57 protein-coding genes and 3 tRNA genes (2 of these 60 running past the window's edge) are annotated in these 55,068 nt (G+C 74.1%); 30 read left to right on the top strand and 30 right to left on the bottom strand.

Annotation, left to right across the window (positions count from 1 at the left end; genetic code table 11):
- The 6 genes from Q3W71_RS20185 to Q3W71_RS20160 all read left to right on the top strand — a co-directional run.
- On the top strand, positions 1-454 hold the 3' end of the coding sequence (locus Q3W71_RS20185) for a MerR family transcriptional regulator (RefSeq protein ID WP_302920902.1). Its footprint begins 482 nt before the window's first position; the window shows 454 of its 936 coding nt (coding positions 483-936); the start codon falls outside the window, past its left edge; the stop codon is at positions 452-454.
- A 75-nt stretch (positions 455-529) separates the two neighbouring features.
- The gene (locus tag Q3W71_RS20180; protein ID WP_302920901.1) at positions 530-1,318 is read left to right on the top strand and encodes a polysaccharide deacetylase family protein; all 789 of its coding nucleotides are present in this window, start codon (positions 530-532) and stop codon (positions 1,316-1,318) included.
- A 151-nt stretch (positions 1,319-1,469) separates the two neighbouring features.
- Positions 1,470-1,542, top strand: a tRNA-Glu gene (locus Q3W71_RS20175).
- Between the two features lie 30 nt (positions 1,543-1,572).
- Positions 1,573-1,649, top strand: a tRNA-Asp gene (locus Q3W71_RS20170).
- A 98-nt stretch (positions 1,650-1,747) separates the two neighbouring features.
- Positions 1,748-1,821, top strand: a tRNA-Phe gene (locus Q3W71_RS20165).
- Between the two features lie 298 nt (positions 1,822-2,119).
- Positions 2,120-2,677 carry a putative immunity protein gene (locus Q3W71_RS20160; RefSeq protein ID WP_302920900.1) on the top strand — a complete coding sequence of 186 codons (558 nt, stop codon included), beginning with the start codon at positions 2,120-2,122 and terminating at the stop codon, positions 2,675-2,677.
- A gap of 24 nt (positions 2,678-2,701) precedes the next feature.
- Here Q3W71_RS20160 and Q3W71_RS20155 read toward each other — a convergent pair whose 3' ends face one another.
- Entirely contained in the window at positions 2,702-3,676 is a 975-nt protein-coding gene (locus Q3W71_RS20155) for a YafY family protein (RefSeq protein ID WP_302920899.1), read from the bottom strand.
- Between the two features lie 120 nt (positions 3,677-3,796).
- Between Q3W71_RS20155 and Q3W71_RS20150 the strand changes: the two genes are divergently transcribed.
- The 4 genes from Q3W71_RS20150 (at position 3,797) to Q3W71_RS20135 (ending at position 6,054) form a co-directional block, all read left to right on the top strand.
- Positions 3,797-4,192 carry a RidA family protein gene (locus tag Q3W71_RS20150; protein WP_302920898.1) on the top strand — a complete coding sequence of 132 codons (396 nt, stop codon included), beginning with the start codon at positions 3,797-3,799 and terminating at the stop codon, positions 4,190-4,192.
- A 210-nt stretch (positions 4,193-4,402) separates the two neighbouring features.
- Positions 4,403-4,753 (top strand): helix-turn-helix transcriptional regulator, encoded by a 351-nt coding sequence (locus tag Q3W71_RS20145; RefSeq protein WP_302920897.1) that lies wholly within the window; start codon positions 4,403-4,405, stop codon positions 4,751-4,753.
- Positions 4,750-5,442 (top strand): cation transporter, encoded by a 693-nt coding sequence (locus tag Q3W71_RS20140; protein WP_302920896.1) that lies wholly within the window; start codon positions 4,750-4,752, stop codon positions 5,440-5,442. Before Q3W71_RS20145 ends, Q3W71_RS20140 begins: the two co-directional genes overlap by 4 nt.
- A gap of 3 nt (positions 5,443-5,445) precedes the next feature.
- Complete coding sequence (locus tag Q3W71_RS20135; protein ID WP_302920894.1) at positions 5,446-6,054, top strand: isoprenylcysteine carboxylmethyltransferase family protein; 609 nt, start codon at positions 5,446-5,448, stop codon at positions 6,052-6,054.
- 1 nt (position 6,055) lies between these two features.
- Here the strand turns inward: Q3W71_RS20135 and Q3W71_RS20130 are convergent, their stop codons facing one another.
- A complete protein-coding gene (locus tag Q3W71_RS20130; protein ID WP_302920893.1) occupies positions 6,056-7,054 on the bottom strand; it encodes a hypothetical protein in 999 nt (332 codons plus the stop codon).
- A 161-nt stretch (positions 7,055-7,215) separates the two neighbouring features.
- On the opposite strand from Q3W71_RS20130, the gene Q3W71_RS20125 reads away from it, so the two are divergent.
- A complete protein-coding gene (locus Q3W71_RS20125) occupies positions 7,216-7,737 on the top strand; it encodes an SRPBCC family protein (protein ID WP_302920892.1) in 522 nt (173 codons plus the stop codon).
- A gap of 67 nt (positions 7,738-7,804) precedes the next feature.
- Here the strand turns inward: Q3W71_RS20125 and Q3W71_RS20120 are convergent, their stop codons facing one another.
- A complete protein-coding gene (locus Q3W71_RS20120; RefSeq protein ID WP_302920891.1) occupies positions 7,805-8,509 on the bottom strand; it encodes a DUF2786 domain-containing protein in 705 nt (234 codons plus the stop codon).
- Between the two features lie 149 nt (positions 8,510-8,658).
- Positions 8,659-9,048, bottom strand: a complete 390-nt coding sequence (locus Q3W71_RS20115; RefSeq protein ID WP_302920890.1) for a hypothetical protein — start codon at positions 9,046-9,048, stop codon at positions 8,659-8,661.
- 161 nt (positions 9,049-9,209) lie between these two features.
- Here Q3W71_RS20115 and Q3W71_RS20110 point away from each other — a divergent pair, with 161 nt between their 5' ends.
- Positions 9,210-10,547, top strand: a complete 1,338-nt coding sequence (locus tag Q3W71_RS20110; RefSeq protein WP_302920889.1) for an ABC transporter substrate-binding protein — start codon at positions 9,210-9,212, stop codon at positions 10,545-10,547.
- Between the two features lie 61 nt (positions 10,548-10,608).
- Here the strand turns inward: Q3W71_RS20110 and Q3W71_RS20105 are convergent, their stop codons facing one another.
- Entirely contained in the window at positions 10,609-11,367 is a 759-nt protein-coding gene (locus Q3W71_RS20105; protein WP_302920888.1) for an enoyl-CoA hydratase/isomerase family protein, read from the bottom strand.
- 55 nt (positions 11,368-11,422) lie between these two features.
- A complete protein-coding gene (locus tag Q3W71_RS20100) occupies positions 11,423-12,280 on the bottom strand; it encodes a 3-hydroxyacyl-CoA dehydrogenase family protein (RefSeq protein WP_302921026.1) in 858 nt (285 codons plus the stop codon).
- A gap of 112 nt (positions 12,281-12,392) precedes the next feature.
- Between Q3W71_RS20100 and Q3W71_RS20095 the strand changes: the two genes are divergently transcribed.
- Positions 12,393-12,689, top strand: a complete 297-nt coding sequence (locus Q3W71_RS20095) for a hypothetical protein (protein ID WP_302920887.1) — start codon at positions 12,393-12,395, stop codon at positions 12,687-12,689.
- A 43-nt stretch (positions 12,690-12,732) separates the two neighbouring features.
- Here Q3W71_RS20095 and Q3W71_RS20090 read toward each other — a convergent pair whose 3' ends face one another.
- Positions 12,733-13,512, bottom strand: a complete 780-nt coding sequence (locus Q3W71_RS20090; RefSeq protein ID WP_302920886.1) for a bifunctional 2-polyprenyl-6-hydroxyphenol methylase/3-demethylubiquinol 3-O-methyltransferase UbiG — start codon at positions 13,510-13,512, stop codon at positions 12,733-12,735.
- Positions 13,513-13,565: 53 nt separating this feature from the next.
- Between Q3W71_RS20090 and Q3W71_RS20085 the strand changes: the two genes are divergently transcribed.
- Positions 13,566-13,946 (top strand): PPOX class F420-dependent oxidoreductase, encoded by a 381-nt coding sequence (locus Q3W71_RS20085; protein ID WP_302920885.1) that lies wholly within the window; start codon positions 13,566-13,568, stop codon positions 13,944-13,946.
- Between the two features lie 78 nt (positions 13,947-14,024).
- On the opposite strand, the gene Q3W71_RS20080 is transcribed toward Q3W71_RS20085, so the two are convergent.
- Both Q3W71_RS20080 and Q3W71_RS20075 read right to left on the bottom strand, forming a co-directional pair.
- Positions 14,025-14,234: a BldC family transcriptional regulator gene (locus tag Q3W71_RS20080; protein WP_007073996.1), complete on the bottom strand. Its 210-nt coding sequence runs from the start codon at positions 14,232-14,234 to the stop codon at positions 14,025-14,027.
- A 251-nt stretch (positions 14,235-14,485) separates the two neighbouring features.
- Positions 14,486-15,325: a hypothetical protein gene (locus tag Q3W71_RS20075; protein ID WP_302920884.1), complete on the bottom strand. Its 840-nt coding sequence runs from the start codon at positions 15,323-15,325 to the stop codon at positions 14,486-14,488.
- A gap of 172 nt (positions 15,326-15,497) precedes the next feature.
- On the opposite strand from Q3W71_RS20075, the gene Q3W71_RS20070 reads away from it, so the two are divergent.
- Together Q3W71_RS20070 and Q3W71_RS20065 are read left to right on the top strand one after the other, a co-directional pair.
- Complete coding sequence (locus tag Q3W71_RS20070; protein ID WP_302920883.1) at positions 15,498-16,580, top strand: Glu/Leu/Phe/Val dehydrogenase; 1,083 nt, start codon at positions 15,498-15,500, stop codon at positions 16,578-16,580.
- 294 nt (positions 16,581-16,874) lie between these two features.
- Positions 16,875-17,090: a DUF3073 domain-containing protein gene (locus Q3W71_RS20065; protein WP_088996883.1), complete on the top strand. Its 216-nt coding sequence runs from the start codon at positions 16,875-16,877 to the stop codon at positions 17,088-17,090.
- A gap of 144 nt (positions 17,091-17,234) precedes the next feature.
- Here the strand turns inward: Q3W71_RS20065 and amcA are convergent, their stop codons facing one another.
- From amcA to Q3W71_RS20040, 5 genes are all read right to left on the bottom strand, one after another.
- The gene (gene amcA, locus Q3W71_RS20060; protein WP_302920882.1) at positions 17,235-17,471 is read right to left on the bottom strand and encodes a multiple cyclophane-containing RiPP AmcA; all 237 of its coding nucleotides are present in this window, start codon (positions 17,469-17,471) and stop codon (positions 17,235-17,237) included.
- A complete protein-coding gene (gene amcB / locus Q3W71_RS20055; protein WP_302921025.1) occupies positions 17,440-18,543 on the bottom strand; it encodes a cyclophane-forming radical SAM peptide maturase AmcB in 1,104 nt (367 codons plus the stop codon). The genes amcA and amcB overlap by 32 nt, the downstream gene beginning before the upstream one ends.
- 130 nt (positions 18,544-18,673) lie before the next feature.
- Positions 18,674-19,828 carry a phosphoribosylformylglycinamidine cyclo-ligase gene (gene purM / locus Q3W71_RS20050; protein WP_088996880.1) on the bottom strand — a complete coding sequence of 385 codons (1,155 nt, stop codon included), beginning with the start codon at positions 19,826-19,828 and terminating at the stop codon, positions 18,674-18,676.
- A gap of 56 nt (positions 19,829-19,884) precedes the next feature.
- The gene (purF, locus tag Q3W71_RS20045) at positions 19,885-21,426 is read right to left on the bottom strand and encodes an amidophosphoribosyltransferase (protein ID WP_302920881.1); all 1,542 of its coding nucleotides are present in this window, start codon (positions 21,424-21,426) and stop codon (positions 19,885-19,887) included.
- A gap of 145 nt (positions 21,427-21,571) precedes the next feature.
- Positions 21,572-21,946, bottom strand: a complete 375-nt coding sequence (locus tag Q3W71_RS20040; RefSeq protein WP_302920880.1) for a sterol carrier family protein — start codon at positions 21,944-21,946, stop codon at positions 21,572-21,574.
- A 102-nt stretch (positions 21,947-22,048) separates the two neighbouring features.
- On the opposite strand from Q3W71_RS20040, the gene Q3W71_RS20035 reads away from it, so the two are divergent.
- On the top strand, positions 22,049-24,052 hold the full coding sequence (locus Q3W71_RS20035; protein ID WP_302920879.1) for a carboxypeptidase-like regulatory domain-containing protein: 2,004 nt from the start codon (positions 22,049-22,051) through the stop codon (positions 24,050-24,052).
- Between the two features lie 201 nt (positions 24,053-24,253).
- On the opposite strand, the gene Q3W71_RS20030 is transcribed toward Q3W71_RS20035, so the two are convergent.
- From Q3W71_RS20030 to purS, 4 genes are all read right to left on the bottom strand, one after another.
- The gene (locus Q3W71_RS20030) at positions 24,254-25,009 is read right to left on the bottom strand and encodes a 2-phosphosulfolactate phosphatase (RefSeq protein WP_302921024.1); all 756 of its coding nucleotides are present in this window, start codon (positions 25,007-25,009) and stop codon (positions 24,254-24,256) included.
- 4 nt (positions 25,010-25,013) lie between these two features.
- Positions 25,014-27,764 (bottom strand): phosphoribosylformylglycinamidine synthase subunit PurL, encoded by a 2,751-nt coding sequence (purL, locus tag Q3W71_RS20025; RefSeq protein WP_302920878.1) that lies wholly within the window; start codon positions 27,762-27,764, stop codon positions 25,014-25,016.
- 130 nt (positions 27,765-27,894) lie between these two features.
- The gene (gene purQ, locus Q3W71_RS20020) at positions 27,895-28,578 is read right to left on the bottom strand and encodes a phosphoribosylformylglycinamidine synthase subunit PurQ (RefSeq protein ID WP_302920877.1); all 684 of its coding nucleotides are present in this window, start codon (positions 28,576-28,578) and stop codon (positions 27,895-27,897) included.
- Entirely contained in the window at positions 28,575-28,838 is a 264-nt protein-coding gene (gene purS, locus Q3W71_RS20015) for a phosphoribosylformylglycinamidine synthase subunit PurS (protein WP_302920876.1), read from the bottom strand. The genes purQ and purS overlap by 4 nt, the downstream gene beginning before the upstream one ends.
- 413 nt (positions 28,839-29,251) lie before the next feature.
- On the opposite strand from purS, the gene Q3W71_RS20010 reads away from it, so the two are divergent.
- Together Q3W71_RS20010 and Q3W71_RS20005 are read left to right on the top strand one after the other, a co-directional pair.
- A complete protein-coding gene (locus Q3W71_RS20010; protein WP_302920875.1) occupies positions 29,252-29,935 on the top strand; it encodes a trypsin-like serine protease in 684 nt (227 codons plus the stop codon).
- A gap of 23 nt (positions 29,936-29,958) precedes the next feature.
- Positions 29,959-30,525, top strand: a complete 567-nt coding sequence (locus tag Q3W71_RS20005) for a YbjQ family protein (RefSeq protein WP_302920874.1) — start codon at positions 29,959-29,961, stop codon at positions 30,523-30,525.
- Positions 30,526-30,651: 126 nt separating this feature from the next.
- Here Q3W71_RS20005 and purB read toward each other — a convergent pair whose 3' ends face one another.
- Both purB and Q3W71_RS19995 read right to left on the bottom strand, forming a co-directional pair.
- Positions 30,652-32,073: an adenylosuccinate lyase gene (purB, locus tag Q3W71_RS20000; RefSeq protein WP_302920873.1), complete on the bottom strand. Its 1,422-nt coding sequence runs from the start codon at positions 32,071-32,073 to the stop codon at positions 30,652-30,654.
- Between the two features lie 5 nt (positions 32,074-32,078).
- Entirely contained in the window at positions 32,079-33,794 is a 1,716-nt protein-coding gene (locus Q3W71_RS19995) for a sugar ABC transporter permease (RefSeq protein ID WP_302920872.1), read from the bottom strand.
- A 246-nt stretch (positions 33,795-34,040) separates the two neighbouring features.
- On the opposite strand from Q3W71_RS19995, the gene Q3W71_RS19990 reads away from it, so the two are divergent.
- Positions 34,041-34,517 carry a hypothetical protein gene (locus tag Q3W71_RS19990; RefSeq protein ID WP_302920871.1) on the top strand — a complete coding sequence of 159 codons (477 nt, stop codon included), beginning with the start codon at positions 34,041-34,043 and terminating at the stop codon, positions 34,515-34,517.
- A gap of 46 nt (positions 34,518-34,563) precedes the next feature.
- Here the strand turns inward: Q3W71_RS19990 and Q3W71_RS19985 are convergent, their stop codons facing one another.
- Positions 34,564-35,856, bottom strand: a complete 1,293-nt coding sequence (locus tag Q3W71_RS19985) for an acetyl-CoA C-acetyltransferase (protein WP_302920870.1) — start codon at positions 35,854-35,856, stop codon at positions 34,564-34,566.
- A 54-nt stretch (positions 35,857-35,910) separates the two neighbouring features.
- On the opposite strand from Q3W71_RS19985, the gene Q3W71_RS19980 reads away from it, so the two are divergent.
- From Q3W71_RS19980 to Q3W71_RS19970, 3 genes are read left to right on the top strand one after another with little or no spacing between them, the layout of a single operon-like run.
- Complete coding sequence (locus Q3W71_RS19980; protein WP_302920869.1) at positions 35,911-37,269, top strand: 3-oxoacyl-ACP reductase; 1,359 nt, start codon at positions 35,911-35,913, stop codon at positions 37,267-37,269.
- A 1-nt stretch (position 37,270) separates the two neighbouring features.
- Positions 37,271-38,152 carry a MaoC/PaaZ C-terminal domain-containing protein gene (locus tag Q3W71_RS19975; RefSeq protein ID WP_302920868.1) on the top strand — a complete coding sequence of 294 codons (882 nt, stop codon included), beginning with the start codon at positions 37,271-37,273 and terminating at the stop codon, positions 38,150-38,152.
- A 40-nt stretch (positions 38,153-38,192) separates the two neighbouring features.
- Positions 38,193-38,798 carry a DedA family protein gene (locus Q3W71_RS19970; protein WP_302920867.1) on the top strand — a complete coding sequence of 202 codons (606 nt, stop codon included), beginning with the start codon at positions 38,193-38,195 and terminating at the stop codon, positions 38,796-38,798.
- A gap of 125 nt (positions 38,799-38,923) precedes the next feature.
- Here Q3W71_RS19970 and Q3W71_RS19965 read toward each other — a convergent pair whose 3' ends face one another.
- Positions 38,924-39,565 carry a response regulator transcription factor gene (locus tag Q3W71_RS19965; RefSeq protein ID WP_302920866.1) on the bottom strand — a complete coding sequence of 214 codons (642 nt, stop codon included), beginning with the start codon at positions 39,563-39,565 and terminating at the stop codon, positions 38,924-38,926.
- On the bottom strand, positions 39,562-40,776 hold the full coding sequence (locus Q3W71_RS19960; RefSeq protein WP_302920865.1) for a sensor histidine kinase: 1,215 nt from the start codon (positions 40,774-40,776) through the stop codon (positions 39,562-39,564). The genes Q3W71_RS19965 and Q3W71_RS19960 overlap by 4 nt, the downstream gene beginning before the upstream one ends.
- Before the next feature lie 170 nt (positions 40,777-40,946).
- Here Q3W71_RS19960 and Q3W71_RS19955 point away from each other — a divergent pair, with 170 nt between their 5' ends.
- A complete protein-coding gene (locus Q3W71_RS19955; protein ID WP_302920864.1) occupies positions 40,947-41,588 on the top strand; it encodes a DedA family protein in 642 nt (213 codons plus the stop codon).
- Between the two features lie 23 nt (positions 41,589-41,611).
- Here the strand turns inward: Q3W71_RS19955 and Q3W71_RS19950 are convergent, their stop codons facing one another.
- Positions 41,612-42,247, bottom strand: coding sequence for a TetR/AcrR family transcriptional regulator (locus tag Q3W71_RS19950; protein ID WP_302920863.1), 636 nt, complete (start codon positions 42,245-42,247; stop codon positions 41,612-41,614).
- A gap of 66 nt (positions 42,248-42,313) precedes the next feature.
- Here Q3W71_RS19950 and Q3W71_RS19945 point away from each other — a divergent pair, with 66 nt between their 5' ends.
- The 3 genes from Q3W71_RS19945 (at position 42,314) to Q3W71_RS19935 (ending at position 45,763) form a co-directional block, all read left to right on the top strand.
- Positions 42,314-42,766: an SCP2 sterol-binding domain-containing protein gene (locus Q3W71_RS19945; RefSeq protein ID WP_302920862.1), complete on the top strand. Its 453-nt coding sequence runs from the start codon at positions 42,314-42,316 to the stop codon at positions 42,764-42,766.
- 1 nt (position 42,767) lies between these two features.
- Entirely contained in the window at positions 42,768-43,982 is a 1,215-nt protein-coding gene (locus Q3W71_RS19940) for an acyl-CoA dehydrogenase family protein (RefSeq protein ID WP_302920861.1), read from the top strand.
- A 215-nt stretch (positions 43,983-44,197) separates the two neighbouring features.
- On the top strand, positions 44,198-45,763 hold the full coding sequence (locus Q3W71_RS19935; protein WP_302920860.1) for an AMP-binding protein: 1,566 nt from the start codon (positions 44,198-44,200) through the stop codon (positions 45,761-45,763).
- A gap of 163 nt (positions 45,764-45,926) precedes the next feature.
- Here the strand turns inward: Q3W71_RS19935 and purD are convergent, their stop codons facing one another.
- The 5 genes from purD to Q3W71_RS19910 form a co-directional block, all read right to left on the bottom strand.
- Positions 45,927-47,174: a phosphoribosylamine--glycine ligase gene (gene purD, locus Q3W71_RS19930; RefSeq protein WP_302920859.1), complete on the bottom strand. Its 1,248-nt coding sequence runs from the start codon at positions 47,172-47,174 to the stop codon at positions 45,927-45,929.
- 96 nt (positions 47,175-47,270) lie between these two features.
- Complete coding sequence (locus Q3W71_RS19925) at positions 47,271-48,194, bottom strand: type IV toxin-antitoxin system AbiEi family antitoxin domain-containing protein (RefSeq protein ID WP_302920858.1); 924 nt, start codon at positions 48,192-48,194, stop codon at positions 47,271-47,273.
- Positions 48,195-48,398: 204 nt separating this feature from the next.
- Positions 48,399-49,049 carry an HAD family hydrolase gene (locus Q3W71_RS19920; RefSeq protein WP_302920857.1) on the bottom strand — a complete coding sequence of 217 codons (651 nt, stop codon included), beginning with the start codon at positions 49,047-49,049 and terminating at the stop codon, positions 48,399-48,401.
- A gap of 29 nt (positions 49,050-49,078) precedes the next feature.
- On the bottom strand, positions 49,079-49,330 hold the full coding sequence (locus Q3W71_RS19915) for a glutaredoxin family protein (protein WP_302920856.1): 252 nt from the start codon (positions 49,328-49,330) through the stop codon (positions 49,079-49,081).
- A complete protein-coding gene (locus Q3W71_RS19910) occupies positions 49,323-50,972 on the bottom strand; it encodes an AMP-binding protein (RefSeq protein WP_302920855.1) in 1,650 nt (549 codons plus the stop codon). The genes Q3W71_RS19915 and Q3W71_RS19910 overlap by 8 nt, the downstream gene beginning before the upstream one ends.
- A 759-nt stretch (positions 50,973-51,731) precedes the next feature.
- On the opposite strand from Q3W71_RS19910, the gene Q3W71_RS19905 reads away from it, so the two are divergent.
- The 3 genes from Q3W71_RS19905 (at position 51,732) to Q3W71_RS19895 (ending at position 54,887) form a co-directional block, all read left to right on the top strand.
- A complete protein-coding gene (locus tag Q3W71_RS19905; RefSeq protein ID WP_302920854.1) occupies positions 51,732-52,688 on the top strand; it encodes an ECF subfamily RNA polymerase sigma factor, BldN family in 957 nt (318 codons plus the stop codon).
- A gap of 295 nt (positions 52,689-52,983) precedes the next feature.
- The gene (locus Q3W71_RS19900) at positions 52,984-53,865 is read left to right on the top strand and encodes a DUF5667 domain-containing protein (protein ID WP_302920853.1); all 882 of its coding nucleotides are present in this window, start codon (positions 52,984-52,986) and stop codon (positions 53,863-53,865) included.
- Between the two features lie 146 nt (positions 53,866-54,011).
- Complete coding sequence (locus Q3W71_RS19895) at positions 54,012-54,887, top strand: HAD family phosphatase (RefSeq protein WP_302920852.1); 876 nt, start codon at positions 54,012-54,014, stop codon at positions 54,885-54,887.
- A 22-nt stretch (positions 54,888-54,909) separates the two neighbouring features.
- Here Q3W71_RS19895 and Q3W71_RS19890 read toward each other — a convergent pair whose 3' ends face one another.
- Positions 54,910-55,068 carry the final stretch of a lysophospholipid acyltransferase family protein gene (locus Q3W71_RS19890; RefSeq protein ID WP_302921023.1) on the bottom strand. The gene runs 699 nt beyond the window's last position, so only the last 159 of its 858 coding nucleotides appear in the window; its start codon lies off the right edge, out of view; the stop codon is at positions 54,910-54,912.

The raw sequence follows: 55,068 nt of genomic DNA, 5'->3' as shown, positions 1-55,068 counted from the left end.
GGTGGAGCACCTGGTGTCCCGGTGCGTCTCCGAGGCCCTCGCCGCGGCGGCCCGGGCCGCGGCGCCGCCCGGGCCGCCGCGCATCCTGCTCGCCTGCGCCGACGAGGAGCAGCACAGCCTGCCGCTGGAGGCGTTGGCCGCCGCGCTGGCCGAGGTCGGGGCCGGCTACCGGATGCTGGGCGCCCGGGTGCCGGTGCCGGCGCTGCTGGAGGCGGTCAACCGGACCGGGCCGGCCGCCGTGGTGCTCTGGTCGCACACCCGGACCACCGCCGATCCGGACCAGCTCGCCGCCCTGCTGGCGGCGCACCGCCGGCCGCTGCTGGTGCTCGCGGCGGGGCCGGGGTGGCGGGCCGACACCCTGCCCGCGGGGGTGGTCCGACCGGTCGATCTCTCCGAGGCGTTGGCGCTGGCCGTGGCCGTCCGGGACGCGCTGGACCGGCCGGCGGCGAGCTGACCGGGCTCCCGGCTCCCGGCGGGCGTCCACTACCGTCGTGGGGTCCGCGAACCCCGACCCCTCCGGGAGCGAACGATGCGCCACCGCGCCCTGCTGGCGTACGCCCTGGTCCTGGTGATCGTCCTCGCTGGCGAGAGCGGCACCGCGACCGACCGGCCGGCGGCTCCGCCGACCGTCGCCGGTACGGCCACCCCCACGCCGGACGTCACCCCGACCCCCCGACCGACCCGTGCCACCCCGTCCCGCCCCCGGCTGCGGCCGCTGCCGAAGACGCTGCCGGCCGGGTTGCAGCGGGGCACGGGGGTCCGCCAGGTCGCGCTCACCTTCGACGACGGACCCGACCCGGTCTGGACGCCGAAGGTCCTCGACCGGCTGCGGGCGGCCCGGGTCAGCGCCACGTTCTGCGTGGTCGGGCGGAACGTCCGACGCCACCCCCAGCTGGTGCGGCGGATCGTCCGGGAGGGCCACCAGCTCTGCAACCACAGCTGGAACCACGACGTTGACCTGGGCCGGCGGCCGGTGGCGGAGATCCGGGCCGACCTGGTCCGGACGAACAAGGCCATCCAGGCGGCCGTGCCCGGGGCGCGGGTGCCGTTCTACCGGCAGCCCGGCGGGCGGTGGACGGCCGAGGTGGTGGCGACGGCCAAGCAGCTCGGCATGAGGTCGCTGCACTGGACCGTGGACCCGCAGGACTGGGGCAAGCCGCCCGCGGCGACGATCGCCAAGCGGGTGCACACCGCCGCCCGGCCCGGCGCTGTCGTCCTGCTGCACGACGGCGGCGGCGACCGGCATGCGACGCTGGCCGCCTGCCCCGCGCTGATCGGCGACCTGAAGCGCCGGTACGGCGTCACCAAGCTCCGCTAGCCCGCTGACCTGCGGTTTCGTGTGTCGTTGTGGCTACCGCCATACCGGTTTGGTCGACCGGCCGGGCATCACGTATGCTTTCCAAGCCTCCGGCGGGGCCGGATGGGAGCAAGTCCGCTTGAAGTTGCGAATGTGCAATGATGGCGGGGCCGCCCTCATCGTCTAGCGGCCCAGGACGCCGCCCTTTCAAGGCGGTAGCACGGGTTCGAATCCCGTTGGGGGCACGACCGGCGCAAGCCGGAGCAACAAAGCTAGGTCCTGTGGAGCAGTCGGAGTGCTCGCCGCCCTGTCAAGGCGGAGGTCGCGGGTTCAAGTCCCGTCAGGACCGCCAGCGCTGACGCCGCGCCCAACCCGCGCGGCGTTCTGCGTATCGGAGCGTGCGACCCTCGCGGCGGAAACTCCGCCCTGCGGGTAGCATGAGCCGAGCACGGCCAGGTAGCTCAGTTGGTACGAGCGTCCGACTGAAAATCGGAAGGTCGGCGGTTCGACCCCGCCCCTGGCCACATAGCCTTTCGCCGGGCTAAGCAGCGCCGACCAGCGGAAACGCCGGTCGGCGCTCTGCTTTTGGTGGCGAGTCCGCGAGGAATCGGACGGGTGCTGGCGCACGCCCGCCCGCTCGGGTCGATGCGGCGCCAACAGCTTCCAAGCCGTCCTGTCAGGCCGGCATCTGCCCTCTCATGCGGGGTCGTGGCGCCTAGACCAACCGGCGGGAGGTCCGCTGTCCTTGAAGGTTTCTGGTCCACCGCCCTGCGGATGTCACCGAGAACCTTCAACCGACGGTTCAGTAATACGGTCGACGGTGTGCCCGATGAGAATCTGGTGATCGAACTCAGCATGGCTGAGCTGCGCGACATCGCGGGCTATGCGGCGGCCTGCGCGGAGCCGGCGTTGGCGATCTTCCAACGGGACCGCCCGGACGATTGCCGCCCACGAGCCGCGATCGAGGCTGCGCGAGCGTTCGCCGGGGGAGGCGAGCGGACCAAGGCGATCCGGGACAGGGCGTGGGCGGCCCAGCGGGCGTATCAGGAGACCCGCGACGCGGGACAGGCCGCTGCGAGCGAGGCGGCCCGCGCGGCCGTTGCCGCGGCCAGTGCCGCGTTCCTGCATCCCCTGGCGAAAGCGACCCAGGTCCTGCACATCCTCGGACCGGCCGCCCACGCCGCGCGGGCCTTCGAGCTCGATGCCGGCGACGACCGTGACGTCGGCGCCCGCTGCATCCAGCAGGCGAGCGACCTGGCGGGCGCCGTCGTAGTGGACGTCCTGAGGCGTTACCCCAACGCCCCGAGCGGTCGCGGCCGGCCGGGGGAGCTACTGCGGAGACTGGACGCGGCTCTGCGGCAGGCGGCGACCAACCGCTGACCATCGGGCCAGCGCCATGACGACTCAGGACGACGCTTCGTAGCGGGTGGCGATCGCGGCGGCGCGGTCGCGCAGGGCGGTGCGCAACCACTGCGGAGCCAGGGCTTCCGCGTTCGTGGCGAGTTGCCACAGCGCCCATTCGGCGTGTCTCGGGTCCTGGAAGGTCACCTCCAGTCGCAGCCAGCCGTCCGCGTCGGTCTCTTCGGTGCGGACGGCCAGCGCGGTGCCGACCAGCTCCTCCCGCCGCGCCGGGTTCACCCGTACCAGCACGGTGACCTGGTCGCCGCCGGTCCGGAACCGCGCACTGCGTTCCTGCCAGGCCCGGTCCAGGTCGACCCGGTCCGGCCGCTCTGCGGGTTCGGCGAGTTCCTCGGCGGCCAGGACCCGGGACAGCCGGTAGGTGCGGTCCGCCCCGGACCGCATGGCCAGCAGGTAGCCCTGGTCGCGCACGGTGACCAGGCCGATCGGGTCCACCGTGCGCCATCGCGGAGCCTGCCCCGCGGCCGCGTAGTGGATGCGCAGCCGGTGTCCGGCCAGCACGGCGCGCCGGACCTCGGCAACGATCGTGTCGGGCACCTCCTCGGGGAGCAGCCGGCGCGAGAGGAGGTCGGTCTCCGGGTCGACGAGCAGTCGCTGGACGGCGCCGGTCACGGTGTCCCGGTGGCTCTCGGGCAGGGCGTCCACCACCTTGCGCATGGCGGACGCCAGGGCCGAGCCGAGGCCGAATGCCTGCGCGCCGCTCCGCGAGCCGGCGACCAGCAGGGCGAGCGCCTCGTCGTGGTTCAGTCCGGTGAGCTCGGTCTGGAAACCGGGCAGCAACGCGAACCCGCCGTGCCGGCCGCGTTCCGCGTAGACCGGGACGCCGGCCGCGGAGAGCGCCTCGATGTCGCGCAGTACGGTGCGGGTGGACACCTCCAGCTCGCGGGCCAGGGTGGCCGCGGACAGCCGACCGCGCTGGCGCAACAGCAGCACCAGCGAGACCAACCGGTCGGCGCGCACCCGGAAATCATGCCAGGAATACACGACATGAGATGTCGTGATTCGTTGGGAGGCTCATCAGCACGGCGGCGAGACGGCTACCGAGCCGACGGCCGATGGAGCGAATGGAGTGGATCTGCGATGGAGCGAACGGCGGTCAACCCGGTGACGTGGTCGGTGGGCATGGGATTCAACCAGGGTGAGGTCGTCTCCGGGCACACCCGGACGCTGTACTGCTCGGGGCAGACCGCGACGAGCGACGAGGGCAAGCCCCAGCATGCCGGCGACATGGCGGCACAGGTGGCGCTGAGCCTGGACAACCTGGAGGCCGTGCTCAGCGAGGCCGGCATGTCGCTGGCGAACCTCGTCCGGCTCAACGTCTACACCACCGACGTCGACCTGCTCTTCCGGCACTACGGCGTGCTGGCGTCGCGGCTGGGCGCCGCCGGGGTGGCGCCGACCACCACGATGCTCGGGGTGACCCGGCTGGCGATCCCCGAGCTGATGGTCGAACTCGAGGGGACCGCCGTCGCGTGACACCACCTGGCCGCCTCCGGCAGAGCACTGCCGGAGGCGGCCAGGTGGCGCGAGCCAGGACGCGGTTGCGCGATCGGCGTTCCGCCGTACGGCGGGGTGTCCGACCAGCCTCTTTTCGCCGCGCCGACGCAGGTCCCCGGTGGCCCGCGGGCTGCCGCCAGCGCCCGCGCCGGTTGCCACATGATGCCGAGCCGGCGCTATCATCACGCTATGGCGATTGGTTGTACCGCTGGGCGGGAACCGGCTGTGGCGCTGTTCCGGTCGCTCGGCGACCCGACCCGGTTGGCGATCCTGCGACGGCTCGCGTCCGGCGAGGCGCGGGTGGTCGACCTGACCAACGAGTTGGGCCTGGCGCAGTCGACGGTCTCAAAGCACCTGGCCTGTCTGCGGGACTGCGGGCTGATCGACTACCGCGTCGAGGGGCGGCAGTCGTTCTACGCGTTGACCCGGCCGGAGCTGCTGGATCTGCTGCGCTCGGCGGAGCAGCTCCTGGCCGCCACCGGCGAGGCGGTGGCCCTCTGCCCGGTCTACGGCACCCCCACGGTCGGGGCGAGCGCGTGAGCGTCGCCCTGCTGTCCCCGGAACGCCGGGCGGTGCTGTCGCGGCGCAGCCTGTGGTTGGCCTACGCCACCGCCGGCTACAACCTGCTCGAGGGCCTGGTCGCCATGGCCGCCGGCGCGGCCGCCTCGTCCACGGCGCTGATCGGCTTCGGCCTGGACTCGTTCGTCGAGGTGTCCAGCGCCGCCGTGCTGATCTGGCAGTTCCGCTCCCGGGTACCGGAGGACCGCGAGCGCCTGGCGCTGCGGCTGATCGGCGTGTCGTTCTTCGCCCTGGCCGCCTGGGTGACCGTCGACGCCCTCCGCTCGCTCCTCGCCGGCGGCGACGCCGACGCCAGCCCCGTCGGCATCGGCCTGGCCGTCGCGTCGCTGATCGTCATGCCGCTGCTGGTCCGCGCGAAGCGACGTACCGGCCGGGAACTGGGCTCCGCCAGCGTGATGGCCGACTCCACGCAGACGATGCTCTGCACCTACCTGTCCGCGGTGCTCCTCCTCGGGCTGCTCCTCAACGCGCTGTGGGGTTGGTCCTGGGCCGACCCCGTCGCCGGGCTCGTCATCGCCGGCGTAGCGGTGAAGGAGGGCGTGGCGGCCTGGCGCGGCGAGCACTGCGACGACTGCGCACCAGCGATCGCCACCGGCGCCGACCGCGTCTCCGGCTGCGCCGACGGCTGCTGCACCGACCGGAAGGCGTGAACGATGGCCTGGCTCGCACTGCTGCTCTACCTGCTCGGTCTGCTGCTGGCGTTCGGCTGGCGAACCGTGACCCAGTGGCGCCGCACCGGAGACACCGGCCTACGCCTCGACGCCGGCCGGCCCGGCACCCTGCGCTGGTGGGCCAAACTGCTGTTCGTCGCCGCGCTCGTGCTCGGCTTCGGCGGTCCGGTGGCTGCCCTCGCCGGCCTGCCGCCCCTGCCCGGCGTCGACCACCGACCGCTGCACCTCGTCGGCCTGGTCGTGACGGTCATCGGCATCGTCGCCACGCTCGCCGCCCAGCTCGCCATGGGGACGTCCTGGCGCATCGGCGTGGACCCGACCGAACGCACCGAGCTGGTGACCCACGGCGCGTTCGCGCTGGCCCGCAATCCCATCTTCACCGCCATGGCGGCCACCACCCTCGGCCTGACCCTCCTGGTGCCGAACGCCGTCTCGGTGGCCGCCTGGCTCGTCCTGGTGCTGGCGCTGCAACTTCAGGTACGCGCCGTCGAGGAGCCCTACCTCCTCGCCACCCACGGCGAGGCCTACCGCCGGTACGCGGCCGGCGTCGGGCGCTTCCTGCCCGGGCTGGGGCGGCTGGAGCGGGTCTGACTCAGCGGGGGCGGTGCTGGCTCACCCCGCTCTGGATCGCCTCCCAGACGCTGCGCCCGGCCTGCCGGAGCGCCTCGCTGGCCTGCGCGGCCAGCTCCGTCGGGCTGGGCCCGGCTTCGCCGCCTCCCGGCTGACCCTGGCCGCCGCCCTGCGCACCCGGTTCCGGCCGTCCCGGCCCGGCACCGCCCGGCTGGCGTCCGCCACCGCCGCCTGGCTGCTGCCCCGGGCCGCCGCCCGGCTGACCCTGCGCACCGCCCGGCCGCGCCTGCTCGGCCTGACCGCCGCCGGGCGCCCCACCGCCCTGCTGCCGCTGCTCCGCCTGGCCGCCACCGGCCGCCTGACGCCCGCCGCCGGGCTGCTGCCCCTGGCCGCCGCCCGGCCGACCCTGCCCACCGCCGCCCTGCTCCCGGCCGCCCTCGGCGGCGCCTTCCGGACCCCGGTACCTGGCCTGGGCGCTGATCGAACCGATCTCCCTGCCGAGCCGGTCCACCACCGTGTCGAGGCGCTCGGTGCTGCCGGTGACCTGCTGGGCGGTCCGGTGCACGTCGTCGCCCACCCCGCCGGCGGCACCGGCCAGCATCTCGATGATCTGCGGGTTCCGCTCGATGGTGGTCAGCGCGCGGTCCAGGATCCGGCTCACCTCCTCCAGCCGCACCTTCAGCAGCACCTCGGCGCGTACGTCGGTGATGTCCAGTTCGACGCCGTGCAGGTCGACCCGGACGCCGGCGTCGAGCTGCACCAGGTTCGCCAGCCGGGCCTTGAGGGAGATGTCGGCGCGCAGCGCGTCCACGGCCAGCCGGATGGACTCCACCCGGAGGTCGGGCACGTCCAGCAGCACGTCCGGTTCGCCCTGCCGACCCGGGCCGGGCGGCTGGTCGCCGTACTGCGCGTGCCGGCTGCCGCGCTCGTCCGGCTGCTGGCCCGCATCCCGCCGGCCCGGTGGCTGGCCGCCCGCCTGAGCCTGCTGCCGGCCCTGGTCACCCGACCCGGTTCCACTCATCTCCGTCGCTCCCCCGCTGACGACAGCGGCCGGGAGGAGACCGGCCGCGCCGGCGCGCTTACCCGTTCGTCGGGCCGCCATCCCTGCCGCCAGGGCGCTGTCCGGAACCGGGCACCGCGCGAAGCTGCACACCGAGGCATCAGCCGGTATGGTCCGGGCCTATGGGACAGGAGACGGCCGGTCCGGCGGAGATCCAGCAGGATTCCGAGCGGTTCTCGTTACGCAGCAGCCTCCTCGTCCCGGCTCCGGCCGCGCAGGCGTTCGCGGTGTTCACCGGGGCGCTGACCGACTGGTGGGTGACCGAGTACACCTGGTCCGGGCCGGCGCACCTGGCGGAGCTGGGGATCGAGCCGCGGGCCGGCGGCATGCTCTACGAGATCGGCCCGTACGGCTTCCGCAGCGACTGGGGCCGGGTGCTGACCTGGGACCCGCCCCGGCGGCTGGTCTTCACCTGGCAGATCGGCGCCGACCGGGTGCCGGTGCCGGACCCGTCCCGGGCCAGCGAGGTGGAGGTCCTCTTCCATCCGGAAGGGCCGGCGCGGACCCTGGTCGAGGTCGTGCACCGGCACTTCGACCGGCACGGCGACGCCGCCGAGGGCTACCGGGAGGCACTCACCGCCGGCTGGCACGAACTGCTCTCCCGCTACGCCGCCTCGGTCGGCCGGCACGCCGACCTGAGCTGACCCGGGGCTCAGCGGCCCGGGCACGCCCGGGCATCGAAGGCAGGTGCCACCCGGCACCGCGCCCGGTTCAGCGGCCCAGACCGGGCCGGCCGCCGGGGCCGGGGACCACCGGGCCGCCCAGGTCGGCGCGGCGACCGGCGGCCGCACCGGAGCCGAATCCGGATCCGGCCAACCGGCGCGGCGGCGCGGTACGCAGCCGCGGGTAGACCTCGGCGAGGCGCCGCTGCACCCGGTCGGACCGGTCCGCGAGCACCAGCGCGACCGAGCCGCCACCCGCCTCGGTGGCCGCGCCCTCCTCGGCGGCGCGCAGCCGGCCGGCGACGACCTGCGCGAAGCCGGCCAGCCAGGACCGCCGGTACGCGGCCGGGTGCTCGCCGGCCGGCACCACCTCGGCGGCCAGCCCGTGCGCCGCCTGCACCAGCAGCGAGGTGAAGAGCAGTTCCACCCGCTCCAGGTCGCTGGCGAAGCCGAACAGGTGCATCGCGAACCCGCTGCCCTGGCGGCGGCGTACGCAGCGGCAGCGCAGCGGTTCGGCGACCGCGGCGAGCAGACCGGCCTTGTCCCGGGCGTACGGGGCGACGACCTCGACCACCCGGTCGCCGACCGGGTCGGTGGCCGGGTCACGGGCGGCGAGCAGCGCCCGGTCCATGCCGTAGCGGGCGATCAACTCGGTCGCCTTGGCGGTGAACGCGGCCGCCTCGGCCGGCGTGCAGGCCGGGTCCTCGGCCTGGGCCAGCAGCTTGCGCACCTTGCTCAGCATGGCCTCGGACATGCCCACAGGCCTATCACGGCGGGCCGACCCACCGACCGCCGCGCCCGAGGCCCGGCCGGCCGCGCCAGCAGGTCGCCACGACCGGGCGCGCCAGCAGGTCGCCACGACCGGCACGCGGACGGCTCGGCCGACGGCCGCGCGGAACCGGCTCAGCCGGCTCGGTGGCGCAGCGTGGCGACCGTCGAGCCGGCGAGGGTGAGCAGGCAGTCCGAGAGCAGACCGTCGGCGGCGGCCGCGCCGAACAGGGCCTCGCCGGTGTCCGCGTCGGCGTTGGCGTACGCGCTGACGAAGCGGGCCACCCAGCGGGTGTCGTAGCCGGCCTGATCGATGCCGGGGAAGTCCAGCGCGCACGCCCCGGGCGGCACCTCGTCGCCCACCATCGCGGCGGCCAGACACCACGCCACCCCGTACGCGCCGGCCAGGCCGGACCGGTCGACCACCGCGTCGAACGTGCCCACCACCGCGTCGCCGTCGCCGGCCAGCGCGGAGTGGAGCACGGCGGCCGCGTCGTCGCGGATCTGCTGTGGTGAGTTCGTCACGCACCGCACAGTAGAGGGACGGGTCAAGCCACCACCTTCGGCCCCTCGTCACTCTGCGTAGGCAACGCCGTCTACCAGCGGATTGACGGGGCTCCACGGTCCCGCGGTTCGGGCCGGCACGCTAATGTGCGCAACGGACCTTCGCCGGAGGAAGGACGACCATGCTCAAATCACGCGCCTCGCGGGCAGCCACCCTGGCCGCCTGCGCGACGTTCCTGCTCGCCACCAGCGCATGCGGGACCGACCAGCCCGAGGAGACGACCACCCACCAGGTGCGCCTCTACGGGACCGACGGCAACATGCTCAACTCGTACCCAGCCGAGTTGAAGGAGCGGGCCAATCTGGTCGACGGCATGAAGGGCACCACGCCGCTCACGCCGCTGCCGGAGGACTTCAAGAACCGGCTACGCACCGTGGACCCGAAGCTGACCGACTTCCTCTACTCCGCCGAGGCGTACGACGCGGTCGTCATCAGCTCGCTGGCCGCCCAGCTGGCCGGCACCACCAACCCGGCCGCCATCGCCAAGCAGATCGTCGGCGTCACCAACGGCGGCCAGCGCTGCGAGGACCCGGCGAGCTGCCTCGCGCTGGCCCGCAACGGCCAGGACATCGAGTACCGCAGCGTCTCGCTGACCCGGGCGGGCTTCACCGACGCCGGTGAGCCGGCCACCGCCAGCTACGCCACCCTGCACTTCGACGGCCAGCAGCTCAACGACGGCAAGACCGAGTTCGTCGGGGCCGGCGACGAGTCCGCGGCCAGCAGCAAGGCGCCGCCGAAGGCGAAGAAGCAGCGGGGCAAGGCCCCGGACGCCCCGCTGGTGCTGGGCGGCCTGCTGCCGAAGACCGGTGACCTGTCCCTGGCCAACCCGCCGATCGCGGCCGGCGCGGCGCTGGCCCTGGAGGAGATCAACGCGGCCGGCGGCGTGCTCGGCAAGCCGGTGACCTGGATCGACGGCGACGACGGCACCAACCCGGACGTGGCCAAGGCCACCGTGGCCCGGCACGTCGAGGCCGGCGTGCACGTCATCATCGGTGCCGGTGGTTCCGGCATCTCCCGGGCCGTGCTGCCGGACGTGGTGCAGGCCGGCCTGGTGATGATCTCTCCGTCCAACACCGACGCCAGCCTGACCGAGGTGGACGACAAGGGCCTCTACTTCCGTACCGCGCCGCCGGACAGCCTCCAGGGGCGCGCACTCGCGGACGTGATACTGCGCGACGGTCCCCGCAAGATCGCGCTGGTCGCCCGGAAGGACTCCTACGGCGAGGGCCTCCAGGGCAACGTCCGGGAGGAGCTGGAGCGGGCCGGCTTCGGCGCCGACCGGGTCAAGCTGCTCACCTACGACCCGCCGGAGGACGCCAAGGCCGCGCCGGTCGACTTCACCGCCGGGGCGAAGGAGATCAAGGACTTCGGCGCCGAGGCCGTGCTGATCATCGGCTTCGCCGAGTCGGCGCAGGTGATCCGGGCGCTGGCGGACGCCGGGGTGCAGATCCGGCACTGACCGCCGCCCAGTCGCGGGACGGCCGCACCGGTTGACCGGTGCGGCCGTCGTCGTTGCGTGGTCAGCGCGGGCGACGCCGCTCGAGGAACTCGGTCATCCGCCGGTGCTTCTCCTCGTCCTCGAAGAGCACCGCCTGACTGACCAGGTCGAGCTGGGGGTGCGCGGCGGCCGGCGCGTCGACCGCCAGCTTCGTCAGCCGCAGCGCCAGCGCGGACCCCTTGGCCATCTCGTCGATCAGGCCGTGCGCCGCCGGCAGCAGCTCGCCGGGCTCGGCCACCACCCGGTTGACCAGCCCGATCCGCAGCGCCTCCGCGGCGTTTACCCGGCGCCCGGTGAAGAGCAGTTCCTTGGCCCGGGCCTCGCCGACCAGCGTCGGCAGCCGGTGGGTCGCGCCGGCGCCGGCCAGGATGCCCAACCGCACCTCCGGCTGGCCGAAGACCGCGCGCTCCGTGCAGACCCGCAGATCGCAGGCGTACGCCAGCTCGGCGCCGCCGCCCAGCGCCGGGCCGTCCACCGCCGCCACGGTCGGCATCGGCAGCGCCCGGATCCGGGCGAACGCCGCCGAGTTGATCGCGGCCAGCGCCTCCAGCCGGCCGCGCTCGCGCAGTTGCCCGATGTCCGCCCCGCCGGCGAAGATGCCGTCCGTCCCGCCGGTGAGCAGCAACAGCCGGGGGCGCGCCTCCAGCTCGGCGCAGACGGCGTGCAGCGCGGCGATCAGGTCGGCGTCGATCGCGTTGCGTTTCTCCGGCCGGTCGAGCGTGACCACCAGCCGGTCCGGGTGCTCCTCGACCCGCAGGCCGGCACCGTTGGCCGCGGTCACCGTGCCACCCTCGTTCGCGACTGCGGGGCTCGCAGACCCGGCTCACTCCCCGCGCTCACGCCTTCACCCCGTTCTCCCAGCGGTAGAAGCCCTGCCCGGACTTCTTGCCCAGCCGCCCGTCGGCCACCATCTCCACCAGCAGTGGCGGCGGCGCGAACCGGTCCCCGTACGCGGCCTGGAGGGTGCGCGCGATGTCCAGCCGCACGTCCAGTCCGACCAGGTCGGTGAGTTCCAGCGGGCCGACCGGGTGCCGGTAGCCGAGCACCATCGCCTTGTCGATGTCGGCCGGGGAGGCCACCCCGTCGGCCACCATCCGGATCGCCTCCAGGCCGAGGGTGACGCCGAGCCGGGAGGTGGCGAAGCCCGGCATGTCGCGTACCACGACCGGGTCCTTGCCCAGCCGGCCGGCGAGCGCGACGGCCGCGGCGGTGGTCCCCGCCGCGGTGGCCGGGCCGACCACGACCTCCAGCAGCGCCATCGCCCAGACCGGGTTGAAGAAGTGCAGCCCGAGGAAGCGCTCCGGCCGGGCCAGGCCGGTGGCCAGCTCGGCGATCGGGATGCTGGAGGTGTTGCTGCCCAGCAGCGCCGGGTGCAGCGCCTCGGCGTCGCGCAGCACCGACCGCTTGAGGTCGAGCCGTTCCGGCACCGCCTCCACCACCACGTCCGGTCCCTCGGCCACCTCGGCCAGGGTGGCGCGGAGGGTGACCCGCGCCCGGTCGTCCGCCGCCCGGTCGGCGGTCAGCTTGCCGCGCCGCACCGCCCGGTCCCACAGCTCGCCGAGCCGCGTCATGGCCGCCGCACCCCGGTCGGGGTCGACCTCCACCAGCTCGACGGCGTGCCCGGCGCCCGCCGCCACGTACGCGATGCCCAGCCCCATCGTGCCGGCACCCACCACGACGAACCGATCGCTCACCACCTGACGCTCGCTCATGGTGCGACCCTATGAGCCCCGGGTGCGCCGGCACGCGTGGGGGCGCGGCGGATCGGGTACAGACGGCGGTCAACCGAGGGAAGGACCAGTGGAGATGAGCCAGGCACCGGAGGGCGTCGCGGGCGCGGAGACCACCGAGACCGTGGAGACCCGCGGGGACGAGCGGGTGGAGCTGCTGCGCGCCGACACCAACAACGACGGCCGCACCGACGTGTGGGTGGTGGACACCGACGGCGACGGCAAGCCCGACCTGTTCCAGTTCGACACCGACCACGACGGCAAGGTCGACGTCACCATGGTCGACCTCGACGAGGACGGCACTCCGGACGAGGTGATCGACGGCGACGGCGGCCTGCCGCCCGAGCAGTTGCCGCCGACCGTCCAGGTCTGACCGACCGCCCGGGCTCCCGCCGCCCGGCGGGGGCCCGTCCGCGTCAGCCGGCCAGCCGGAGCGTTGCCAGGTAGTACGGGGCGTCCCGGTCGTCCACGTCGGCCAGTCGCCAGGCGGTGCCCCGCACCAGCGTGCCGAGTTCGTCCGGGGAGCAGACCAGGTAGTCGAACCACGGGGTGCCCAGCTCCCGGTAGCGCAGCCGCAACCGCAGCTGGCCGCCGAGCCGGCCCCGCCGGCGGTTGTGTTCGTGGTAGCCGGTGTGCACCGGGTCGCGGGTGCCGTACGGGTCGGTGCCGTGCGCGATCACCTGCGCGCCCGGGCGGGCCAGCGCGGCGAGCGCGGCCAGGAACGCCGGGGCGCGCTCCCGCCCTTCGAGCAGACCGAGATTGTTGCCCAGCAGCAAGAACGTGTCGTACCGCCGGCCGTCGGCGACGTGTTCGTCGACCGTGCCGTGCACCAGGTCGCGTACGCCCCGACGCCGGCACACGCCCAGCGCCCCGGCCGAGGTGTCCAACCCGGTCACCGGCACGCCCCGGTCCTGCAACTCCAGCGCGATCCGGCCGGCGCCCACGCCGACGTCCAGGGTGGCGCCCCGCACCCGGTCCACCGCCCGCCGGTCGTACGGCTGCCAGCCGGCGGGACCGTCCAGGTAGTGCGCGGCGGGCGCACCGTTGACCAACCCGTCGTCGCGTTCGATGATCTCGATGACCGGCCGTGGCAGCCGCCCGCCGGCCAGGGGCCGCGGACCGACCCCGGTGGCCACCGCGTACGCGTCGCGCAGCAGTTCACCGAAGACGTCACCGATCCGTGGCTCACCCGTCACGGGCTTCACGCTATCCGGCCGGTCAGTCAACCGCGCGGTCGTATCCTGGCGGCGTGACCACGTTGGACCGCCTGGCGGCGGAGAAGTACCTGCTGCTCACCACCTTCCGCAAGGACGGCCGGGCGGTGGCGACCCCGGTCTGGGCGGTCCGCGACGGCGACGCGCTGGCGGTGTGGACGGCGGCGAACTCCGGAAAGGTGAAGCGGATCCGGCGCAGCGGCGAGGTCACCGTGGCCCCGTGCGACGTGCGGGGCCGGCCGCACGGCGAGGCGGTGCCCGGCCACGCCACCCTCTGCGACCCGGCCGGGACCCGCCGGATCCGCGGTCTCATCAAGCAGAAGTACCGGCTGCTCGGCCGGCTCTCGTTGCTCGGCAGCCGGTTGCGCCGGGGCGAGGGCGGGACGGTCGGCGTCCGGGTCACGCTGGCCGGCTGAGCATTCCCCGGACGCGACGAGGGGGCGGTGGAGCGATCCACCGCCCCCTCGGGCAGTTCGTCTGCTGGCTCCCGGCCGTCAGTCCCCCTGGCGCTGCTGGGGGATCTGCCCCTGCAGCAGGGCCCTGACCTCCGACTCGCGGTAACGGCGGTGGCCACCGAGGGTCCGGATGGCGCTGAGCTTGCCAGCCTTGGCCCACCGGGTCACCGTCTTCGGGTCGACACGGAACATCGACGCCACCTCGGCCGGCGTGAGTAGCGGCTCTGGTTCGTGCGTTCGCGATGCCATCGGTCACTCCTCCACATGTATAGACATCGGCCGGGGTCCCGCCGGCCGACGCGTCTCCCATGGTCCGGCTAGTCCCCGATGTCCGACATGGGCCGAACGGCCGAACGTCCCTAGACGGACGGATGAACCATGCCCGATTTATGCGACTTTTACACGGCAGAAAGTACCTTATTCGGACTCATGATCACGGTTCGTGATGCGCTAGCTACGAGTCTTGCTCGCCTTGGGCGCGCTCCCTGACCGGTTGGTGATCAGTTGCACCTTTCCAGCAACTGCACCGCGCGCCACCGGGCCACCAGCTTGTCGTACGCCGCGGACGCCTCCTCGGCCTCGCCCCGGGACAGCCCGGCCAGCCCCGCCGCGACCAGTTCGGGCGAGTCGTCGGCGGCCAGCGTCTCGTCGGAGAGCAGCTCGACCAGGCCGCCGTAGTCCAGTTCGACCACCGAGCGCGGGTGGAACTCCTCCAGCCAGCGGGCGGCCTCCTCGACCGCCTCGGTGATCGGCGCCTCGCCGACCGACTTGCGCAGCACGGCCAGCGCCCGGGACGACCGCCGCCGGGCCTTGGAGATCTCCGTCCGGTAGCGCAGCGCCCGCCGCCCGGGCCGGGTGACCAGGTCCCGCTCGGCCGGCTCGAAGAGTACGAACCAGCGCAGCGGCACGCCCCAGGTGGCCACCTGCTCGTGCACCCGGGGGACGCCGTGCTCCAGCACCCGGGCGCCGCTGCGCCAGTCCTCCACCACCGCCTTGGCCTGGCCGGCCAGCACCGGCGGCACGAACGCGTCGGCGAGCACCGGAGGCACCCCGTCGCGGGCGCTCAGCGCCGCCTCGGCCACCCGGATGCGCAGGTTCCAGGGGCAGACCAGCAGCGTGTCGTCCGTCTCGAGGACGTACGCCTCGTCCGGCGGATCGGGCAGCCGGGTCCACCCGGCGCCGAGCGCCTCGATCACCGACGTCCGTTGCCGGCCCGGGCCCTCGACCGGGGCGACCGCCCGGCCCTGTTCGACGTAGCGCCGCCAGTACGACTGGCGGTCCCGGTCGAAGGCGGTCAGCGGCTCGTACACGCGCAGGTATGAAGCGAAGAGCGACGGCACGGCGCGATCCTCCCACGAATCGGGACCCGAGCGCCGTCGCGCCGCCCCCCACGTGCCTGGGGCGACCGGACGGCGTCGGCCGATACTAGGCTCAGCGGCACCGGCAGCATCCCCGCCGGCGTCCCACCAGGTCCGCGCCCCACAAGGACGCACACCGACACAGGAGCAAGCCATGGGCGTATTCGCCAGCACCGACGACCCGGGATCGACCGGTCACGAACAGGTGGTGTTCTGCCAGGACAAGCAGACCGGCCTGAAGGCGATCATCGGCATCTACTCCACCGCGCTGGGGCCCGCGCTCGGCGGCACCCGGTTCTACCCGTACGACAGCGAGGAGGCCGCCCTCGCCGACGTGCTCGACCTGTCCCGCGGGATGGCGTACAAGAACGCCCTCGCCGGACTGGACCTGGGCGGTGGCAAGGCGGTCATCTGGGGTGATCCCGAGCAGATCAAGACCGAGGCGCTGCTGCGCGCGTACGGCCGTTTCGTGGAGTCGCTGGCCGGGCGCTACTACACCGCCTGCGACGTCGGCACCTACGTCGCCGACATGGACGTGGTCGCCCGCGAGACGAGCTACGTCACCGGGCGCAGCGTGGAGCACGGCGGTGCCGGCGACTCCTCGATCCTCACCGCCTGGGGCGTGTTCCAGGGCATGCGGGCCGCCGCCGAGCACGTCTGGGGCGTCCCGACGCTGCACGGCCGGCGGGTCGGCGTGGCCGGCCTGGGCAAGGTCGGCAAGTACCTGGTCGGCCACCTGCTCGACGACGGCGCCGAGGTGGTGGCCACCGACGTCAACCCGAAGGCGCTGGAGTGGGCCCGCACCACCCACCCGCAGGTCACCCTGGTCGACGACGCCGCCATGCTGGTCGCCGCCGACATCGACGTGTACGCCCCGTGCGCGCTGGGCGGCGCGCTCAACGACGACACGGTGCCGGCGCTGCGCGCGAAGGTGGTCGCCGGTGCGGCCAACAACCAGCTCGCCCACCCGGGCATCGAGAAGCTCCTCGCCGACCGGGGCATCCTCTACGCCCCCGACTACGTGGTGAACGCCGGCGGTGTGATCCAGGTCGCCGACGAGATCGAGGGCTTCAACTTCGAGCGGGCCAAGCTGCGGGCCACCCGGATCTACGACACCACCCGGGAGATCCTCCAGCTCGCCGACGCCGAGGGCGTGCCGCCGGCGGTCGCCGCCGACCGGCTGGCCGAGCGGCGGATGGCCGAGGTCGGCCGGCTGCGCACGATCCACCTGCGCTGACCCGTCAGCCGGGGGCGGGCCGCGCCGGTTCCGCCCCCGGGCCCGGGCACCCCGTTAAGCTGGGAATCGGGTCGGTTCGTGGGGATTCGTCCGGTGTCATGGGTGCTGCCAGCACCACTCCTTACCGGGTACACTGTGTGACGACCGGACAACCGCGACGCGCAGGGCCGGTCGACGGTAACCCGAGGTGCCGAACGGTGGCATCCCCATGTACCGTAAGAGCCACGAGAGATGCCTGACGTCATCGGGGCCCGCCTTCGGGCTGCCCCGCATTCTGTGCGAGGGGGTCGAGCCATGGGGCGCGGCCGTGCTAAGGCCAAGCAGACGAAGGTGGCCCGGGAGTTGAAGTACCACTCCCCGAACACCGACCTCACCGCCTTGCAGCGCGAGTTGGCGGGTGCTGGTAAGTCTGAGCACAACTTCGACGACGACTACAAAGAGTATGTCGACGACGATGATGAGGATCACGCGGACGAGGACCCGGACACCTGGGTCCGTCCGACCCGCTGACCTCTCCGGTCGCAGCTGAGCACGCGGTAGCCTCCCGCGTGCTCACGCATGTGCCCATCGAGCGGCACCACGACCGACGATCAGGGACCTGACTGCGCCGGAGGCAACTCCGGTCGATCGGCAGGTCCCTGATCCCGGTCCGCCTCAGCGGGGCCGGTTGTTCCAGTTGTAGAACGTCGGGATGTTCTCGAAGTGGTTCCAGGCGCAGACCGCGCTGGCACCGTCGCCGCCCGCCACCTCCGCCCGTAGCCGTCGCGCGTTCTCGGCCTCCTGGAGCAGCGCGGTGAGCCCCGGGGCGGCCTCCCGCACCCGCTCGGCAACCCCGTCCGGGGCGACACCGGCCACGCGCTCAGGCTGCCGGTGACTCGTGGTCTCGGGCATGCTCCAACACTCCCTCCAGTAGGCGGATCTTGCTGTTGCGGCAGTGCTCGGTCTCCGTACCGTCAAAACGCCCCAGCTCGAAGTAGCGGTTGGCCGCGTGACCGCCACCACAGAAGCCGAAGTATGGGCAGGACGAACGGCACGCCTCGACGCCGGTCAGGAACTCACCCACCCAGGCCGTGCCGGCCGCTCCGGCCAGGATCTCGGCCAGCGGCGTGGCCAGCACGTTGCCGCTGCTGAAGTCGCCGTACCGGGCATCGGTGAAGCCGGCCAGCTCCGGCGAGAGCACGGTCACCGAGCCGTCGTGGCCGATCGTGGGGATCGGGTCCAGCCGGCGCGGCAACAGGTCGTCGGCGGTGCCGTCCAGCACCGCCGCGGCGTACCGCAGCGACCACTCGACCTCCCGCAGGTGGATCCGCGGGTCCCGGCGCCAGGCCGCCACCAGTTCCGCCCAGAAGGCGGTCACCACCCCGGCGTCGTGGGCGTTGCCGCGGGTGTTGACCCCCTCGGTCTCCTCGATGTTCACGCCGAGCACGTCGCAGCCGAGCCCGAGGAAGTAGTCGTACAGCTCGGTGGCCCGACCCGGCTCCGGGCGGCTCACCACCGCCAGCGCCGAGAAGGGCAGGCCGTGGCGGCGCAGCGCGGCCACCCCGCGCAGGATCCGGTCGTACGCCGGCCGGCCCGCCCGGGTCACCCGGTCGCCGTTGCGCTCCCGCGGCCCGTCCACGCTCACGCTCACCCGCACCCGGTGCTCGGCGAAGAACGCGCACCAGGCGTCGTCGATCAGCGTGGCGTTGGTCTGGATGTGGTGCTCGACCTGCGGCCCGAACGGCGCGAACAGCGCGGCCAGGTGCTCCCGGCCGGCCGCCAGGGGCTCGCCGCCGTGCCACACCACCGAGAACCGGCCGGCCGCGGCCCACGGGTTCACCGACGCCGCCACCGCCTCGGCCACCGGCACGGCCATCCGCCGGTCCGCCGCCCGGAATGGCAGATAGCAGTACGCGCAATCCAGGTTGCAGAGGGTGGTGGGCTGCATCACGACGTACGACGGAACGGCGGCCAGGCCGCGCATTCCGCTGAACGACTGTCCCCGAGCAGCCATCGCCCTCCTCCGCTGTGCCTGAGGGTGCCCTTCAGGCTAGGCGGCCATGGCCACTCGGGTGAAGCCCTGATCAGGTGCCCGTACGATCACCAGAGCGTGATCATCCGCGGGTGTGGTGACCGATCATCTGCACGTTGCCGGAACCCTCGATGATCTCGCCGGCCTGCCACGCGTCGACGCCCCGGCCGGTCAGCGTGGCCAGCGCGCGGTCGGCGTCCTCCGCCGACACGATGGCGAACATGCCCACGCCCATGTTGAAGGTCGCCTCCATCTCCGGGTCCTCGATCCGGCCCTTGGCCTGGATCAGGTCGAAGATCGGCTGCGGCTTCCAGGTCGAGCGGTTGACCACGGCGTCGACGTGCTCCGGCAGGACCCGGACCAGGTTGCCCGGGATGCCGCCGCCGGTGACGTGGGCCAGCGCCCGCACCTCGGCCTCGGCGATCAGCTTGAGGCAGTCCTGCGCGTAGATCTTGGTCGGGGTGAGCAGCTCCTCGCCGAGCGTCCGCTGCCGGCCGAAGTCCTCGATCACCACGTCCAGCCGCATCCGGCCGGCCCCGAGCAGCACGTGCCGCACCAGGGAGTAGCCGTTGGAGTGCAGGCCGGAGGAGCGCATCGCGATGACCACGTCGCCCACCTCGACCCGCTCCGGGCTGAGGATCTCGCTCTCCTCCACCACGCCGACGCCGGTGGCGGAGATGTCGTACTCGTCCGGCCGGAGCACGCCCGGGTGCTCGGCGGTCTCGCCGCCCAGCAGCGCGCAGCCGGCGTACCGGCAGCCGTCGGCGATGCCCGCGCCGATCTCGGCGACCTTGTCCGGCACGACTTCGCCGGTGGCGATGTAGTCGAGCAGGAAGAGCGGCTCCGCGCCGCACGCCACCAGGTCGTCGACGACCATCGCGACCAGGTCGATGCCGACCGTGTCGTGGATGTCCATCTGCTGGGCGATCACCAGCTTGGTGCCCACGCCGTCGGTGGACGAGGCCAGGATCGGGTTCTTGTACTTCTTGGTGTCCAGCCGGAACAGGCCGGCGAAGCCACCCAGGTCGCCCAGCACCTCGGGCCGCCGGGTCTGACGCACCTTGGACTTCAGCAGCTCGACCGCGCGGTCGCCCGCCTCGATCGACACGCCGGCGTCCGCGTAGGAGACCGACCGTTTGCGCGCCTGGCGGCCGGCGCCGGCCGTCCACGGCTGGCGCTCGCCGCCGGCGCCGGTCGGGCTGCTTCCTGCGCCGCTGCGCTCGGACACGTGCGTCACGGTTCTCCCCTTTGTGGTTCTCGGCGCCCTGGCGGTGGCCGGGGCCCCGGGTGGTGCTACGGGCGGTGTGCGGTCGCGCCGCCCGGAGTGGCGACGAGTGGCGGGGTGCTGTTGTCCAGGGCGTCCGGGGTCGTGTTCGCGACCCGACGGCCCACCCCTTCGAGCACGTGCTTGCCGATCAGGTTGCCGGCCGGCAGCTCGATCGGGTACTCCCCGTCGAAGCAGGCGCGGCAGAGCCGGGTCTTCGGCTGTTCGGTGGCGGCGATCAGCCCGGGCAGCGACACGTAGCCGAGCGTGTCGGCGCCGATCGAGCGGCGGACGCCCTCGGTGTCGAGGCCGTTGGCCAGCAGCTCGGCGCGGGTGGCGAAGTCGATGCCGTAGAAGCACGGCCACTTGACCGGCGGCGAGGAGATGCGCACGTGCACCTCCAGCGCGCCGGCCTCGCGCAGCATCCGGACGATCGCCCGCTGGGTGTTGCCGCGCACGATCGAGTCGTCGACCACGACCAGCCGCTTGCCGCGGACGTTCTGCCGCAGCGGGTTGAGCTTGAGCCGGATGCCGAGCTGGCGCAGGGTCTGCGACGGCTGGATGAAGGTCCGCCCGACGTACGGGTTCTTCATCAGGCCGGCGCCGTAGGTGATGCCGGACTCCTCGGCGTAGCCGATCGCCGCCGGGGTGCCCGACTCCGGCACCGGGATCACCAGGTCGGCCTCGACCGGGTGCTCCTTGGCCAGTTGGCGGCCGATCTGCACCCGGGCGGCGTGCACGTTGCGACCGGCGATGGTGGCGTCCGGGCGGGCGATGTAGACGTACTCGAAGAGGCAGCCCTTGGGCTCCGGGACGGCGAACCGGGTGGACCGCAGCCCGTCCTCGTCGATCGCGATCAGCTCGCCGGGCTCCACCTCACGCACCACGCTGGCGCCGACGATGTCCAGCGCCGCGGTCTCGCTGGCCACCACCCAGCCGCGCTCCAAGCGGCCGAGCACCAGCGGGCGTACGCCGTGCGCGTCGCGGGCCGCGTAGAGCGTCGACTCGTCCATGAAGACGAAGCTGAACGCACCGCGCAGCTGCGGCAGCACCTCCAGCGCGGCCGCCTCGACGGAGAGGTCGGGGCGGCTGGCCAGCAGCATGGTCACCAGCGAGGTGTCGTTGGTCGAGCCGTCCGCGACCAGGCCCCGCTCGGCCACCTCGCGCTGGAGCTCGGCGGTGTTGACCAGGTTGCCGTTGTGGGCCAGCGCGATGGTCGTGCCGGAACTGGTGGACCGGATGGTCGGCTGGGCGTTCTCCCAGGTCGAGCCGCCGGTGGTGGAGTAGCGGGCGTGCCCGATCGCGACGTGCCCGCGCAGGCTGGCCAGGGTCGGCTCGTCGAAGACCTGGGCGACCAGGCCGAGATCCTTGTAGACCACCACGCCGGAGCCGTCGCTGACCGCGATGCCGGCCGCCTCCTGACCGCGGTGCTGGAGCGCGTAGAGCCCGAAGTAAGTGAGGTTGGCGACCTCCTCCCCGGGCGCCCAGACGCCGAAGACGCCGCACGCGTCCTGCGGGCCGGGTCGTTGGGGGTCAAGGTCGTGGCTCAGCCGGCCGTCGCCTCGGGGCACCTGCCGCTCCCTCATGCTGATCTGGACTGGCCTGGCGGATCACGGGGGCGACCCACACGTCTCGGCCGGGACCTTCGTCGTCGCCTGACAGTGTACGCGAATCGGTGTCGATACAGAAAGTCACGAAACCGCTCCGGTCCGTTACCTAGATCGCTTCGCCGTCCGCGTGCAACGGCAGAAATTCGGAAAGATCTGCCCGGATCCCACTCACCGACACGCGACCCTCCGTAACCGCCCGCGCCCAGGTGAGCCGGCCCGTCGCCAGCTCCAGCCAGGTGCGGGGATCCATCTCCACCACGTTCGGTGGGGTGCCACGGGTGTGTCGGGGACCGGAAATGCACTGAACTGCACCGTAAGGTGGGACACGCACCTCCACCGATCGGCCGGGGGCGCGGTCCGCGAGGGCGGTCAACAGGGCACGGACCGCCTCTCGGAGGACCGGTCGTTCGGGGGTACGCCCCTCGTCGAGCGCCGACAACGCCGCCGTCACCGCGGCGGACTTAATGTGCGGAGAGGACACCACGGGACGATACGACTCGCCCGGAGCCGGCCGGACGCTGGCCCTGGGTCGCGCCGATCCGGTCAGACAAGGCATAGTTGCCGACGGCGTATTCGTACCGTGATGATCCCCGGCCCGGCGCCCGCCGGTCCAGGGAAGTCAGCCCGGAAGGCGGTGGACGTGTCAACACACCGACGAGCCTGGAAGCAGCGGGCCGGTGTGGTCGTGGCGCTGGTCGTCGGCGCCCTGCTCGCCGTCCCCGCCACACCCGCTCAGGCCGCGCGCATCACCAAGTCTGGCAACTCGGTCACCATCGACGCCGGCCGCAGCGGCAGCGTGGAGGTCGAGGTCTCCGGGGAGATCGGTGAGGACTCCGCCAGGATCAGTGTCACCGGCCTGCCGAGCGGCGTGCAGTGCACCGGGGGTTGCGGAGACGTCAACTTCGACGGCGTACCGCCGAAGGCCACGGTCACCCTCACCTTGACGGCGAGCGCGAACGCCCCGGCGGCGAACGGCACCCGGGCGACCATCCGGGTCGAGGGCAACGGGACCGACTCGGCTTCGCTCAGCGTCACCGTCAAGGCGGCGGCCCCGCCCGAGGTGCAGACCGTCCGGTCGGTTTCCGGCAAGGTGGTCAAGCAGGCCGACGGCACCGCGGTGCCGAACGCCGTCGTGATGCTCCAGGACGGCAACGGCAAGCGCACCGAGACGATCAGCGACGACAGCGGCAACTTCCGGTTCACCGGCACCAGCGACAAGCCGATCGCCCCGGGCCGGCTGGCCCTCGGCGCGAGCTTCGACAACATCGTCGCCACCAAGAGCTTCACCGCCAACGCCGGGCAGAGCATCACCAACCAACGGCTGTCCCTGGCGATCAAGGTCGAGGTGACGCCGAGCGCCACCCCGTCGGCCACCGCCGAGGCGCTGCCCACGGAGGAGGCCACCGACGAGACCGCCGAGGAGACGCCGGAGGCGACGGCGGGCGCGGCGAACAACGCCAGCAACTCCGACGGCGGCGGCATGGGCTCGTACCTGATCATCCTGCTCGGCGGCCTGCTGGTCGCGGCGGGTGTCGGCACCATCGTGCTGCTCTGGATGAAGCGCCGGGAGAACACCGACGACGCCGACGGGGACGCCCCGGTGGGTGCCGCCGCCGGCGCCGGCGCCGTCCCGGCCGCGCGGGGCGGCTACCGGGGCGTGGACGACCAGACCCGGGTGGTCAACGGGGTCGGGGCCGGACCGGACCGGACAATGGTTGCCGGCGGCGGCTCGCTCGCCGACGCGCCGACGATGATGCACCGGCCGGTGGTCGACGACGTGCCGCCGGACCCGTACGGGGCCCCGCCGCAGCCGTACGGCGCCGCGAGCCCGCAGTCGGGCTGGGCGGGCGCCGGCTACGGCGACGAGCCGGGCGGCCCGGGTGGCTACGGCGGCGGTTACGGCAACGCGCCCTCGTCCGGCGGTGGCTACGGCAACGCCCCGTCCTCCGGCGGCGGTTACGGCAACGCCCCCTCGTCCGGCGGTGGCTACGGCAACGCCCCCTCCTCGGGTGGCGGCTACGGCAGCCGGGACTACGGCGCGCCGGCCGGTGGCGCGGCGGGCTACCAGCCCAACGGCGGCGGCTACGGCGACCGGTACGACGAGCCGACCGGCCGGTACACCGGCGACGCCACCCAGTACCCGGCGCCCGCCGACCCGTACGCGACCGGCACCTACCAGCCCGACCAGGGCGGCTACGGCCCGTCCGACCCGGCCCCGTACGGCCGGGGCGGCGAGCCGACCGGCGGCTACGACCAGGGCGGCTACGGCCAGTCCGACCCGGCTCCCTACGGCCGGGGCGGCGAGCCGACCGGCGGCTACGACCAGGGCGGCTACGGCCAGCAGGGCGGCTACCGCCAGGAGCCGCCGACCCAGCGTGGCGGCTACGACGGCGGCTACGACCAGGGCGGCTACGGTCAGCAGGGCGGTTACGGCCAGGAGCCGCCGACCCAGCGCGGTGGCTACGACGGCGGCTACGACCAGGGCGGCGGCTACTACGGCGACCAGCCGCAGGGCGGGCGTGGCCGGCCGGACGGCCCGCCGCCGCAGGACCGGGGCGGTCGCCGGCTGGACTGGCTGGACGACTGACCGCCCGGGCCACCGCGGCCCGCAAGGAACACGAAAAAGGCCGCCCGGTCGACCGGGCGGCCTTTTCGGTTCGCGCTGTCGCCGTGGAGCGCCCCAGCGGTCTGGGGGCAGAGCGCGGAGGGAGTGCGCCGCAGGGATGCGCCGCCAACGCGGCTGGGCCGCGCCGAGCGCGCGGCCGGAGGTCGGCGCGCCGGGACGCGGTCAGGCGGCGGAGAAGACGCCGTGGCGGAGCACCGGCACCACGTCCGACACCCCGACCTGTACCGCGATCTCGACGTCCTGGGCGAAGCCGCCCTCGACCAGTTCCCGGCCCGAGACGCAGCCCCGGACGGCGGCCGGCACGTCCGGGGTGCTGGCCAGCGCGGCGAGCGCCATGGCCGCCTCCACGGAGAGCCCGCCCGGCACGTTCGACACGGCGTCGAGCACGCAGGCCGCGCCGAGCTGGTCCTCCACCGAGGGTCGCAGCGACCCGTCCGGCCAGCGTTCGCCGGCGGCGACCACCCCCACCGGCGCGTCCGTCGAGCCGTACCCCTGTCGCTGGAGCCAGCGCCCGACGGCGCGGGCGTTGCGCAGGCAGGCCGCGACCACCGGCAGGCCGGTGGCGCTGGCCGCGGCGCTGATCGCCGAACCGTTCGGCGAGGGCAGCACCAGGTCGGCGACGACCGGGGCGGTGCTCAGCGCCGCCGGGGAGAGCGACCACGGCTGCTCGGCCGTGGTCTTCCGGCGACCCACGGCGGCGACCGCACCGACCCGGCGCGCGTACTCGGCGGCCTGCTCGCCCCACGGGAACGGGTGCACCCGCATGCCGCGGCCGACCGCCACCTCGACGGCGGTGGTGAACGAGAGCACGTCCACCACCACCAGCACCGCGCAGACCCGGCCGAGCTCGGCCGCCCCGCTCAGGCCCCAGTCGAACCGGGCGCCCGAGCCGGGCTGCGCGTAGACCGCCGCGGCCAACGCCTCAGCGCTGATCGGGCTCGGCGGGCTGCTCGTCGGCACCGGAGTCCGACCGGGTCGCCTCGGCGGCGGGCTCGGCCGGCTCGTCGGCGGCCTCGACCGGACCCGCCGTGGCCTCGGGCGCACCGGGCGCGTCGGCGGCGGTGTCGGCGCCCGGGGCGACCGGCTCCGCCGCGCCGGCCCGCGGGATCGGCCCGGCCGACGCGATCGGCTCGGACTCGACGCTCGCCGGGTCCACCGGCGCGACCTCGGCGGCCGGCTCGCTGACCGGCAGCGGCACCGCCTCGACGGCACCGGCCACGCCGGTCGCCGGCGCGGGCACCTCGGCCACCTCGGCGCCGGAGAAGAGGCGCGGCAGGGTGGCGGTGTGCGCGGCGCGCAGCTCGTCCAGGCCGATCCGGAACTGCCCGTGCACCTCCAGCGCACCGCCGGTCGGGTCGGTGACGCCGATCAGCTCGAATGGCACCCCGCGCTCGGCGCAGAGGGCGGTGAACGCCTTCTCGTGGCCGCGCGGCACCGAGACCAGCACCCGCCCGGCGGACTCGCTGAACAGGTAGACGAACGGCATCGAGCCGCCGGCGAACCGCTCCGGCACCGCGATCCGGGCGCCGACCCCGCGCCGCAGGCAGGACTCGACCAGGCTCTGCGCCAGACCGCCGTCGGAGAGGTCGTGCGCCGAGCTGAGGTGCCCGACCCGGGCGGCCTCCGCGAGCAGTTCGCCCAGCGCCCGCTCGTGGGCCAGGTCGACCTGCGGCGGTACGCCGCCGAGGTGCTCGTGGGTGACCCACGCCCACTCCGAGCCGGAGAGCTCCACGTGCGTCTCGCCGAGCAGGAAGAGCTGGTCGTGGTCGCCGTTCGGCCGGGGCACGAAGCCCATCGGCACCCGGTTGGCCACGTCGTCGAGCACGCCCAGCACGCCGACCACCGGGGTCGGGTGGATGGCCGCGGCACCGGTCTGGTTGTAGAAGCTGACGTTGCCGCCGGTGACCGGGATGCCCAGCTCGGCGCAGCCGTCGGCCAGGCCGCGGACGGCCTCGGCGAACTGCCACATCACGCCCGGGTCCTCCGGCGAGCCGAAGTTCAGGCAGTTGGTGACGGCGATCGGCTTCGCGCCGGTGACCACCACGTTCCGGTACGCCTCGGCGAGCGCCAGCTTGGTGCCGTGGTACGGGTCGAGCCGGGCGTACCGGCCGTTGCCGTCCACCGACAGCGCCACCCCGAGCCCGGTCCGCTCGTCGATCCGGATCACGCCGGAGTCCTCCGGCTGGGCCAGCACGGTGTTGCCCAGCACGTACCGGTCGTACTGCTCGGTGACCCAGGTCTTGTCGGCCAGGTTCGGCGACGCGATCATGCGCAGCACGGTCTCGCGCAGCGCCTCCGGGGCGGCCGGCCGGGGCAGCGTCTCGGCCCGGTCGGCCTGGAGCAGGATCAGGTCGGCCGGCTCGCGCATCGGGCGGGCGTAGACCGGGCCGTCGTCGACCAGCGAGCCCGGCGGGACGTCGACCACCAGGTGATCCCGCCAGGTGATCACCAGCCGGCCCGGCTGGCCGTCCGGCGCGGGCGGGGTGACCTCGCCGATGGCGGTCGCCCAGACGCCCCACTTCTCGGCGGTCTTGAGCACCGCGTCGAGCTTCTCCGGCTCGACGACCAGCAGCATCCGCTCCTGCGACTCGCTGGCCAGGATCTCGTGCGGCTCCATCGAGGGCTCGCGCAGCGGCACCCGCTCCAGCCAGACCCGCATGCCGGTGCCGGCCGCCGCGGCGGTCTCGGTGAGCGCGCAGGTCAGCCCGGCGCCGCCGAGGTCCTGGATGCCGACCACCAGCTCGGCGTCGTACAGCTCCAGGCACGCCTCGATCAGCAGCTTCTCCATGAACGGGTCGCCGACCTGGACGGACGGGCGCCGCTCCTCGCTGCCCTCGTCGAAGGTGGCGCTGGCCAGCACGGAGACGCCGCCGATGCCGTCCCGGCCGGTCTTGGCGCCCATCAGCACCACGACGTTGCCCGGCCCGGCGGCGGCCTTGTTCTGCAGCCGGTTGACCGGCAGCACGCCCAGGCAGAGCGCGTTGACCAGCGGGTTGCCCTGGTAGCACGGGTCGAAGACGACCTCGCCGCCGATGTTCGGCAGGCCCAGGCAGTTGCCGTAGCCGCCGACGCCGGCCACCACGCCGGGGAGCACCCGGGCGGTGTCCGGGTGGTCGGCGGCGCCGAAGCGCAGCGGGTCCATCACCGCGACCGGGCGGGCGCCCATGGCGAGGATGTCCCGGACGATGCCGCCGACGCCGGTGGCCGCGCCCTGGTAGGGCTCGACGAAGCTCGGGTGGTTGTGCGACTCGACCTTGAAGGTCACCGCCAGCTCGTCGGAGACCCGCACCACGCCGGCGTTCTCGCCGATGCCGGCGAGCAGCCGGTCGCTCGGCGGGGCCTTCTCGCCGAACTGGCGCAGGTGCACCTTGCTGGACTTGTAGGAGCAGTGCTCGCTCCACATGATCGAGTACATGGCCAGCTCGGCCTGGGTGGGCCGGCGGCCGAGGATGTGCCGGATCCGGTCGTACTCGTCGTCACGGAGCCCGAGCTCGGCGTACGGCTGGAGCTCGCCCGGGGTGCCACCGGCGCGCGGCACGGTGTCCACGTCCTCGGCCCAGCCGGCGGGCGCCGGCCCGGTGGCCGGCGCGGCCGGCGGCACGTCGGCGGCCGCGCGCGGCTGTGCCGGGGCGACCTCGGGGGTCTCCCGTACCGGGTCCGGATGGGTGGTCATGACCTCTCCTCGCTGCGCTCGTGGCCGCCCCGCGGGCGGGTGAGCCGACCGATGATCCCGCCGCGACCGGTCACCGCCCCGCTCGTCGTCCGCGACTGCGGGGCTCGCGGACCCGGCTCGCTCCTCGCGCTCACGCCGGCGCCCCCACCAGGTGCTTGAGGACCGAGGTGAAGAAGCCGAGACCGTCCAGGGAGGGGCCGGTCAGCTCCTCCACCGCGTGCTCGGGGTGCGGCATGATGCCGACGACGTTGCCGGCGGAGTTGGTGATCGCCGCGATGTCGCGCTGCGACCCGTTGGGGTTGCCGCCGATGTACCGGGCGACCACCCGGCCCTCGCCCTCGAGCTGGTCCAGCGTCGCGGGGTCGGCGACGTAGCAGCCCTCGCCGTTCTTGACCGGGATCAGCACCTCCTGGCCGGGCTGGAACGCGTTGGTCCAGGCGGTGCCGGCCGACTCGATCCGCAGGAACTGGTCGCGGTTGCGGAAGTGCAGGTGCTGGTTTCGGGTCAGCGCGCCGGGCAGCAGGTGGGCCTCGCAGAGGATCTGGAAGCCGTTGCAGATGCCGAGCACCGGCAGGCCGCCCCGGGCCGCGTCCACGATCGTCTCCATCACCGGGGCGAACCGGGCGATGGCGCCGCAGCGCAGGTAGTCACCGTAGGAGAAGCCGCCGGGCAGCACGACCGCGTCCACCCCGTGCAGCGCCGGGTCGCCGTGCCAGAGGCGGACCGGCTCGGCGCCGGCGATCCGGACGGCCCGGGCCGCGTCCCCGTCGTCGAGCGAGCCGGGGAACGTCACCACACCGACCCGCGCGGTCACGAGCGGGCGTCCGCGGTCTCGTCGGCCTCGACCAGGCGGACGGTGTAGTCCTCGATGACCGGGTTGGCGAGCAGCTTGTCGGCGATCTCCCGGGCCCGGTCCAGGTCCGGTTCACCGGTGAACTCGATCTCGATCCGCCTGCCGATCCGGACCGAGGCGACGTCGCTGACGCCGAGCCGGGGCAGCGCGTTTGCGACGGCCTGGCCCTGCGGATCGAGGATCTCGGGCTTGAGCATGACGTCGACGACGACGCGAGGCACTGGGCACTCCTGACTGTGTACGCAGTTGGGTGCCGACCCACAACGGGCGAGCGCAGCCAGCCTACCTGGCAGATCCGGCCCCGACCGCACCGGCCGGACGCGGGTCAGGCAGTGATCGACGTAATCGAGGGCGGCCCGGTGAGCCCCGATGCCGAGTCGTTGCGATCCCGATGCGTGTTCGTTGCCGCGCGCGGCGTTTCGCCCGGTTCGACCGGTCCGCCGCCGGGGCCCGGACCAGCCCCCGGAAGGACATCGGCGAATTTCGATGAAACTCTTGTGAACGACATCTCAGCGCTCTACGGTACATCGTCGGACGTCGATGATTGTCCCCGGCCGCCGGGCCACCCCCGCCCGCCGGCCGGCAGGCCGGACCCGGCGAACCCGGGTCCATCCCCGCAGAAGGAGCCCCCGCAATGCGCATCCGATCCCTGGTCGCGGTCCTCGCCACCACCGCGGCCACCCTGCTCGGTGCCAGTTCCGGCGCCGTCGCCGCCCCGGCCGGCCCGGACCCGATCATCGGCGGCGGCACCGTCTCGTCCGCCCCGTGGGCGGCCGCGGTGTTCAGCAACGGCTCGTTCACCTGCTCCGGCACGATCATCGCCCCGCAGTGGGTGCTCACCGCCCGGCACTGCCTCGGCGGCTCGATGTCGGTCCGGGTGGGCAGCGTCTACCGCTCCTCCGGCGGCGTCACCCGCACCGTGAGCGCCACCTACAGCCGCTACGACCTGGCCCTGATGCGGCTGTCCAGCTCGGTGAGCACCTCGTACGTCACGCTGGCCAGCAGCAACCCGCCGATCGGCTCGACCAACTCGATCTACGGCTGGGGCATGACCTGCTACAGCGGCTGCTCCGCGTCCAGCCAGCTGAAGACCGCCAGCGTCCAGGTGACCAGCAACAGCGCCACCGACGCGTACGGCGGCCAGGCGATCCGGAGCACCCGGATCAACGGCAACGCGTGGCGGGGCGACTCGGGCGGCCCACAGTTCTACAACGGCCGCCAGGTCGGGGTCGCCTCGACCGCCGACGGCCAGAGCATCCAGAACTACGGCAGTGTCGCGTACAACCGGGCCTGGATCACCTCGGTGGCCGGTGTCTGACGGTTAGCGCCCCGGCGGCGCGGATGGCCGGCGACGTGCCGGCCGTCCGCGCCGCGCCGTTTTGCAGCATCCGATTAGGTGAACAACCCTCACGATGGGGTGCCGGGTCCCCTGACAGCATCGGAAACGTGCTGGTCGTGACGACGGAGCAACTACCCGGGTACGAGATCCGCCAGATTCTCGGCGAAGTGGTGTCATCGATGGCCAGGACGCGGAACCCGTACCGCGAGGGGGTCAAGAACCTGCGCGGTGGCGCGTACGACCCGATGGCGCCGGACAACCTCACCCGGTGGCGTACCGACTCGGTGGCCCGGCTCGGCGAGGAGGCCCGCCGGCTCGGCGCGAACGCCGTGGTGGGGATGCGGTTCGACAGCCGCGACTGCGGCGAGATGTGGATGGAGATCTGCGCGTACGGCACGGCGGTGATCGTGGTGCCCAAGGTGCCCGACGTCATGCCGCCCGACCAGCCGCTGGTCGCCGCGGAGACCGCGCACGAGGGCGAGATCGCCGCGGCCCCCGGCGGCATCGCCGAGCCCGCCAGCGCCCCCAACCTCCGCACCGCCGCCGAAACCCCCACCCGCGACACCTAACCCGCCCCACCGCCCCTCCCGCGCCGTCCCGTTGATCATGAGGTTGGCGGCGGTTTCGGAGATCGACTTCGCCGCTAACTTCATGATCAACAGGGCGGCCCCCCGGGGGGTGGGGGTGGGGTGGGGTCAGAGGATGGGGGGTGGGGTGTAGGTGGTGGCGGTGGGGTGGGTGGCGGCGACGGCGGCTACGCGGCGGGCTACCGACTCGACCTGGGCGGGGGCGGCGCCGACGAAGGCGGTGCGGTCGGCGACCAGGGCGTCGATCTCGGCGCGGGACAGCCCGAGGCGGCCGTCGGCGGCGAGGCGGTCGAAGAGGTCGTTCTCGGCGGCGCCCTTCTCCCGCATGTTCAGCGCCACGGCGACGGCGTGCTCCTTGATCGCCTCGTGCGCCGCCTCGCGCCCGACGCCGCGCCGGACCGCGGCCACCAGGATCTTGGTGGTGGCCAGGAACGGCAGGAACCGCTCCAGCTCCCGGTTGATCACCGCCGGGTACGCCCCGAACTCGTCCAGCACGGTGAGGAAGGTCTGGAACAGCCCGTCGGCGGCGAAGAACGCGTCCGGCAGGGCCACCCGGCGGACCACCGAGCAGGAGACGTCCCCCTCGTTCCACTGGTCGCCGGCCAGCTCGCCGACCATCGACAGGTAGCCCCGGATGATCACCGCGAACCCGTTGACCCGCTCGCTGGAGCGGGTGTTCATCTTGTGCGGCATGGCGCTGGAGCCGACCTGGCCCGGCTTGAAGCCCTCGGTCGCCAGCTCCTGGCCGACCATCAGCCGGATCGTGGTGGCCAGCGACGACGGCGCGGCGGCGATCTGGGCCAGCGCGGAGAGCACCGCCAGGTCGATCGAGCGCGGGTAGACCTGGCCGACGCTGTCCAGCACCCGGGTGAAGCCGAGGTGCCCGGCCACCCGGCGCTCCAGCTCGGCCACCTTGTCGGCGTCGCCGTCGAAGAGGTCGAGCTGGTCGGCGGCGGTGCCCACCGGGCCCTTGATGCCGCGCAGCGGGTACCAGTCGATCAGGTCGTCCAGCCGCTCGTACGCGATCAGCAGCTCCTCGGCGGCCGACGCGAAGCGCTTGCCCAGCGTGGTCGCCTGCGCCGCGACGTTGTGCGAACGCCCGGTCATCACCAGGTCGGAGTGCTCGACGGCGAGCCGGGCCAGCCGGGCCAGGGTGGCCACCACCCGGTCCCGGATCAGCTCCAGCGAGCGGCGCACCTGGAGCTGCTCGACGTTCTCGGTGAGGTCCCGGGAGGTCATCCCCTTGTGCACGTGCTCGTGCCCGGCGAGCGCGCTGAACTCCTCGATCCGGGCCTTCACGTCGTGCCGGGTGACCCGCTCGCGCTCGGCGATCGAGGCCAGGTCGACCTGGTCGAGCACCCGCTCGTACGCCTCGACCACCCCGTCCGGCACCGGCACCCCGAGGTCGCGCTGCGCCCGGAGCACGGCGAGCCAGAGCCGCCGCTCCATCCGCACCTTCTCCTCCGGCGACCAGAGGGCGACCAGTTCGGGCGAGGCGTACCGGTTGGCGAGCACGTTCGGGATCGTCACGTACCTCAGTCTTTCACGTCGGCGGACCCGGCCCGGCCGCGCGTCGACCCACCGGTGACGACGAGGCGGTCCAGGTAGCCCAGCTGCAACGCCAGGAACGCGGCCAGCAGGAGCAGCAGCATCGGCAGCGGCAGCACCTGGGCGCCGAACCCCCGCATCGCCTCCGGATCGCCGAACGACTGCGCGAGCCGCATGAGGACGAGGTTCGCCGCCGGCGCGTGCTGGACGTCCCGGACGACCAGCTGCGGCCAGAGCCAGCTCTGCGCGCTGACCAGCCAGCTCAGCAGCCCGGCCCCGGCCAGCAACGGCAGGGCGGGGAGCAGCATCGTCGAGGCGAACCCGCCGCCGGCCGCCCAGCGTTCCCGCTGACCCTTGAAGAACAGGGTGAACACCACGAGCGCGGGGATCGACAGCCAGCCCGGCGGGATCAGCCCGACGAAGGTGTCGAGCTGGTCGGCCTCCTGAGCCCGGATGAAGTGCGCGAGGGCCAGCGGGCCGTCGCCGACGAAGAGCCAGGGCGCGAAGGGCAGCAGGAGCAGCTCGCTGGCCCGGCCCAGCGGGCGCAGGCCGCCGATCGCGAAGCCGGCCAGCGCGGCGAGGCCCACCCCGACCACCGCCGAGATCAGCGGCGGGAGCCAGGTGTTGACCTGGATCCGGCCGGTGGAGACGCCGGCGGGCAGCGGCGGCGCGTCGGCGGTGAGCGCCCCCAGCCACGGTGCCAACACGTACGCCAGCAGGCCGAGGAAGGCCACCAGCCCCACGGCCAGCGCACCGAGCGCGACCGGGTTCCGTCCGGCGGGCGCCGCGCCCCCCGGACGGTCCCGCCAACCGGTGAAGGCGATCCGGGTGCGGGTCACCAGGAGCAGGACGACGGCGAGGACGCCGAGCACGGCCAACAGCGCCAGCAGCAGCACGCTGCCCGCGGCGCCGACGCCGAAGTCGAGGCGGCTCAGGCTCTCCCGCACGATCCGCACCATCGGGCCGGTCCGCTCGTCGCGGCCGCTGCCGAGCACGGGCCACTGGAGGGACCAGGACTGCACGGCCACCGCGACGACTGTCAACCCGAGCACGCCGCCGACGGCGAGGGCCGCCGGAACGGAACGGCCGCCGCCGGCGCGGCGGCGCAGCACGGCCAGGAAGGCGGTGGCGCCGACCGCCACCACCAGCCCGGCCACCAGCAGCCCCGCGGTGCGTACGGCGGTCAGCGTGGGGGCCTGCGTCCAGGCGTCCCGGTCGGTGTCGAACCGGTCGAGGGTCCACGCCAGCCCGACGGCGAGCGGGGCGTAGGTGGCCAGCGGCAGGGCCAGCAGCCCTCGGGTCACCAGGCGCGGCACCCGGCCGGCCCGTTCCGCGGCGAGCGCGAGCAGCGGGGCGACGAGCAGCGCGAGCAGCAGCGGCACCAGCGCGAGCAGCAGCGCGTGGCCCAGATCGCCGAGGAAGCCGCGCTCGATCACCTGGGCGTAGTTGTCGCCGCCGGCCGGCTCGCTCCGGCCGCCCGGGAACCGCCCCCGCCGGAAGCTCTCCACCAGCGTGCTGACCGACGGGAGCACGTACGACCAGAGCAGGGCGACGGCCGCCGGTACGAGCAGTACCAGGGCGATGACGATCTGGGCGCCGCGGCCGATGCCGACGCCCCCGGTCGACGGGGGGCCGGCCGGGGCCGGGAAGGGTGGCGTGGGGTGGACCCGGGGATCGGGCGCGGACGTCGGGGTGGCTGACACAGGGCTGTCCTCCGGTCGACTGGGAAGCCGTCCCAGGCTAGGCCACCGGGGCGGACCGCGTGTCGAGGTATCGGTCCACACCCGAGCGACGGACGTCACAACCGGTAGATGACCTTGTGCGCACCGACGGCGTCCGTCTAGACAGGACGGACGATCCGGCGGAGCCACAGTCGGGTAGGACCACTGGTTCTCCGGCCCTGCCCGGCGGGGTTGGCCCGCGAACCAGGACGACGAAGGGTGGGACGGGTGAACCGGAAGATCAAGGCTGGTGCGGCGGCGCTGACGACGGTGCTGGCGACGGGCGGGGCGCTGGTCGTCGGCGCCGCGCCGGCAAGCGCGGCCGTGGCCTGCAAGAGCAACAGCAAGGAGTTCCCGACCGACTGGTACAACGCGGACGTGACGGTCAAGCTGTGCGTCCGGTCGGAGAACGGCGGTCACTTCGCCGACGGCTACGTGAGCTGGAACGAGGCCGGCAGCAACAAGTTCGACAGGTTCACGGTCGAGGTCCGCCTCGAACGCAACGACGCCGACAAGGCGGTGGAAACCTGCTCGATGACGGCGTCCATCAACTCGCTGTACCAGGGTGACGACTTCTGCGGCCGGGGCAGCTTCGCCACCGGGTCCGGCGGCTGGACCGCCGACGGCAAGGTCATCTACAACATCAACAACGACGGCAAGGGCGACTTCGTCTGGTCCCTGACCGGTTCCCCGGCGATCAACTGACCGGTGCGGCTGCCCCGGCCGGTCGATCGCCGGGGCAGCCGTGCGCTCAGCGCTCCAGGATGGCGGTCACGCCCTGGCCGCCGGCCGCGCAGATCGAGATCAGGCCCCGGCCGCTGCCGGCCTCGGCGAGCAGCTTGGCCAGGGTGGCCACGATCCGGCCGCCGGTGGCCGCGAACGGGTGCCCGGCGGCCAGCGACGAGCCGTTGACGTTGAGCTTCTCCCGGTCGATCGCGCCGAGCGGGGCGTCCAGGCCGAGCCGGTCCTTGCAGAACTCCGGCGACTCCCAGGCGGCCAGGGTGGCCAGCACCTGCGAGGCGAACGCCTCGTGGATCTCGTAGTAGTCGAAGTCCTGGAGGGTGAGCCCGGCCCGGGCCAGCATCCGCGGCACCGCGTACGCGGGGGCCATCAGCAGCCCCTCGTCGCCGTGCACGAAGTCCACCGCCGCCGTCTCCGGCCAGCTGAACCAGGCCAGCACCGGCAGGCTGTGCGCGCGGGCCCACTCCTCGGAGGCGAGCAGCACGGTGGACGCCCCGTCGGTCAGCGGGGAGGAGTTGCCGGCGGTCATGGTGGCCCGCTCGGCGTCCGGGCCCTTGGCGCCGAAGACCGGCTTCAGCGAGCCGAGCTTCTCCAGGCTGGTGTCGGGACGCAGGTTCTGGTCCCGGGTCAGCCCGAGGTAGGGCGTCATCAGGTCGTCGAAGAAACCCCGGTCGTAGGCGGCGGCGAGCCGCTGGTGCGAGCGGAGCGCCAGCTCGTCCTGGGACTGCCGGTCGATGTTCCAGCGCAGCGCGGTGCGGGCCGCGTGCTCACCCATGGACAGCCCGGTACGCGGCTCGGCGTTGCGCGGGATCTCCGGCTTGAACGGCTGCGACGGGCGCAGCTTCGCGGCGAGCCGCAGCCGCTCGCCCAGGGTGCGGGCGCTGTTCAGCTTGATCAGGGTGCGGCGCAGCTCCTCGTTGACCGCCAGCGGCGCGTCCGAGGTGGTGTCGACCCCGCCGGCGATGCCGACGTCGATCTGCCCGAGGGCGATCTTGTTGGCGACCAGGATGGCCGCCTCCAGCCCGGTGCCGCACGCCTGCTGGATGTCGTACGCGGGGGTGTGCGGGTCGAGCCGGGAACCGAGCACCACCTCGCGGGTCAGGTTGAAGTCCCGGGAGTGCTTGAGCACCGCGCCGGCGACCACCTCGCCGACCCGCTGGCCGGCCAGGCCGTAGCGGGCCACCAGGCCGTCGAGCGCCGCGCCGAGCATGTCCGCGTTGGACGCGCTCGCGTAGCGGGAGTTGGAGCGGGCGAAGGGGATGCGGTTGCCACCGATGACCGCTACCCGCCGGATGTTCTGCACGATCCGCCTCCTGGAAAGTCTTGCCCGAACCCTACTCGTCAGTAGGCTACGCCTATGACCGACAGGTACGCGAGCTTCGTCCAATCGGGGGCCGGCCGCGCGCTGGTCAAGCGCCTCGGGCTGCCCGACCCGCCACGACTGCGCCGGCACACCCCCGGCGACCCCCTCCTGCCCGGGCCGGCCCTGCTCGGCGCGGCCACCGGCGGCCGCCTCGCCGAGCCGGTCGGCAAGATCCTCACCGCCGCCGGGGTCGAGGTGCGCGATCCCGCCGCCGACACCGACGCCGCCGCCCGCTTCGGCGCCCTGGTGTACGACGCCACCGGGATCACCGACTCGACCGGGCTGCGGCAGCTCTACGACTTCTTCCACCCGCGGGCCCGTTCGGTGCTGCCCAGCGGCCGGGTGATCGTGCTCGGCACCCCACCCGCCGAGTGCGGCACGCCCCGGGAGGCGACCGCCCAGCGGGCCCTGGAAGGGCTGACCCGCAGCATCGGCAAGGAGTTCGGCCGGGGCGTCACCGCCCAACTGGTGTACGTCACCACTGGCGACGACCCGGGCACCCTCACCAGCCTGGAGTCGACGCTCCGGTTCCTGCTCTCCGGCCGGTCCGCGTACGTCTCGGGGCAGGTCGTCCGGGTCGGCGCCGGGCGGGCGGAGCCGCCGGCGGACTGGGACCGCCCGCTGGACGGCCAGGTGGTGCTGGTCACCGGGGCGGCCCGGGGCATCGGCGCCGCGCTGGCCCGGGTGCTGGCCCGGGACGGCGCCCGGGTGGTGGCGCTGGACATCCCGGCCGCCGGGGACGAGCTGGCCGCGGTGGCGAACGAGATCGGCGGCAGCGCCGTGCAGCTCGACCTGACCGCCCCGGACGCCCCGGCCCGGCTCGCCGACCACCTGGCCGCCCGGCACGGCCGGGTCGACGTGGTGGTGCACAACGCCGGCATCACCCGGGACAAGACCCTCGGCCGGATGGACGCCGACCGCTGGGACTCGGTCATCGACGTCAACCTCTCCAGCCAGGAGCGGATCAACGACGTGCTGCTGGAGCGGGAGCTGATCCCGGCCGGCGGCCGGCTGGTCTCCGTCTCCTCCATCGCCGGCATCGCCGGCAACCGGGGCCAGACCAACTACGCCACCAGCAAGGCCGGCGTGATCGGGCTGGTCGACTCGCTCGCCCCGGCGCTGCGCGACCGGCAGATCAGCGTCAACGCGGTCGCCCCCGGGTTCATCGAGACCCGGCTGACCGCCCGGATCCCGCTGGTGATCCGGGAGGCGGGCCGGCGGATGAACAGCATGTCCCAGGGCGGCCTGCCGGTCGACGTGGCGGAGACCATCGGCTGGCTGGCCTGGCCGGCCTCCGGCGCGCTCAGCGGCAACGTGGTCCGGGTCTGCGGCCAGAGCCTGCTGGGGGCCTGAGATGGCGAGCACCGAGGACCGTCCCGCCGCCGCCCGGGCCCGGGCCGAGCTGCCCGTGCTGCCCGCGGCCGGCGCGCTCTACCGGCGCGCCCTGCTCGGCGCGCTGCCCGGCGTCGGCGGCCGGCGCGGCGCCACCGTGCCCGCCGTCGAGCTGGCCGTCACCGGCGTCGCCGTCGACCGGGCCCACCTGGCCGACTACGACCGGGTCTGCGGGTTCCGGCTGGCCGACCGGCTGCCACCGACGTACCCGCACGTGCTCGGCTTCCCGCTGGCGCTGCGGCTGATGACCGCGCCGGACTTCCCGATCGCGCTGACCGGCGTGGTGCACGTGGCCAACCGGATCACCGTGCACCGCCCGCTCACCGCCGACGAGACGCTCGACTTCACCACGTACGCGGAGAACCTGCGCCCGCACGACCGGGGCCGCCAGCTGGACGTGGTCCTGGTCGCCTCAGTGGACGGGGCGGAGGTGTGGCGGGGCGTCTCGACGTACCTCGCCAAGGAGCGCCGCGCCGGCGGCGGCGAGCGGCGCGACCGGGGCGAGCGGCCGGCGCCGCCGCCCGCCGTCGCGCGCTGGCGGGTCGAGCCCCGGGTGGGTACCGACTACGCGCGGGTCTCCGGCGACCACAACCCGATCCACACCTCCCGGCTGGGGGCCCGGCTGTTCGGCTTCCCCCGCCCGATCGCGCACGGGATGTGGAGCAAGGCCCGCTGTCTGGCCGCGCTGGAGAGCCGGCTGCCGGACGCCTTCACCGTCGACGTGGCGTTCAAGCTGCCCGTGCCGCTGCCCGGCACTGTCGCCTTCAGCGCCGCCCCGGCCCGGGAGTTCGCCCTGCACGACGCGCGTACCGGCCGCCCCCACCTGATCGGCACGATCCGCTGACTCCGCCCCCGGGCGGCCGGTACCCGGCCAGCATGGGGGCATGGAAGCCGTGCTCGACCTGCTCCGGGAGACGGTCGCCTCACCGTGGGTGTACCTGGTGCTCTTCGGGGTCACCGCGGTCGACGCGTTCTTCCCGGCGGTGCCGGGCGAGGCGGCGGTGATCACCGCCGCCGTCCTCTCCGCCGGCGGGCACCCCGACCTGGCGTGGGTGATCGTGGCGGCCTTCCTCGGCGCGCTCACCGGCGACCACGTCTCGTACGCCATCGGAAGGGGAGCGCGGCCGCTGGCCCGGTTCCGCCGGGACGGCCGGCGGCGGCCCGGCTCGGAGTGGGCCCGGCGCGCGGTCGAGCAGCGCGGCGGCCTGATCCTGACCACCTCCCGGTACGTCCCCGGCGGGCGGACCGCGGTGACCCTGACCATGGGCGCGGTGCGCTACTCCCGCCGGTCGTTCCTGCTCTTCGACGCGATCGGGGCGTTCACCTGGGCCGTCTACTGCGCGCTGCTCGGCTACTTCGGCGGGCTGGCCTTCGAACGCGACCCGGTCCGCGGCGTGCTGGTCGGGGTGGGCCTCTCGGTGGTCGTCACCCTGCTGCTGGAGGCGGTCCGGCGGCTGCGCCACCGCCGCCGCCCGGCCGCCCCGCCCTGACCACGGCGCCCGCGCCGGCGTCACTCCCGCCCACGCGCCGGCCGGCGGCGCTCCCGGCCCGGCCACCCTCCGTACCGCTGACCGTGCCTCGCCCGGCTTCCCGGCCCGCGCCCGGGTCGGCGGGTTCAGGACAGGTCGGCGTCGTGCACCAGGATCGCCAACTGCACCCGGTTGTCCGCGCCGAGCTTGGCCAGGGCGCGGCTGACGTGCGCCTTGACGGTGGCCTCGCTCATGCCCAGCCGGCGGGCGATACCGGCGTTGGCGTGCCCCCGGGCCACCTCCCGGACGATCTCCAGCTCCCGCGCGGTGAGCTCGCCGAGCCGCTGTCGGGCGGCCTCCCGCCGGTCCGGGCCCCGCTCGGCGAAGGACTCGATCAGCCGCCGGGTCACCGTCGGCGCCAGCATCGCGTTCCCGGCCGCCACGGTCCGCACCGCCGCGGCGAGGTCCCGGGGCGGGGTGTCCTTGAGCAGGAAACCGACCGCACCGGCGCGCAGCGCGCGGTGCACGTACTCGTCCCGGTCGAAGGTGGTCAGCATGATCACCTTCGCGCCGCCGGCGACGATCCGCGGCGCGGCGGCCAGCCCGTCGGTGCCGGGCATCCGCACGTCCAGCAGCACCACGTCGGGGCGGAGCCGGCGGGCCTCGGCCAGCGCCTCGGCGCCGTCGGCCGCCTCGCCGACCACGGTGATCTCCGGCGCCGCCTCCAGGATCAGCCGCAGCCCGGAGCGGACCAACTGCTCGTCGTCGGCGACCAGGACCCGGATCACCGCTCCTCCTCCACCGGGATCAGCGCCCGGACCAGGAAGCCGCCGTCGCGCGGGCCGGCCTCCAGCCGTCCGCCCAGCAGTTCCACCCGTTCCCGCAGGCCGACCAGGCCGAGCCCGGCGCCGGGCAGGCCGGCGCCCGCGGTGGACGGGCCGTTGCGGACACTGACCTCGATCCCGCCGCTCTGGTGGTGCAGTCGGACGGTCACCGCCGCGTCGGCCGCGTGCTTGCGGACGTTGGTCAGCGCCTCCTGGACGACCCGGTACACCGTCCGCCCCACCGTCGCCGGCACCGCCGCCGGCCTCCCCTCGTCCCGGCGCTCCACCCGCAGCCCGGCGGCCCGGGACTCGCGGACCAGCTCGTCCACCCCGGCAAGCCCCGGCAGCGGGGCGGTGTCCGACCCACCGGGCACCGCAGGACCACCCGGAGCCGGCTCGGCCGGGGCGGGGCTGCTCCCACCGCCGGCCTGCCGGAGCACGCCGAGCACCTCGCGCAGGTCGGTGAGGGCCTGCCGGCCGGTGGACCGGATCAGCGCGGCGGCCTCGACGGTCGCCGGGTCGGCGGCGGTCACCTCCAGGGCGCCGGCCCGCACCACCATCAGCGACACCCGGTGCGCCACCACGTCGTGCATCTCCCGGGCGATCCGGGCCCGCTCCTCCGCCCGGGCCCGCTCCGCCCGGGCCTCCTGCTCCCGCTCCAGCCGCGCGGCCCGGTCCCGCAACGCGGCTAGAGTGTCCCGGCGCGCCCGGATCCAGAGCCCGACCACCAGCGGGAAGACCACCAGCCAGGCCGCCATCGCGACGGCGTTGCCCGGGGTGGCGGTGGTCAGCCGGCGCTCGCCACCCACCGCCTGGCCGACCAGCACACCCAGCGTGAGCACCACCGCGGCGCCGGCCAGGAAGCCGCCGAGCCGCCGCCGGCCGCGCAGCCGCAGGCCGGCCTGCCAGGAGGCGGCGACCCCGGCGGGCCAGGCGGCCAGCAGCAGCCAGGCGACGGCCGCCGCGGCGAAGAGCGGCCACCGCCGCCGGTGCACGATCCCGGCGGCCCAGCCGGCGGCGACGGCGACGGCGAGCACCAGCGCCCCGGGCAGCGGGGAACGGACGCCGAGCGCCCCGGTCGCCGAGTACCAGATCCCGCCGCCGACGAGCAGGGCGAGCCCGAGCGGCAGGTGCCGCTCGACGGTCCGCCGGAGCGCGGCGACGTTGGAGGTCACGCTCCGAGGGTAGGCGCTGCCCGGCCGCCCGCCCGAGCGCCGGCGGCGTACCCCGAGCCCGCCGGCCCGCCGCCCCTGAGGCCGCTCGGGGGCGGACGCTACTTAAGTAGTGCGCCCCGGCTGACCCACGGCCGATGGCGACGGGTCGGGCCGGCAGCAGCATCGGGTCCATGGATTCCGTGCTCGACCTGCTCCACCAGACCATGTCCTCGCCCTGGGTCTACCTGGCGCTCTTCACGATCGCGGTGGTGGACGGGTTCTTCCCGGTCGTGCCGAGCGAGACGGCGGTCATCACCGCCGGCGTCTTCGCCGCGACCGGTCAGCCGGACCTGCCGGCCGTGATCGCGGTCGCGGCGGCCGGCGCGCTGGTCGGCGACCACGTCTCGTACGCCGTCGGCCGGCACGGTGGCGGTCGGCTGCTCGCCCGCCTGCCCGGCGACGGCCGGCGCCGGGCCGCCTACGAGTGGGCGCGGCGCGGGATCGCCACCCGGGGCGGGCTGATCCTCACCGTCGCCCGGTACATCCCGGGTGGCCGGACCGCCGTCACCATGACCATGGGCGCGGCCCGCTTCCCCCGGCGGCGGTTCCTCGTCTTCGACGCGCTCGCCGCCGGCTCGTGGGGCGTCTACTCGGCGCTGGTCGGTTACCTGGGCGGGCTCGCCTTCGAGCAGGACCCGATCCGCGGGCTGCTGCTCGGCCTCGGTCTCGCCCTGACCGTGACCCTGGTGGTGGAGGTGACCCGCTGGCTCGTGGGCCGCCGTCGGGCGGCCGCCGCCGCGCCGGCCCGGGAGCCGGCCGGGCTGCGGCGCTGACCCCGCTCCGCCCGGCCCCCGCCCTACCGCCCGGGCCGCCAGGTGGCGCCGGCCAGCAACTGCCCGGCGCCGAGCCAGGCGACGTTCATCATCCGCGTCGCGGTCTTCTCCGGGTCGGCCTCCGGGTGGTCGGCGAGCCAGTCGGCCAGCGACTCGCTCGCCCCCACCAGGGCGTACGCGACGACCTCCAGATCGGTCTCGCCCGCCCCGCGCCCCTCGGCGCGCAGCGCGTGGTCGAGCATCCCGGCGACGATGTCGACCAGGCGGGCGCGCATGCCCGCCAACTCGCCGGCGAACGGCTGCTCGCCCCGGGCCTGCCGGTAGAGCACCGCCCAGCCGTCCCGGTGCGCCCCGACGAAGCCGAAGAACGCCCGCAGCCCGCGCCAGAGCCGCTCGTCGGCCGGCAGGTCGGGGGCGGCCGCCCCGGCGATGGCCTGCATCATCCGGGTGCCCTCGCGGTGCAGGCAGGCGACGAAAAGCTCCTCCTTGGTGCCCAGGTAGGCGTAGACCATGGGCTTGGAGATGCCGGCGTCCTCGGCGATCTCGTCCATGCTGGCCGCGTGGTAGCCGCGTCGGGAGAAGACCTTGACCGCGGCGTCGAGCATCTGCTGCTCGCGGACGGCCCGGGGCAGGCGCTTGAAGGTGGGGGTGCCGGACACCTTGCGAGCATACCTACTCGCCCGTAAGGTTACGCACGAGTAGCCAATACCCGGAAGGTGCGCCTCATGACTGACTTCGACCCGGCCAACTTCGCCAACGTCGGCCCCAAGGAGTTCGCGCAGCTGGTCAAGTCCACCCCCGACGACAAGATCGCCGAGGTGATGTCCGGCGACCTGCGCGGCAAGATCCTCGGCGAGGTCTTCAACCGGATGCCGTCGCTGTTCCGCGCCGACCGGGCCGGTTCCACCAACGCGGTCATCCACTGGAACATCACCGGGCGGCCCGACGGCGGCACCGACACCTACGAGGTGGTCATCGCCGACGGCACCTGCACCGTCAACGAGACCCCGCAGCACGACCCGAAGCTGAGCCTGACCATGGGCCCGGTCGAGTTCCTGAAGATCGTCTCCGGTGGCGCCAACCCGGTGATGATGTTCATGACCGGCAAGCTCAAGGCCAAGGGCGACCTGGGCCTGGCCGCCAACATCGCCAACCTGTTCGACATCCCCAAGGCCTGACATGGTCGAGTTCTCGCTCGACCTGAACGAGGAACAGCGGGATCTGCGGGACTGGGTGCACGGCTTCGCCGCCGAGGTCGTGCGCCCGGCCGCGGCCGAGTGGGACGCCCGGGAGGAGACCCCGTGGCCGGTCATCCAGGAGGCGGCCAAGGTCGGCCTCTACGGCTTCGAGTTCCTCGCCACCTGCTGGGCCGACCCCACCGGCCTCTCCCTCCCGATCGCCAGCGAGGAACTCTTCTGGGGTGACGCCGGCATCGGGCTGAGCATCTTCGGCACCTCGCTCGCGGTCGCCGCGATCTACGGCGCCGGCACGCCCGACCAGCTGGTCGAGTGGGTGCCGCAGTGCTTCGGGTCGGTCGACGAGCCGGCCGTGGCGGCGTTCTGCACCAGCGAGCCGGAGGCCGGCTCCGACGTCGGCGCGATGCGTACCCGGGCGGTCTACGACGAGGCCACCGACGAGTGGGTGCTGCGCGGCCAGAAGGCGTACGCCACCAACGGCGGGATCGCCGGGGTGCACGTGGTCACCGCCTCGGTCGAGCCGGAACTCGGCTCGCGCGGGCAGGCCGCGTTCGTCGTACCGCCCGGCACGGCGGGGCTGTCCGCGACCCGCAAGCTGCGCAAGCTCGGGCTGCGCGCGTCGCACACCGCCGACGTCTTCCTCGACGACGTACGGGTGCCCGGGCGCTGCCTGCTCGGCGGGCGGGAGGCCCTGCTGGAACGGCTGGACCGGGCCCGCTCCGGCAAGCGGGCCTCGGCGCAGGCCGCGATGCGCACCTTCGAGCTGTCCCGGCCCACCGTCGGCGCCCAGGCGCTCGGCGTGGCCCGCGCCGCGTACGAGTACGCGCTGGACTACGCCAAGGACCGGGTCCAGTTCGGACGGCCGATCATCGAGAACCAGGCGGTCGCGTTCGCGCTGGCCGACATGAAGATGGAGATCGACGCGGCCCGGCTGCTGGTCTGGCGCGCCTCCTGGATGGGGCGCAACAACCGGCCGTTCACCGCGGGCGAGGGCTCGATGTCCAAGCTCAAGGCCGGCGAGGTGGCCGTCGCGGTGACCGAGAAGGCGGTGCAGCTGCTCGGCGGCGCCGGCTTCCTGCGCGACCATCCGGTGGAGCGCTGGTACCGGGACGCGAAGATCTACACCATCTTCGAGGGCACCTCGGAGATCCAGCGGCTGGTCATCTCCCGGGCGATCTCCGGGATGCAGATCCGCTGACGGGCGCGGGCGGCACGGCGCCGTGCCCGCTCGCCCGGGCCGGGGCCGGCCCCGCCACGCCCGCTAGCGGAGCCGGCGCCGACCGGCGTCCAGCAGGTGGCCCGGATCACCGCCGGGTGGGCCCGACCCGGCGTCCGGTGCATGATCGAGAAGACAGCTCACGGAGGGCCCCCTGGTCGGGGGCCCTCCGCGCACCGCCGAAGGAGGCTCGTGGCATGGATCTGCCCTTCATCGTCGCCACGCTGACCCGCCGCGGACTGCTCACCCCCGGCCGCCCGATCCGGGTCGCCTCCCAGCTCGGTGCGCTGCGCAAGTGGGGCTGGAGCCTGGCCGGTGAGCTGCGCCAGGCGGCCGCCCGCGACCCGGACCGCACCGCGATCGTCGACGAGCAGGGCGCCGAGCTGACCTACCAGGAGCTGCTGGACCGGGCCGAACGGCTGGCCCGCGCGCTGCGCGCGGGCTTCGGCGTGCAGACCGGCGACCGGATCGGGGTGCTCTGCCGCAACCACCACGGCCTGATCGAGACCATCGTCGCGGCGACCCTGCTCGGCGTCGACGCGGTGCTGGTGAACACCGGGCTCTCCGCCGCCCAGTTGGCCACCGTGGCCGAGGAGCAGGCGCTGCGGGTACTGGTGCACGACACCGAGTTCGCCGAGCGGGTTCTCGGCCTCCCCGCGGAGCTGCACCGGGTCGACGAGCGCGCCCGCGAGGAACTGATCGCCGGCGCCCTCCCCGGCGACGACCTGCGCCCGCCGGAGCGCGACGGGCGGATCATCGTGCTCACCTCCGGCACCACCGGCACGCCGAAGGGGGCCCGACGGCCCACGCCGAACGGCTTCGGCCCGCTGGTGTCCATCATCGACCGCATCCCGCTGCACACCCGGGACCGGGTGATGATCGCCGCCCCGATCTTCCACACCTGGGGGTTCGCCGCCCTCCAGGTCTGCTTCGCGCTCCGCGCCACCATCGTGCTGCACCGGCGCTTCGACCCGGCCGCCACGCTGGCCGCGCTCGTCACGCACCGGTGCGACGCGCTCTTCGCCGTACCGGTGATGGTGCAGCGGCTGCTGGAGGTGCCGGCGCCGGACCCGCGGCCGCCGCTGAAGGTGGTGGCGATCAGCGGCTCCGCGCTGCCCGGCAACCTCGCCCACCGGTTCATGGACGTCTACGGCGACGTGCTCTACAACCTCTACGGCTCCACCGAGGTCTCCTGGGCCGCCATCGCCGGCCCGGCCGAGCTGCGCGCGGCGCCCACCACCGCCGGCCGGCCGCCGCACGGCACCAAACTGCGGATCCTCGACGACGCGGGCCAGCCGGTGCCGGTGGGCCGGGTCGGCCGGATCTTCGTCGGCAACGAGATGCTCTTCGAGGGCTACACCTCCGGGGCGGAGCGGGAGAGCCGGGACGGCCTGCTGGACACCGGCGACCTGGGCCGGATCAACGCCGACGGGCTGCTCTTCGTCGACGGCCGGGCGGACGACATGATCGTCTCCGGCGGGGAGAACGTCTTCCCGTCCGAGGTGGAGGATCTGCTCGCCCGGCTGCCACAGGTCCGCGAGGCCGCCGTCATCGGGGTGCCGGATCCGGAGTACGGCCAGCGACTGGCCGCGTTCCTCGCCCTGCACCCCGGCGAGACCCTCGACCCCGAGGCGGTCCGCGAGTACGTCCGGCACTACCTGGCCCGGTTCTCCGTGCCGCGGGACGTCGTCTTCGTCAAGTACCTGCCACGCAACGCCACCGGCAAGGTGCTCACCCGGGAGCTGCGCCGCTACTACGGCTGAACGGCGCCGGTGTGCCAGTCGCCACAGAGCAGGTACGCGGTGCGGCGGGCGGCTCCAGCCGCGCCCCGACGTACTCGCGGTAGCCCTCAATGTCGGCCGGCAATCCCGCCACCTCCTCGCCTCACCGGTCAAACGGAGGCGGCAGCGGTGGGGGTTGCCCGGGTCAGCCGGGAATCGTGACCCGGCCGGCGACCGCGGCGGCGGCGATGTCCTTGCGGTAGTGGGAGCCGGCCAGCCCCACGCCGCCCACCAGGGCGTACGCGGCGTCCCGCGCGGCGGCGAGGTCGGCGCCGGTGGCGGTGGCGCAGAGCACCCGGCCACCCGCCGAACAGAGCGTGCCGTCCGGGGCCCGGCGGGTGCCGGCGTGGATGAAGCCCGCGCCCTCGGCGCCGCTGATCGCGTCACCGGTGCGGGGCGCGGCCGGGTAGCCCTCGGCGGCGACCACGACCGTCACGGCGGCGCCGTCCCGCCAGCGCAGCGGCGGGTGGTCGGCGAGCGTACCGGTGGCGGCGGCGTGCAGCAGCCCGCCGAGCGGCGTCTCCAGCAGCGCCAGCACCACCTGCGTCTCCGGGTCACCGAAGCGCGCGTTGAACTCGATCACCCGCGGGCCGTCGGCGGTGATCGCCAGCCCGACGTAGAGCAGGCCGGCGAACGGGGTGCCGCGGCGGCGCAGCTCGGCCAGGGTGGGGTGCACGACGTCGCGCATCACCTCGTCCACCAGACCGGGGGGCGCCCAGGGCAGCGGGGCGTACGCCCCCATGCCGCCGGTGTTCGGGCCGGTGTCGCCGTCGCCGACCCGCTTGAAGTCCTGGGCCGGCAGCAGCGGCAGCGCGGCGTCGCCGTCGGTCACCACGAAGAGCGACACCTCGGGCCCGGCCAGGTACTCCTCGACCACGACCTGCCCGCACTCGGCGGCGTGCCGGAGCGCGGCGGCCCGGTCGTCGGTGACCACCACGCCCTTGCCGGCGGCGAGCCCGTCGTTCTTCACCACGTACGGCGCGCCGAACTCGTCCAGCGCGGCGCCGGCGGTCGCCTGGTCACCGCAGGTGTACGCGCGCGCGGTGGGCACGCCGGCGGCGGTCATCACGTCCTTGGCGAACGCCTTGGAACCCTCCAGCCGGGCGGCCGCGGCGGACGGGCCGAACACCGCGATCCCCTTCGCCCGCACCGCGTCGGCGACGCCGGCGACCAGCGGCGCCTCGGGACCGATCACCACCAGGTCGGCGCCGGTCTCCGTCGCCAGCGCGGCGACCGCCACCGGATCGTTCGGGTCGACCTGCCGCAGCTCGGCCAGCTGCCCGATGCCCGGATTGCCCGGCGCCGCGAACAACTTGTCCACCGCCGGATCGGCCGCCAGCCCGAGCGCGAGCGCGTGCTCCCGCCCCCCACCACCCACAAGAAGTACCCGCACGACCCCGCATCCTACCCACGGCCCCCGCCCACCCCGCCCAGCCCGTGTTGATCATGAGGTTAACGGCGGCGACGGTGATCGACTTCGCCACTAACCTCATGATCGACGGCGTTGGGCGGCGGCGACGGCTTGGCGGATGGTCTGGGGGATGTAGTGGGGGTCTAGGGTGTCGGGCCAGGTGAAGCGGAGGATGGTCCAGCCGGCGTTGACCAGGCGGTTCTGGCGGCGGCGGTCGGCGTAGGCCGCCTCGGGGGTGCCGTGCGGGCCCCGGCCGTCGGCCTCGGCGATCACCTTCGGTCCGCGCCAGCCCAGGTCACCAATGCCGAGCAGGTAGCCGTCGTCGTCGCGCACCTCCAACTGGAGGGCGTCCGGCGGCACCTTGCCGTCGACGCAGCGCAGCCGGGTGCGGGTCTCCAGCGGAGACTGCGCCCGGCCGTCGGCCTCCGCCAGGTAGCCACGCGCCGCCACCGCGCCCCGCCGGCCCCGGATCAACCGGGGTATCGCCAGCAGGTCGTCGCCGTCGATGAGCCCTCGGTTCAGCGCGGAGTCCAGTACGCAGACCGCCGGGTACCGGCCGACGCGGAGGATCACTTCCGTGACCGTCGTGAGAGGGTCCGTGGCCGCCAGACCACCGAGGCTGACGATGGAGGCCGCTGGATGCTCCAGCTGGTGCACCACGAGGCCGGGTTCCTGGGCCCGTGCCAGCTTCGCCGCGACGCCCGGCAGCGCCACATGGATCTCATCACTGCGGGGAAGGCCGGCGATGCCGTGTAGTTCGGCTGCCGTCCCCAGCACCGCATGGGCCTTCGGGCCCAGGGACAGCAGCGCCGCCCGAATCAGACATCGTCGAGAGGGCTCCTCAGCCGTCGCGCGGCTCGCCAGGTAGACGGCCCTGGCAAGCCGACGCCAGCGGCCGAACGTGACGAGATTGTCGATCTCGTGCCGAGTGAACCCGATCCTTGTCGCCTGCGCCCGGGTCACCAGCCCGTCCTGCCCGCCGGCGATCCGCAGCAGCGCCATCCCCCGATCCATGACCCCCGACCATGGACCACCCCACCCCACCCCCACGACCCCTGTGGATAATCCCCCACCCCCCTGTGGACAACCGCCCCACACTCTCCATGTTGATCATGAGGTTAGCGGTGGGAACGGCGATCAACTTCGCCGCTAACCTCATGATCAACGGGGTCGACCGGGGGGAGGGGAGGGGTTGGGGGGAGTTGGTCAGGGGAGGGTTTGGGCTAGTTTTACGGCTTCGGTTAGGGTGTCGGCCACGGGGTGGCCGGAGGCGTGCAGGCGGGCGGGGTCGGTGAAGCCGCCGGTGTAGAGCACCGCGCGGGCGCCGACCGAGGTGGCGGCGTCGGCGTCGTCGATGGAGTCCCCGATCAGCACCACCGCCCCGCCGTCCAGGCCCAGCTCGGCCAGGTGCCGCTCCAGCGACTCGGCCTTGCGGTCGCCGCCGACCTCCGCCCGCAGCCCGTCCACCCGGACGAAGTGCCCGGTCAGCCCGTACGTCTGCACGGTCGGCACCAGCTCGTCGTGGAACCACATGGACAGCAGCGACTGGCTCCCCGACCAGCTCGCCATCGCCGACGCCGCGTCGTGCGCCAGTTCGCAGGTGGTCAGCCCCGCCCGGTACGCGTCGTGGAAGAGCCGGTCGAGCCGGCCGAACGCCTCCTGGTCGACGGCCCGGCCGAGCACCTCGGCGTAGTAGTCGGCGATCGGCCGGCGGAACCGGACCCGGTGCTCCTCGGCGGTCACGCTCGGCCCGCCGACGCTGGCGAAGGCGGCGTTGGTGGCGGCGACCACCAGGCTGAGGTCGTTGAGCAGGGTGCCGTTCCAGTCCCACACCAGGTGGGTGCGTGCAGGGGTCATCGCCGCACCCTATCCACCGCCCACCAGCGCTACAGCTGGGGTGTGGTGAGGTCCCGCAGCAGCCGCTCCTCCTCCACCCGCCAGTAGCCGTGCTCCTTGCCGTCGAGCAGCACCACGGGCAGCCGGTCGCCGTACTCGCGCTCCAGCTCGATGTCGCCGCTGACGTCCTGCTCCACCCACCGGTCGCCGGTGACCGCCACCACCCGGTCCAGCGCCTCCTTGGCGTCGTCACAGAGGTGGCAGCCGGGCCGGGTGATGAGGGTGAGTCGGGGTTCACGCATCGGTGTCCTCCGTGCTGCTGGCGCCGGCGTCGGCCGGCGGGCGGTCGCCGGCCGGATCCGCCGGGGACGGGTCCGACCGGAGCAGGGTCTTGCGCACCTTCCCGATCGCCGAGTGGGGCAGCGCGTCGACGAACTCGACGGCGGTCGGGCACTTGAACCGGGCCAGGTTGCGGGCGCAGTGGGCGAGCAGGTCCTCGCTGGTCACCGGACGCCCCGGCGCCGGCACCACGTACGCCCGGACAGTCTCGCCGGTACGCGGGTGCGGCACACCCAGTACCGCCGACTCGGCCACGCCCGGGTGCGCGGAGAGCACCAGCTCGACCTCGTGCGGGTAGACGTTGAACCCGTTGACCAGGATCAGCTCGCCGATCCGGTCGACCAGGAAGAGGTCGCCGTCGGCGTCCGCGTAGGCGACGTCGCCGGTGGCCCACCAGCCGTCGGCGTCCGGCCCGCCCCGGCCGTCCGGCCAGTAGCCGGAGAAGAGGTTGGCCCCGCGCACCACGATCTGCCCCGGGTCGGTGCCCGGCGCGGGGTCGGCCAGCTCCAGCTCGTCGTCGTCCTCGTCCGGCTCGGCCACGCCGTCGTGCCACAGGTCCGCCCCGTCCGGGCCGACCAGGCGCAGCTGCACGCCGGGCAGCGGCCGGCCGATCGAACCGGCCTTCGCCACCTGACCGACCAGGGTGGTGGTGAGCACCGGGGCGGTCTCGGTGAGGCCGTAGCCGACGTGCACCGGGCGGCCGGCGACCTCGGCGAAGCGGGCCGCCACGGCGGGCTCCAGCGGCGCCGCGCCGCAGACCGCGACGCGTACCGAGGCCGTCGCGGCAGCGGCCGCGCCGGCGTCCGCCGTGGACCAGGTCAGGAACATCGACGGTACGCCGACCAGCACGGTGACCCGGTGCCGGGCGATCTCGGCGAGCCCGCCGTCGGCACCCAGGTCGTCGACCAGCACCCCGGTCGCGCCATGGTGGACGACAGCGCCCAGCCCGGAGTTCAGCCCGTACGCGTGGAACAGCGGCAGCGCCAGCAGCACCCTGTCGTCCGGCCCGACCACCGGCGGCTCGATCCGCTCCACCTGCTCGTGGTTGGCCAGCAGCGCCCGGTGGGAGAGCATCGCGCCCTTCGGCCGGCCCTCGGTGCCCGAGGTGTAGAGCAGCACCGCGAGGTCGTCGCCGCCCCGGGCCGGCGACGGGTCGCCGGCCGGCGCCGCGCGGGGCGGCGTGGCGTGCACGGCGGTGAGCGCGGGCAGTTCCCCGGCGACCTCGGCGACCAGCTCGCGGACCGGCTCGGTGCCGATCAGCACGGACGCGCCGGAGTCGGCGAGCACGTGCCGCAGCTCGGGGCCGGTGAGCGCGGGGTTGACCGGCACCGCCACCAGCCCGGCGCGGAGCGCGCCGAGCAGGCCGAGCACGAAGTCGGGCGAGTTGGGCAGGGCGACCGCGACCCGGGCGGGCCGCCCGGCCGGGTCGGCGGCCGGCACCGCCGCGGCCAGCCCGGCGGCCACCTCGGTCACCGCCGCGTCCAGTTCGGACCAGCTCAGGGTCTGTTCGCGCCAGTGCAGCGCGGGTCGGTCGCCGTGGGCGACGGCCGCCCGGCGGAGCCGGTCGGCGAGGTTCGGCGCGGAGCTGTCGGCTGCGTCCTGCACGGTGGCTGAGTCTGGCACAGCGCGGGCCGCCCGGCCATGCCGGACACCGGCCGGCACGCGCCCCGGAAAACGGACCGAGCCGGCCACCCGCCGGCCCCGGACCGGACGCCGGTCGGCGGGAGCGCCGGCGGCCGGGACCGGGTCGGGTGGGCCGGTCGGCGGGAGCGCCGACGGTCGGGACCGGGTCGGCTGGCCCGGTTGGCGGGGCGGCGCCGGCCGGGCCGGCGGGACGGGCTCGGCCGGACGGCGGATGGGTCCCGTCCACAGGACACGCCGAGACGACATCCGAGACACCTCCGGTCCCGTGCACAGGACGCACCGGGACCCGCCGCACACCCCCTCGGACGCACCGCCCGACCGTCCGCCCGGGACTGTCGACGATCCCAGAGGAATGCGCTGACCAGGGCCTCCACTGCGGACCACGGGCCGTTGGGAAAGTCAACCGCACACGACGGACAACCGGTCCGCCATTCGTGCGACACGGCGGGAAATACTTCCGCCCTGTGTAACGGACTTGCCACGCGCGGGTGACGTTGGCCCTATCATCACTCGGGTCGGCTCACCCCATTTGCCGTGAGTCGACACCCCTCAGCCCGAGGAGGCCCCCGTGCCTGTGAGCGCATTGGACCAGCACCTCAAGGGGATCTGCCGCCCGTCGGCACACCCCCGACCCGCCCTGCCCGACCACAGACCCGATCCGGTGTCGCCGACGACGCACCGGCCGGCGCGGTCGACCGCCGGCGGGACGGAGGGAGCGCGGTGACAACCTTCGGCTACGCGGAACGCCCCCTCGGTCTGACCGGTCCGGCGGCCCGCGCCACCGTGAACGAACGACTCGCCGCCCGGGGCCCGGTGGAGGACAGCGGCAGCCTCTCCGTACGGGCGGAGGGCACGTCGAAACGGCTGCGCAACCGGCCCCACCACAACGACCCGCCGCCCCGGCCGGCCGCTCCCGGCACGAACGCGAAGCCGGCCGGCGGCCGCGTCGCGGTGCCCGCCCGGCCGTCCATGCCGGCGCAGAGCCGGCGCACCGGGGAGCCGCCGGCGGTGGCCGACCCGTCCACGACCGAGACGGCGGTGCTCCCCGCGGTGCCGGCGGCCACCCCGGTCAACACCTCCACGGGCTACCCGAGCCGGCCCGACCCGTCGGACCCGGCCACCGAGGTCTGGGCACTCGTCGAGCGCGCCCAGGCGGGCGAGTCCGAGGCGTTCGGGCTGATCTACGACCGGTACGTGGACACCGTCTTCCGGTTCGTCTACTTCCGGGTCGGCAACCGCCAGCTCGCCGAGGATCTCACCTCGGACACCTTCCTGCGCGCCCTGAAGCGGATCGGCAGCTTCACCTGGCAGGGCCGGGACCTCGGCGCCTGGCTGGTCACCATCGCCCGCAACCTGGTCGCCGACCACTTCAAGTCCGGCCGCTACCGGCTGGAGGTGACCACCGGCGACGTGCTGGACGCCGACCGCGAGGACCGGGGCCCGGAGGGCAGCCCGGAGGCCGCGGTGGTCGAGCACATCACCAACGTGGCCCTGCTCAGCGCGGTAAAGCAGCTGAATCCGGAGCAGCAGGAGTGCATAGTGCTCCGGTTCCTGCAGGGCTTCTCGGTGGCCGAGACGGCCCGGGCGATGGGCAAGAACGAGGGCGCGATCAAGGCGCTCCAGTACCGGGCCGTCCGAGCCCTGGCGCGGCTGCTCCCGGACGGTTTCCAACCGTAGTCCCATGAATGGGACTCGCGCCTGTCGATCAATGTTTTCGCAGCTCAGCGCCCTTCTTGCTGGGTGACTTCGGTCACTTTCTGTGATTTCGCACCCGCCGGCCCCGTAACCCGTGCCCGCTGCTGACCGTTTCTCCGGGTGCGACCGGTTGGTAGCTCCGGCATCCCCCCGGGCCCCCAGCGGGAGGCCCGGCGGCATGGCCGGCCACGAACGTGGGTTCGTGGTGCCCGCCGTCCCCGGTCGTCGGCGACGACAGCGGCCGACCGGCCGTGACCAGCGAGAGGAGGTGCCTGCGGTGGACAGCAACCTCTTCTCCCGTCGGCGCGCCGAGCGCTTCGCGCAACTTCTCGACGAGGCCAACGGTGGGCGACGCCGCCACGCCCGGTCCCGGGCCGACGACCAGCTCGCCGCGCTCGTCGCGGTCGGGCAGCGGCTGCGCACGGAGGTGCCGGCCGTCGAGGTCGACGCGGACTTCCGTACCGGGCTGCGGGCGATGCTGCTGGCCACCGCCGAGCGGGAGGGCATCGGCGCCCCGGCCGCCGCGGAACCGGCCGCCCAGCGCGCCGGCACCGCCACCACCGGCCGCGGTTCGCTGCTGCCCGCCGTCACCGCCCGCCGGGCCCGAGCCCGGGGAGCCATCCTGGTCGGGATCGCGGCCGGGGCGATCGCCGTCTCGGGCATCTCGGCGGCCAGCGAGAACGCCGTGCCGGGCGACGCGCTCTACGGGATGAAGCGCTCGACCGAGCGCGCCCAGCTCGCCCTGACCAGCTCGGACATCAGCCGGGGGCAGCTCTTCCTGGACTTCGCCCGGACCCGGCTGGGCGAGGCGGCCGCGCTGCGCGGCGACCAGACCGGCTTCAGCGCCGTGCTCGACGACATGGACGCCGACACCCGGCAGGGCGTACGCCTGCTGAACAGCGCGGCGGTGCAGCGCTCCGACCCGGCGGCGCTGGACGCGGTGAACTCCTTCCTGACCGGGCAGCGGCGGTCGGTGAACGCGCTGCTCGACGACGCGACCCGGGCCGAGCGGGACCGCGCCCGGCGCTCGCTGGCGCTGCTGGACGCGATCCGCGAGCGCTCGGACGCGCTGCGCGCCGCGATCGCCTGCGGCCTGCCGGCCCCCGCCGGCAGCGACGCCCTCGGCCCGGCCCCGGCCGCCTGCCCGCCCGGCCGCTGACGCCCCACGCCGCGCGAGTCGCCGGCATCCCCACGTCGGGGAGCCGGACACGACACAGTTCACCCGCCGGCCGGCCATCCGACGCCCGCTCCCGGCTACCCTCGCCAGGAGGCACACGTCGCGCCGGTCGAGCGGAGGGAGGTCGCGTGGCCCGCAGCCGCAAGGTGACCGTCAGCACCGACGCCCACGGTCACACCGCCGGCTGGGCGGAAACGGACCCGGCGGCGCCGACTCCCCCGGAGCCGGACCCGAGCGCGGCGGCCTTCTTCGACGTGGACAACACGATGATGCAGGGCGCCTCGATCTACTGGTTTGCCCGCGGGCTCGCCGCGCGCAAGTACTTCACCACCTCCGACCTGGTCCGGTTCGCCTGGCAGCAGCTCCGGTTCCGGCTGCTCGCCACCGAGCACGCCGGCGACATGTCGCAGGCCAAGGAGGCGGCCCTCGCCTTCATCGAGGGCTGGCGGGTCGAGGACGTGGAACGGCTCACCGAGGAGATCTTCGACGAGCTGATGGCGCCGCGGATCTGGAGCGGCACCCGGCGGCTGGCCCAGCGCCACCTCGACGCCGGCGAGCGGGTCTGGCTGGTCAGCGCCGCGCCGGTGGAGATCGGCCGGGTGATCGCCGCCCGCCTCGGGCTGACCGGCGCGATCGGCACGGTGGCCGAGATCGCGGACGGCGCGTACACCGGGCGGCTGGTCGGCGACCTGATGCACGGCCCGGCGAAGGCCGAGGCGATCAGCCAGCTGGCCGCGGTCGAGGGGCTGGAGCTGAGCCGGTGCTCCGCCTACAGCGACTCGGCGAACGACCTGCCGATGCTGTCGGCGGTCGGCCGGGCGGTGGCGGTCAACCCGGACGGCACCCTGCTGCGGCAGGCCCGGCAGCTCGGCTGGGAGGTCCGGGACTTCCGCACCGGACGCCGGGCGGTCAAGATCGCCGTGCCGTCCACCGCCGCCGCTGGCCTGGTCGCCGGGGCGGTGACCGCGGGCCTGGCGCTGCACCGCCGCCGCCGCGGCACCTGACCGGCCCGCAGCCGGCCCCCGGTCAGGGGCCGAACGGGTCCGGCCGGCGCTCCAGCAGCTTGTGCAGGGTCTGCTGGATGGTCTCCCGCACCTGGTCGGCGAGGTTGAACACCACCAGCGGGTCGTCCGCCGAGTCGGTCAGGTGGGCGGTCGGGATCGGCGGGCAGAACTCGATCAGCCA

The organism is Micromonospora sp. C28SCA-DRY-2, from assembly GCF_030519475.1.
Classification (GTDB): Bacteria; Actinomycetota; Actinomycetes; order Mycobacteriales; family Micromonosporaceae; genus Micromonospora.
The sequence above is the reverse complement of the archived record's forward strand: the minus strand, read 5'-3'. Positions and strand labels throughout refer to the sequence as shown.

Bases quoted from the DNA above. Each gene is read 5' to 3' on its own strand.
- Q3W71_RS19915 (WP_302920856.1), bottom strand. From the start codon at position 49,330: ATGCGTGAACCCCGACTCACCCTCATCACCCGGCCCGGCTGCCACCTC.
- Q3W71_RS20125 (WP_302920892.1), top strand. From the start codon at position 7,216: ATGGGACAGGAGACGGCCGGTCCGGCGGAGATCCAGCAGGATTCCGAG.
- Q3W71_RS19940 (WP_302920861.1), top strand. From the start codon at position 42,768: ATGGTCGAGTTCTCGCTCGACCTGAACGAGGAACAGCGGGATCTGCGG.
- Q3W71_RS19980 (WP_302920869.1), top strand. From the start codon at position 35,911: ATGACCGACAGGTACGCGAGCTTCGTCCAATCGGGGGCCGGCCGCGCG.
- purL (WP_302920878.1), bottom strand. From the start codon at position 27,764: ATGACCACCCATCCGGACCCGGTACGGGAGACCCCCGAGGTCGCCCCG.
- Q3W71_RS19925 (WP_302920858.1), bottom strand. From the start codon at position 48,194: ATGGCGCTGCTGCGGATCGCCGGCGGGCAGGACGGGCTGGTGACCCGG.
- Q3W71_RS19975 (WP_302920868.1), top strand. From the start codon at position 37,271: ATGGCGAGCACCGAGGACCGTCCCGCCGCCGCCCGGGCCCGGGCCGAG.
- Q3W71_RS20135 (WP_302920894.1), top strand. From the start codon at position 5,446: ATGGCCTGGCTCGCACTGCTGCTCTACCTGCTCGGTCTGCTGCTGGCG.
- Q3W71_RS20070 (WP_302920883.1), top strand. From the start codon at position 15,498: ATGGGCGTATTCGCCAGCACCGACGACCCGGGATCGACCGGTCACGAA.
- Q3W71_RS19945 (WP_302920862.1), top strand. From the start codon at position 42,314: ATGACTGACTTCGACCCGGCCAACTTCGCCAACGTCGGCCCCAAGGAG.
- Q3W71_RS20150 (WP_302920898.1), top strand. From the start codon at position 3,797: ATGGAGCGAACGGCGGTCAACCCGGTGACGTGGTCGGTGGGCATGGGA.
- amcB (WP_302921025.1), bottom strand. From the start codon at position 18,543: ATGCGCGGCCTGGCCGCCGTTCCGTCGTACGTCGTGATGCAGCCCACC.
- Q3W71_RS20035 (WP_302920879.1), top strand. From the start codon at position 22,049: ATGATCCCCGGCCCGGCGCCCGCCGGTCCAGGGAAGTCAGCCCGGAAG.
- Q3W71_RS20095 (WP_302920887.1), top strand. From the start codon at position 12,393: ATGAGCCAGGCACCGGAGGGCGTCGCGGGCGCGGAGACCACCGAGACC.
- Q3W71_RS19935 (WP_302920860.1), top strand. From the start codon at position 44,198: ATGGATCTGCCCTTCATCGTCGCCACGCTGACCCGCCGCGGACTGCTC.
- amcA (WP_302920882.1), bottom strand. From the start codon at position 17,471: ATGCCCGAGACCACGAGTCACCGGCAGCCTGAGCGCGTGGCCGGTGTC.
- Q3W71_RS19970 (WP_302920867.1), top strand. From the start codon at position 38,193: ATGGAAGCCGTGCTCGACCTGCTCCGGGAGACGGTCGCCTCACCGTGG.
- Q3W71_RS20080 (WP_007073996.1), bottom strand. From the start codon at position 14,234: ATGGCATCGCGAACGCACGAACCAGAGCCGCTACTCACGCCGGCCGAG.
- Q3W71_RS20110 (WP_302920889.1), top strand. From the start codon at position 9,210: ATGCTCAAATCACGCGCCTCGCGGGCAGCCACCCTGGCCGCCTGCGCG.
- Q3W71_RS19920 (WP_302920857.1), bottom strand. From the start codon at position 49,049: ATGACCCCTGCACGCACCCACCTGGTGTGGGACTGGAACGGCACCCTG.
- Q3W71_RS20065 (WP_088996883.1), top strand. From the start codon at position 16,875: ATGGGGCGCGGCCGTGCTAAGGCCAAGCAGACGAAGGTGGCCCGGGAG.
- Q3W71_RS20180 (WP_302920901.1), top strand. From the start codon at position 530: ATGCGCCACCGCGCCCTGCTGGCGTACGCCCTGGTCCTGGTGATCGTC.
- Q3W71_RS20145 (WP_302920897.1), top strand. From the start codon at position 4,403: ATGGCGATTGGTTGTACCGCTGGGCGGGAACCGGCTGTGGCGCTGTTC.
- Q3W71_RS20130 (WP_302920893.1), bottom strand. From the start codon at position 7,054: ATGAGTGGAACCGGGTCGGGTGACCAGGGCCGGCAGCAGGCTCAGGCG.
- Q3W71_RS19955 (WP_302920864.1), top strand. From the start codon at position 40,947: ATGGATTCCGTGCTCGACCTGCTCCACCAGACCATGTCCTCGCCCTGG.
- Q3W71_RS20005 (WP_302920874.1), top strand. From the start codon at position 29,959: ATGGCCGGCGACGTGCCGGCCGTCCGCGCCGCGCCGTTTTGCAGCATC.
- Q3W71_RS20120 (WP_302920891.1), bottom strand. From the start codon at position 8,509: ATGTCCGAGGCCATGCTGAGCAAGGTGCGCAAGCTGCTGGCCCAGGCC.
- Q3W71_RS20010 (WP_302920875.1), top strand. From the start codon at position 29,252: ATGCGCATCCGATCCCTGGTCGCGGTCCTCGCCACCACCGCGGCCACC.